The sequence below is a fragment of the Nocardioides sp. genome, from assembly GCA_037045645.1.
Lineage (GTDB): Bacteria > Actinomycetota > Actinomycetes > Propionibacteriales > Nocardioidaceae > Nocardioides.
The window spans coordinates 225075-282745 of sequence record JBAOIH010000003.1 but is presented as its reverse complement, the minus strand read 5'-3'; the positions used below and the strand labels follow the sequence as shown (position 1 = coordinate 282745).

Here is a 57671-nt window from a genome sequence, read left to right as displayed (position 1 = left end):
GTCTGGTCGGTCAACGACTCCCACCACTGCGCGCTGATCGTGCCCAGGAGGGGGTGCGTGCCGCGGGTGCGTTCGGGCCGACTCAGATAGAAGGACAGCGGGTCAGGCGCCTTGTCGCGCCAGCGCCCACCGGGGTAGACCCAGGTCGGTTCGAAGAGCGGGTGCGGACTCAGATCCTCGGTGGCTGCCCGGCTGACATAGTCGCGGGCGGCGGCCAGACGGTCGGCGTACGCGTGTCCGGTCTGCGCCGAGACCCACTCATGGTCGAAGATCGGACTTGTGGCGACGGTCTCGGCCGCTGCTGTGATGGAGGCGGCGGAGTCCGGCCCGGGATGCGGCACGATACCTACGATATCGCCGCCTGAGCGAGGAGGATCGGTGACGAGCGCAGCGGTCGACGCCAGGGTCCCCGCATCGCTGCGCGGGCTGTTGGAGCGTACGAAGGGGCCGGTCGCGTTGGTCGCGCTGGAGTGCCCCGACTTGGTCGGCGAAGTCACCACGAACCCCGAGGGCGCTCGCGCCGTCGTACTCGCCGTGCCCGACATCGCGACGCTGCGTTCCCAGGCCCGGACGCCGGGGTTGCTGCCCGAGTTGGCACGGGTGCGCAACCTCAGCCTTTGGATCGCTTCTGCCGACGCCCCGGTCGTGCCCGAGGTATTGCCGGGGTGGCCGCCGTTGCGGGCCTTCGACACCCATCGCACCCGCGACGGCGGGGCGATCACGACTCTGGGGTTCGCCGGTCCCGTGGACGCGAGCGAGGTCGTACGCACTCTGGCGCGAACTGCCGGGACCACCACCCTCGACCACGCTGGTCTCGTCGTGGCTACCGAGGTGGACGACGACGCGAAGGTGCCACCCGACCTGGTCTTGAGTGACAACGCAGCGAGTCAGCCCAACGAGGTCACCGGGCGCGCGGCAGTTAGAGCCCCGATGCCGCCACCTGTCGACGAAGGCGTCTTCAACCCGATCGGCTTCCGGCGCGACTGGACTCGTGACGTGGTCGATCTGCCGCCCGGTCCGGTGACCCCTCACACCATCCGCGCCCTGCGCGACGCGTGGGTCGTACGCATCCCCGCGAGCCTGCGCCAAGCCGAAGCCGACGCGGCGGCGCTCGCGATGGCCGGAGTCCCCGTGTGTGTGGGCGAGCCGCCTGCGCGCTGGCGCGATCCACTGATCCGCGAGGAGGACAGCCTGGCCACCCGCCGCGAGGCGCTGCGCAGTCGGTCCACGTTGGCGTGGCGGGTGGACGCGGCCGGTGAAGGGATGCGTACGACCGGACTCCCCACCGTGTCGATCGTGCTGACCACGCGCCGACCGGAGATGCTGCCCTTCGCCTTGGCGCAGATTGCCAAGCAGGCCCCTGCTGAGGTGGTCGTGGCCGGGCACGGCTTCGCGCCGGATGCCCAGGTCGTACGCCATGCGCTCGGTGATCGCCCCGCGACCGTGCTCTGTCTCGACGGCGACACCCTCTTCGGTGACGCGCTGCAGCAGGCGACGTTGGCTGCGTCGGGCGATGTCGTAGTGAAGTTCGACGACGACGACTGGTACGGCCCGGACGTGATCACCGACCTGTTGTGGGCGCGCCGCTACTCGGACGCCACACTTGTCGGCATGCCCGCCGAGTTCGTCTATCTCGAACCGCTCGGGATCACCGTGCGGCGGCCGGGGCCGACCGAGGTCTTCGGCTCCGTGGTGGCGGGCGGCACGATGATGATCGGCCGTGCCGACCTGCTCTCGCTGGGCGGCTGGCGCTCGGTCGCGCGGTTCGCCGACGCGCAGTTGCTGGGGGCCGTACGCCGTGCCGGTGGCACGATCTATCGCACCCAGGGGCTGGGCTACCTGCTGCGCCGCACCTCGGACGGACACACCTGGAACCCCGACCTGGCGTATTTCCTCAACTCCACGCGCGTCGCCGCTCAATGGCGCGGCTTCGCGCCGCTGGGGTGGCTCAGTGAGGACGCGCGATGAGCCAGCAACGCGTACGCCACAACGACTGGGGCACCCTGATCCTGCCCGCCTTCGACGAGTGGGAGCCGACCAAGTCGGTGTCGGTGGTGATCCCGGCCTACGACTGCGCCGACACGTTGCCGTACGTCTTGGCCGGGCTGGCCGCGCAGACCTATCCCGCGCACCTGCTCGAAGTGCTCGTGGTCGACGATTCGCCGAGCCCGATCACGCTGCCCGAGTTGCGACCCGAACGGACCCGGCTGTTGCGTACGGCGTCCGGTTGGGGACGTGCTGCCGCCTGCCACACCGGCGCGGAGGCTGCCGACGGCGACATCCTCCACTGGCTCGACTCCGACATGCTCGCCGAAGCCGACGAGGTGGCTCGGCAGGCCCGCTGGCACGACCTCCTGGACCACGCCGTCGTCTTGGGTCAGAAGTGGTTCGTCGATCCGGCCCCGTTGTCCGGGGTGTCGCCCGAGCAGGTACGCGAGATCGTGGCTCGTGGTGAGGTCGGGACGCTATTCGCGGGCCAGGAGCGGCTGCCGCACGACTGGGTCGAGTCGCTGTACGGCCAATCCGAGGACCTGCGGCTCTCCGGCCCACGCGCCCATCGCGCGCACGTGGGGGCGTCGGCGTCGCTGCTGCGATCGCTGTATTTCGAGGCAGGCGGGATGGATACCTCCCTGCGGCTGGGTGAGGACTCCGAGTTGGGTTATCGGCTCTCCGAATGTGGCGCCGTGTTCATCCCCGACCGGCAGGCGGTGTCGTGGCACCTGGGCAATACCCAGGTAATGCGCCGCCAGGACGACGTCAACGACTACAACCTGCCGCACCTGGCGCACCGCATCCCCGACGGCCGGGTCAAGCGCGCCAGCCAGGGGCGTACGTATCTGGTGCCCTACGCCGAGGTCGTGATCGACACCGCGGGCCTGCTCGACGCCCCCGCCTCGCACCGGCACTTCATCGGCACCGTCGAGGCCGTGCTCGCCTCGACCGTCCCGGATCTGATCGTGACGCTGATCGGTCCGTGGTCGACCTTGACCGACGAGCGCGTACGCGTCCTCGACGAGCCGTTGCGTTCGCTGCGCGCGGCGCACGACATGTTCACGCCCGACCCGCGCGTGCATTTCGTGGAGTCACTGCCGCCCGGTCGCTCGCCCGCGATGGTGCGGTTGACGCTGACGTCGACGGAGTACGCGCCGGATCCGGGCACCCTCAATCGACTGATCCGCGACCTGGAGCTGACCCATCACGGCGTCCGGTCGGCGCTGCTGCCCGACGGGTTGGTGGCCCGTCTCGAACGTACGGCCGCCGTCTCGCGCGCGCGCCGGGTGGCGGAGCCGGGCGAGTCGCTCGACGACGTGATCGACGAACTGTTCGGCTCCTGGTGGGTGGAAGGGGCCGAGTTGGGCTTCGTGCCGACCGTCGAGACCTACGTACGCCGGCTGCCCGGTCGAGCCGGTCCGCCGCAGGACCCGGTGGAGGTGGCGCGCGGTCGCAAGCCCGCGAGTGCGCCGGCGGCGCCCGATGTTGTGGTGGACGATCCCGAACCCACGGTGCTGCGGCGTGTGCGGTCCCTGGCAGGGCGGGTGTTACGGCGCGCAGGGTTGGGCCGGACTGGATCCGGCCGGACTGGGTCGGGCCGGTGAGCGACCCACTGGCCGACATCGCCGCCGAGCCGCAGTCGTGGACGGCGTCGGTGCGTGACCTGCTCGACCTGCGCACCCTCGCGGTCGACGGTGGCAAGGCCCGGGTCTTCGCGATTCGGGTCGAGTCAGGCGCCTCGATCCTGCTCCGACCGCGCGCGGAATGGCCCGCCCTCGAACGACTGCGTGGCCGTCGGGTCGGCGGCGCCTGGCTGCTGGTCGCGCGCTTCGCCAAGCCGGTGCCCGTCGCCGCCCTCGTCACCGAACTGGCCCGCCAGGCGGTCTGGCGAGACGACACCGGCAACGAGGGACTATGGGTCGAGGGCTCGGGCACGTCGGCTGACGTACCACCCGACCTCGGCACGCCCGCCCCGGCGGGCGACATCACCCGGCGAGCGGTGGTCGCGCCTTTGCCGGGCCCTGCGCTTGACGAGCGGGTGCTCAACCCGTGCGGTTTCGTACGCGAGTCCACCGAAGACGTGATCTCCCTACCGGTGGACGCCGACCTCGGGGACGCTCTCGTCGCGTCGTTGCGCAGTGCCCGCGGAGTGCGGGTGGACGCGTCGACGGCTGTCGAGACGGTCGCCGGGCTGGCGATGGCAGGGGTGCCGCTGGTGTCGCCCGGCCCGCTGGATCCGGCCCTGGATGCGGTGTCGGGTTTGGTCACACGCCCGGTCGATCTGTCCGATCCGCTCGCCCGCGAGGAGCATTCGCTGGAGCTGCGACGGGCGGCTTTGGATGCGTACGGTCTGCGGTCCTGGCGTCGTCGCGTAGCGGGCCAGATCGGCGTACGACTGGCTCCCGAACCCACCGTCAGCGTGCTGCTCGCGACCCGGCGTGAGGAGATGCTCGACTTCGCGCTGCGGCAGGTGGCGCGACAGCGCGGTGTGTCGCTCGAACTCGTCTTGGCGACCCACGGCTTCGAGGTGTCGCCGGCTCGGGTCGCGGCGGTGCTCGGGTCGGTGCCGTTCGTACTCGCTCCGCAACCCGCCGAGACGCTCTTCGGGGACGTGCTGCAGCAGGCCGTGACCCGCGCCTCGGGTGAGGTGCTGCTGAAGATGGACGACGACGACTGGTATTCGCCCGACGCGATCGCCGACCTGCTGCGCGCGCGGCTGTATTCCGGTGCCGAGATCGTCGGAATGCCTGCGGACGTGCACTACCTCTCCGAGCCGGATCTGACCGTCTCGCGCGGGCACGCGGTCGAGACTCCGGCCGCGTTCGTGGCGGGCGGGACGATGATGCTCGATCGCTCCACCCTGCTGTCGGTCGGCGGTTTCCGGCCCGTACGCAAGTTCGTCGACGCGCAACTGCTCGCCGCCGTCGTCGCCGCCGGTGGCACCGTCTATCGCACCCACGGGCTGGGTTATGTGCTGCGCCGCAACCCGACGGGGCACACCTGGCAGGTCGACCTGGACTATCTGCTCGACCCGTCTCGCACCACATCGACGACGCCCGGGTTCGCCCCGAGTCGCCTGATGGAGATCGACCCCCAAGATCTGCCCTCGGAGGATCCATCATGAACATGGCCGTCGAAGCCCGCGAATTGCGCCGTACGTTCACCAGCCGCACCGAGATGTGGCGGCGTACGACCAAGACTGTCGAGGCCGTGCGTGGTGTGAGCTTCGAGATCGCGCCCGGGGAGTTGTTCGGGCTGCTCGGACCCAACGGCGCCGGCAAGACCACCACGATCAAGATGCTGATCACGCTGCTGCTGCCCACCTCTGGTGGCGCGAGCGTGTTGGGGCACGACGTCGTGACGGACGTACGCGAGGTACGGCGCCGGATCGGGTACGTCTTCGGTGGTGATCGTGGTCTCTACGAACGCCTCACCGGGCTGGACAACCTGCGCTACTTCTCCGAGCTCTATGGCGTCTCGCCGCGTGATCAGAAGAAGCGCATCGGCGAACTGCTCGAGCTCGTCGGCCTCACCGGTCGCGAGGGCGAGAAGGTCGAGGGCTATTCGCGCGGGATGCGGCAACGGCTGCACATCGCGCGCGGGCTGTTGCACGACCCCGACGTGTTCTTCCTCGACGAGCCGTCGATCGGGATCGACCCGGTCGGCGCTCGCGAGTTGCGCGCCACGATCTCGGGCCTGCGTGACCAGGGCAAGACGGTGCTGCTGACCACGCACTACATGTTCGAAGCCGACGAATTGTGCGACCGGATCGCGGTGATCCGCTCCGGCTCGATCGTGGCCGAGGGCACCCCGGCGCAGTTGAAGGGCCTGGTGAGTGCCGGGCGTGTGCTGGAGGTCGAGACGTTCGGTGCGCCTTCCTCGGTCGTCGACGCGACTCGGCTGGTGGCGGGCGTACGCACGGTCGCGGTCGAGGATCGCGGGCAGTCGCAGGTGCTGGTCGTCGCGTGCGAGCCGGGCGCGGAAGTCACCCAGCAGGTGCTGGGCCTGCTCGGTGACGTGCGGGTCGGGCGGGTCAGTCACCGCGAACCCACGCTGGAAGATGCCTACGTCGAACTCGTCACCTCGGGTGCCGACTCGTGAGTCGGCTGCGGCAACTGTGGGTCTGTTATCGCCTGCAGCTGAAGGTGATGATCTTCTCGCCCTTCGAGGGTTTCTTGCAGATCTTCTTCCCGCTGATGTTCGCCACCGCGGCGCTGCTGGTCTATCGCGTACACAACGATCCGGACGCGATGTTGTACGCCGGGATCGGCGCCGCCGCGATGGGCATCTGGACCTCGCAGACCACCACGGCGGCGACTCTCGTACAACGCGAACGCTGGGCAGGCACCCTGGAGTTGCTGGTCGCGGCGCCGACTCCGTTCGCCTTCGTGGTGCTGCCGGTGACCTTCGCGATGGCGACGATGGGTCTGTACAGCGTCGGCGCGGTGATGCTGTGGGACTGGTGGGTCTTTGATCTGCCGCTGCAGATTCAGAACTGGCCCGGCTTCATCCTGAGCATTCTGATGGCGACCTTCACCATTGCGCTCTTCGGGTTCCTGCTCTCGGTGACCGTGGTGCGCTATCGCACGGCGTGGGCGCTCGGGTCGGCGTTGGAATATCCCGGCTGGCTGCTGTGCGGCTTCGTCGTGCCGCTGACCTTGCTGCCAGGCTGGGCGCAACCGCTGTCGTGGGCGCTGGCGCCGACGTGGGGCGTGGAGGGGATGCGCGCGTCGGCGGCGGGGGAGAGTCCGTGGTTCGCGCTGACGATGTGTCTTGCCGTCGGGCTCGCGTACGCCCTCCTCGCCTCGTGGTTGGGCTCGGTGCTGATCGATTCTGCCCGCCGCAACGCGACCCTCTCGCTGACGTGAGCCGCACATGACCAATCTGCGGATCTTCTTCATCGGCGGCCTGATGAGCTTTCGGGCGCTCTTCAACTGGATGAACCCCTGGATCTTCGTGCCGACGATCCTGCTCGGACCGATCACCCAGATCCTGTTGTTCGCCTACATCGGTCGCGCGGCCGGCGTGGGGGACGACCGGTTCTTCATCATCGGCAACGCGCTGAACTATGCGGCGATCCCGGGCATGTTCGCGATGACATTCACCATCGGCGGCGAACGGTTTGCGCAGACTCTCGGGCTGGTGCTGGTGAGCCCGGCTCGGCGGATCCCGCTCTTCATGGGGCGTGCTTTGCCTGAGCCTGCGACACGCGACGCTGGACCGGATCTGAGTCGACTTCTTGACCGTCGGCCCACCCGCGCCGGTGGTTGAGGAGCGAGCGTCAGCGAGCGTCTCGAAACCACATCTCGCCCGTCGGCCAACACCGGTGGTTGAGGAGCGAGCGTCTCGAAACCACATCTCGCCCGTCGCCTACCCGTCGCCCACCCGGGCCGGGTCGGACGACCGTCCGAACAAGCACCCCAGCAGCGCGCAAACCCGGCCCGGGTCGGACGACCGTCCGAAGAGGTACGCCGAGCCGAGAGCCCCGGTGGTTGAGCCGAAGGCCCCGGTGGTTGAGGAGCGAGCGTGAGCGAGCGTCTCGAAACCACATCCTCGCCCGTCGCCCACCCGTCGCCTACCCGGGCCGGGTCGGACGGTTGTCCGAAGAAGCACCCCAGCAGCGCGCAAATCCGGGCCGGGTCGGACGACCGTCCGAAGAGGTACGCCGAGCCGAAGGCCCCGGTGGTTGAGGAGCGAGCGTGAGCGAGCGTCTCGAAAACCACATCTCGGCCGTCGCCCACCCGTCGCCTACCCGGGCCGGGTCGGACGGTTGTCCGAACAAGCACCCCAGCAGCGCGCAGATCCGGCCCGGGTCGGACGACCGTCCGAAGAGGTACGCCGAGCCGAAGGCCCGGTGGTTGAGGAGCGAGCGTGAGCGAGCGTCTCGAAACCACATCTCGCCCGTCGCCCACCCGGGCCGGGTCGGACGACCGTCCGAACAAGCACCCCACCAGCGCGCAAATCCGGGCCGGGTCGGACGACCGTCCGAAGAAGTACGCCGAGCCGAGGCCCCCCGACGCAAGCCCGAGCCGCTCAGTCCGCCCCGAAGATGTCGCGCGTGTAGACCTTCTCGCGTACGTCATCCAGATCGGCGGTCGGCCGGTTGGCCACGATCAGGTCAGCCCGAGCCTTGAAGTCGGCCAGGTCAGCCACGAGTTCGGCGCTCACCAGCGAGGCGTCGCGCAAAGCGGGCTCCCACACGATCACCTCGACCCCGGCGGCTTGCAGGTGCGCGATCACGCCGAGCACCGAGGAGTCTCGGAAGTTGTCCGATCCGGTCTTCATGATCAGCCGGTGGATCCCCACCACCGCGGGCGTACGGGACAAGATGTCGCGCGCCACGAACTCCTTGCGCGTCGCGTTGGCCTCGACGATCGCATGCATCAGGTTCTGCGGGACATCGGCATAGTTGGCCAGCAGTTGCCGAGTGTCCTTGGGCAGGCAGTAGCCGCCGTACCCAAACGACGGGTTGTTGTAGTGCCGCCCGATCCGCGGATCCAGCCCGACGCCGTCGATGATCTGACGCGCGCTCAGGCCGTGCGAGATCGCGAACGAGTCGAGTTCGTTGAAGTACGCCACCCGCATCGCCAGGAACGTGTTGGAGAAGAGTTTGATCGCCTCGGCTTCGGTCGGGTCGGTGAACAGCACGGGCACGTTCTCGTCCAGCGCACCCTCGACCAGCAGGGAGGCGAAGAGCCGACCCCGATCCGAATCCTCGCCCACCACGATCCGGGTCGGATGCAGGTTGTCCCACAGCGCCTTGCCCTCACGCAGGAACTCAGGCGAGAAGATCACGTCGTCGGCGTCCAAGGAGGCGACGAATCCGACCGGGATCGTCGACTTGATCACCATGGTCGCGCCGGGATCGAGCCGGCGTACGTCCGCAATCACCGCCTCGACGGTGGACGTGTCGAAATAGTCGGTCGTCTCGTCGTAGTTGGTCGGCGTCGCGATGATCACGAACTCCGCGCCGCCGTGCGCTTCCTCAGGTGTTGTCGTGAAGCGCAAGTCCAGCGATTCCTCGGCCAGATAGCGCGAGATGTCCACGTCTTCGATCGGACTTTGGCCCTGCCGCAGCAGCGCGATGCGCGACTCGTCCAGATCGAGGCCGACCACCTCATGGTGCTTGGCGAGCAGGACGGCCATGGAGAGGCCGACATAGCCCAGCCCGACGACGGTGATCTTCATTCGGACGAGTCTAGGGACGTACGTCGAGGGCCCGCGCCAGCCGACGCACGATCTCTGTCAGCCGCTCGGGCGACGTGGCGAAGTTGAGGCGTACGTGTCCGGGCAGATCACGCTGGAACATCCGGCCGTCCTGCACCCAGACACGACCTTTCGACAGGCCCAGTGCGCTCGGCTCGTCGGCGTACGCCCGCAGGTCGATCCAGGCCAGATACGTCGCCTCCGGCAGCCGCATCCGCGCGAGCGGCAGATGCTCGGCCAGCAGTGCTGCGAGCAGATCGCGCTGCGAGGTCAGCCTGGAGCGCAACGCATCGAGCCACTCGTCGCCGTCGGTGAAGGCGGCGGTCGCGGCGATCACACCGAGAGGGGAGTACGAGTCGTTGCGCGCCATGGGTACGTCGCGCAGCGCCTGCGCCGCGGCCGGAGAGGTCGTCACGAGTTGCGCGCACTTGAGCCCCGCGGTGTTGAACGCCTTGCTCGCAGCGGTCACCACCACAGCGTGGTCGTCGGTTCCCTCGATCTGGAGGTACGACAGGTGCTTGGCGCCGCCCAGAGTCAGCGGTGCGTGGATCTCATCGGAGATCACCCGAGCGCCATGACGCAGCACCACATCGCGGATGCCCTCGAGTTCGGCGCGCGTGAACACCCGACCCCACGGATTGTGCGGCTGGGTGAGCAGCAACGTGCGGGCACCGTCGGCAAAGAGGCGGTCCAGCGCATCGAGGTCGAACTCTGCGCGCTCGGCAGCTGGATCGAGGATCAGGTCGACCCGCGCCCGGCCGGTGATCTGGGCGATGTCGTGCTGCGGCGGGTAGCCCGGCAAGGGGAACACCACGGGCGCCTGCTCGCTGAAAACGTCGAGAGCCAGGCGTACGCCCGCCGTCACGTCCGCGACCGGCAGCACGTGGCCGGGGTCGACGTCGAAGCCGAACTGCCGCCGCGCCCAGCCCGCGTACGCCTCCCCGAGCGCCGCGCCCGCCCCGCCGAACTCCGGGTCCATGAATGCCGGATAGCCCGTGACGCCCTCGGTGATCGCCTGGACCAGCGACTCCTGCACACAGGGCGCGAGCGCGTAGTCCATCTCGGCGACCCAAGCCGGGAGTACGTCGGGCTCACAGGCCCCCCACTTCAGCACCAGCGCGCGCCGAGCCTCGGCATCGGTGAAGTCGCGGATCATTGCGTGAGCGTACGACCCCCACTCCCGCTGGCCGACTGTCCGCTGGTTGAGGAGCCCGCGCTCCCCCGCTGGTTGAGGAGCCCGCGCAGCGGGCGTCTCGAAACCAAGCCCTCGCCCCGCTGGTTGAGGAGCCCGCGCAGCGGGCGTCTCGAAACCAGGTCTCGCCTACAACCCCGCCGCCACCACCGTCTGAACCGCACTGGGTCTGATGGAGGCTCGGGCTATTGGATTCCGACCAAGGGCTGGTCGGTCCGTTCCGTAGCGTAGAACGTCTCCTCGAACTCTGCTGGTGGGATGTCGTTGAGGTAGCCGTGCAGACGGTCGTGGTTGTGCCAGTGGACCCAGCTCAGCGTGGCGAGCTCGAGGTCCTCGACCGTCTTCCACGGGCGGCCCTCACGCGCGGGGCCACGGACCAGTTCGGCCTTGTAATAGCCGTTCACGGTCTCGGCCAGCGCGTTATCGTACGAATCGCCGACAGTGCCGATCGAGGGCATCGCGCCGATCTCAGCCAGACGCTCGCCGTAGCGAATCGAGGTGAATTGACTGCCGGCATCCGAGTGACACCGCAGGCCAGGGAGCTGGGTCCCGCGTGACCACCGGGCCATCTCGATGGCATCGAGGACCATAGTGGTCCGCATGTGCGAGGCGACCCGCCACCCCACGATCGTGCGGGAGTAGGCGTCGATGATGAAGCAGACGTAGGCCACCGCGGCCCAAGTCGGCACGAATGTCAGATCGGTGACCCACAGTTGGTTCGGGGCCGTGGCGGTGAAGTCGCGGCCGACCAGGTCCGGGTGGCGCGGCATGCCCGGATCGGGCTTGGTGGTACGGACCCGCTTGGTGCGCCGGACCCCCTCGATGCCGGCGGTGCGCATCAGGCGGGCGACCTGGTCACGGCCGATGTCATGTCCAGCACGTCGTGCGGCCTTCCAGATCTTCCGGGCGCCGTAGACCCGGAAGTTGTCCTCCCACAGCTGCCGCACTACCGGTCCCATCACCTCGTCGCGCTGCGTGCGAGCCGAGGGTTGGCGGTTCTTGAACTCGTAGTAGCTGCTCGGGGCCACCTGCAGCACGTGGCAGATGAGCTCGACCCCCAGACGCCGGCCCGCGACCACGTCGTCACGGTTGGCGTCGATGAACGCGGCTACTTCTTGTACTGGCGGTCGAGCTCCGCCCCGAAGAAACTGGCGGCCCTCTTCAAGATCTCGTTGGCTCTCTTCGAGCTCCCGGTTCTCCTGCTCCAGCGCCTTCAGCCTGGCCGCGTCGCTCGTGCTCAGACCCGGCACGTGGCCCTCGTCGATGTCGGCCTGCTTCACCCAGGACCGAACTGACTCGGTGCCGTACCCGAGCTGGGCTGCGACCCGCTGCACTGTGCCGTGCTCAGTTCCCAGCTCGGCACGCAGCGTCCTGACCATCCGCACCGCAGCGGCCTTTTCCTCAGGGCTGTAGCGACGTGTGGTCGGCTTCCCCGGGGTGGTGTCCTTCGGCATGAGTCCATCCTCGTTTCCAAACGATGGAGACTCCAACCAACCCAGTGCAGTTCAGTCCCCTGGCGGATCGCCCGCTTGGCGTCGAGTTCGGCGGCCAGGCCGGCGCCGCCGATGAGGTGCACGAACCGGCCGGTGTCGTCGAGTGAGTCGTAGAGATCGCGTACGGACTCCTGCCCCGCACACAGCACGACGGTGTCGCACTCGATGACGTGGGATTCGCCGCCGATGGTGACATGGAGCCCGGCGTCGTCGATCCGGTCATAGGTCGCGCCGTTGATCTGGCGTACGCCCGACTGCTTCAACACCGCGCGGTGCGCCCAGCCCGACGTCTTGCCCAGAGCGATCCCGATGGGGGTGGTCTTGCGCTGGATCAGCGTGACCTGTCGCTTCGGGGATCGTGGCTTGGGAGCGGTCAGCCCGCCGCGGTCGATCGCGGGGTCACCGACGCCCCAGTGCGCGAGCCAGTCGTCGAGCGACTCTTCTTCATGGGTGAGCCAGACCGAGACGTCGACGCCGATGCCGCCGGCACCGATCACGGCGACGCGGTTGCCGGGCGTACGCGCGCCGCTGAGAAGTTCGGCGTAGGTCATCACACTCGGGTGGTCGATGCCGTCGATCTCAGGGATCCGTGGCGTCACGCCGGTGGCGATGATGACGTCGTCGTACGCCGTCAGATCTGCGGCGCTCGCGCGGGTGTTGAGGCGTACGTCCACCCCGTGCACCTCCAGCATCCGGCCGTAGTAGCGCAACGTCTCCTTGAAGTCCTCCTTGCCCGGCACGGCCATCGCGAGCCGGAACTGGCCGCCGATGTCGTTGCTGGCCTCGAAGAGCGTGACGTCGAAGCCGCGCTCGGCGGCGGAGACTGCCGCCGAGAGCCCGGCCGGTCCCGCGCCGACGACCGCGATCGTGGGCGTGGTTTCGCCCGTCGCTGGTTGAGGAGCCGACGCAGTCGGCGTCTCGAAACCCGCTTCCGCGATCCCTCCCACCGCTGGTTGAGGAGCCGACGCAGTCGGCGTCTCGAAACCAACGTCCGCGATCCCTCCGACCGCTGGTTGAGGAGCCGACGCAGTCGGCGTCTCGAAACCCGCTTCCGCGATCCCTCCCACCGCTGGTTGAGGAGCCGACGCAGTCGGCGTCTCGAAACCCCGTACGCCGGGCAGCGGCAGCAGCACCAACTCGGTCTCATGACACGCCCGCGGGTTCACCAGGCACGAGGCCCGCTTGTTGTCGAATACGTGATCCAGGCACGCCTGGTTGCACGCGATGCAGGTGTTGATCTGGTCGGCCCGGCCCGCGCGCGCCTTGCGTACGAAATCCGGATCGGCCAGGAACGGCCGCGCCATCGACACCAGATCGGCCTGCCCGCTCGCCAGGATCGACTCGGCCAACTCGGGTGAGTTGATCCGGTTCGAGGCGATCACCGGGATATCGACAACCGAGCGCAGCCGCGCCGTCAGCGAGACCCACGCACCCTGGGGCACCTGGGTGATGATCGTCGGCACCCGCGCCTCGTGCCAGCCGATGCCGGTGTTGAAGACTGTGACGCCCTGCTCCTGCAGGAGCGCGGCGAGTTCGAGCGTCTCGTCCCAGGTCTGGCCGTCCTCGACGAGATCGAGCAGCGAGATCCGATAGACGATCGGGAAGCCGTCGCCGACCAGTTCGCGTGCCCGGCGTACGACCTCCACCGGGAAGCGCATCCGGTTCGTCGCCGAGCCGCCCCACTGGTCCTCGCGGTGATTGGTGCGCGCGGCGAGGAACTGGTTGATCAGATAGCCCTCCGAGCCCATGATCTCGACCGCGTCATAGCCGGCCTTCTGGGCCAGCGCGACCGATTTCGCGAATGCAGTGGCCGTGTCATCGACCGCCTTGGTCGACAAGGCGCTCGGTTTGAACGGGGTGATCGGACTCTTGATCGCGCTGGCGGACACGCTGAGCGGGTGGTATCCGTACCGACCCGCGTGCAGCACCTGCAACGCGATCGCCCCGCCGGCCTCGTGCACCGGTCCGGTGATGTCGCGGTGCCGCATCGCCTGCAACCGCGAGGTCATCTCGGAGGCGAACGGCTTGAGCCAGCCGCGCTTGGTGGGGGCGTACCCGCCCGTGATGATCAGGCCCGCCTCGCCGCGGGCGCGCTCGGCGAAATACTCCGCCAACTTGGGGATGTCCCAGACGTAGTCCTCCAACCCGGTGTGCATCGAGCCCATCACGGTGCGGTTGCGCAGGGTGAGGTCGCCGAGGGTGACGGGGGAGAGGAGGTGGGGGTACGTCGGGTGCTCGGTCATTGCTGTCCTTCGTGTCGTGCCAGATATTCGGTGAGCCAGTCGACCCAGCCGCGTTCGGTGATCAGGCCACCGCGCAAGACCAGGTAGTGGTCGAGGTCCTGCCCGACCAGGTCGTCAGGCGAGGGGTAGTCGCGCGCCATGAACTGCTCATAGATCGCCAGCCTTTGCTGGTGCTCGACCAGGTGAGTGCGTACGGATCGCGCGACTTCGCCGCGGTCGCCGTACGACGCCCCGCGCATCTGGACGACCAGCGACGACCGGATCGGTTCGGGATCGGGGGTCGTGGCGAGCCAAGCTCGCAGGACGTCACGCCCGGTATTCGTCACCGAACTGACCTTCTTGTTCGGTCGCCCGGTCTGCTCGACGGTCTCGGAGACGACCCACCCGGCGGCCTCCATCCGGGCCAGGGTGCGATAGATCTGCTGGTGGCTGGCCGACCAGAAGAACCCGATCGACCGCTCGAACCTCCTGGTCAGGTCGAGACCCGAAGCCGGCTGTTCGAGCAGCGCCACAAGGAGCGCGTGTTCGAGGGCCATGGGGATATCCTGACCCACCTATGCAACAAGTTGCAAGACCGGCTCGCGACGTGAGAGTCACCGGCTGGCCGGTGACTTTGGGGGTTAGTAACCAATGCATCGGTTACACACCGTGAAAGTCACCGGCTGACCGGGGACTCCACCGCCGCCCGCTGGCCGTACGATTCGCGCATGCGCCTGACCCGTATTGCCCTCGCCGCCACCGTCCCGCTCGCCCTCGCGCTCACTGCCTGCGCGCCCACCGAGGATCCGGCGAGCACAGCCAAGGACACGACCACGACCGCCGACGCTGCCGCGGGCGACGACGCCGCCACCTGCGCCGTCGACAAGGTCAAGACCGAAGGCACGCTGACGGTCGGCACGGACAGCCCGGCGTACGACCCGTGGTTCAGCGACGACGACCCCAGCAACGGCAAGGGCTTCGAGTCGGCCGTGGCGTACGCGGTCGCTCAGCAGATGGGCTACGAGGCCGACGCGGTGAAGTGGATCAAGGTGCCCTTCAACAACTCGTACGCCCCGGGCAAGAAGGACTTCGACTTCGACATCAACCAGATCTCGGTGACCCCCGAGCGGGCCAAGGTCGTCGACTTCTCCGACGGCTACTATTCGGCGGCCCAGGCGATCATCACCTTGAAGAAGAGCCCGGCCGCGAAGGTCGCCTCCCTCTCCGAGCTCGCCGACCTCAAGCTCGGCGCCCAGACCGGCACCACGTCGCTGACCGCGATCCGCGACGTCATCAAGCCGAGCGCGCAGCCGATGGTCTTCAACGACACCAACGCCGCCAAGCAGGCCCTCAACAACGGCCAGCTCGACGCGATCGTTGCCGACCTGCCGACGGCGTTCTACATCACCGCGGTGGAGATCCCCAAGGGCAAGATCATCGGGCAGTTCCAGCCTGAGACGGGTCAGCAGGAGGAGTTCGGCCTGCTCTTCGAGAAGGGCAACCCCCTCGTCGAGTGCGTCAACACCGCGCTGGCCACGCTCAAGGAGGACGGCACCTTGGAGAGCATCGAGCAGGAGTGGCTCTCCGACACCGTCGGCGTCCCCGTCATCGAGTGATCGGCTGATCGTTGACGGTCGACCCGTTCCCGGGCGATGCCTGGGCACCCAGTCAGCACGAACTACAACGTCGCGCCGTACGCATTTCGCAGCGGCGCCGCTCGCTGACGATCGCCTCGCTCGTCACGATCGGCGTGATCGCGCTGGTGTCCTTCGTGGCCACCAGCAGCCCGGGCTGGGAGACGTTCAAGATCACGTTCTTCAACGTCGAGCACGCCCGCGCGGTCTTCGGTGATGTACTCAAGGCGTTCTGGGTCAACGTCAAACTGTTCTTGTTGGCCGAGCCGCTGATCCTCGTGCTCGCGCTGGCCGTGGCGCTGTGTCGTCAGGCGCGTTCGCCGTGGCTGGCGCCGCTGCGGCTGCTGGCTGTGGTCTACACCGACATCTTCCGGGGCATCCCGACGATCCTGTTGGTGCTGCTGATGGGCTTCGGCATGCCGGCGCTGCAGTTGCAGGGGATGCCGACCTCGTTGTTCTTCTGGGCCCTGGTGTCGCTGGTGTTGTCGTACGGCGCGTACGTCGCGGAGGTCTTCCGGGCCGGTATCGAGTCGATCCACCCGTCGCAGCTGGCCAGCGCCGAGACGCTCGGCCTCACCCGCGCCCAGGCGATGCGCCACGTGGTGGTGCCGCAGGCCGTACGCCGGGTCGTACCCCCACTGCTCAACGACTTCATCTCGCTGCAGAAGGACACCGCACTGGTCACGGTCGTCGGGCTGTGGGACGCCACCCGCGCCGCCAGCGACTACGCGTCGTACAACTTCAACTACACCTCGTTCGTGGTGGTGTCGCTGTTCTTCATCGCCCTGACCGTGCCGATGGCGCGGTTCACCGACTGGCTGCAGCGGCGCTATGCCGAGCGGGAGAGGGCGGGCGCGCGATGAGCCTTCTGCACGTGAGTGATCTGCGGAAGTCGTACGGAGAACGTGTCGTGTTGCACGACATCGACCTGAGCGTCGAGTCGGGTGAAGTGGTCTGCCTGATCGGCTCGTCGGGGTCGGGCAAGTCGACGCTGCTGCGGTGTATCAACCTGCTTGAACACATCGACGACGGCATCATCGAGTTCAACGGTGTCGAGATCTCCGACCCGCGGGTGAACATGAAGGCCGTACGCCGCGACATGGGGATGGTCTTCCAGGCCTACAACCTGTTTCCGCATCTGAGCGTGCTCGACAACGTGTGCCTGGCGCCCGTACGCGTGCATGGCCGGTCGCGTCGTGAGGTGGAGGCCGAGGTGCGCGCGTTGCTGGCGAGGTTTGGTCTGGCCGAACACGGCGACAAGCATCCCGACCGGCCCTCGGGTGGCCAGCAGCAGCGGGTGGCACTCGTACGCGCTCTCGCCTGCCGGCCCAAGTTGTTGCTGCTCGACGAGATCACCGCAGCGCTGGATCCGGAGTTGGTCGGCGACGTCTTGGAGGCCGTACGCGAGCTCGCGCGGGAGGGCACGACGCTGATCCTGGCCACCCACGAGATGTCGTTCGCGCGAGATGTAGCCACGACCGTGTGCTTCCTCGACGCCGGGCGGATCTTGGAATCCGGGCCGCCGGCGGAGTTGTTCAGCAACCCGCGCGAGGAGCGGACGCGGCAGTTCCTGCGCCGGGTGCTGCCCGCCTGATCGGGGGTTGAGCGGACAAATCGGGGGCCCAGCCCGCCTCTTTGGGTAGTCCAGTGCGAAATGGTCGCCCCACTCGCGAAATCACAACCATTTCGCACTGGACTACGCACCATTGCAGCGCGGATATACCCCACGGGGGTATCATGCAAGCATGACCGACCACGGCTATCACCACGCGGGCCACAAGGATGCTGTCCTCAAACGCCTGCGCCGCATCGAAGGCCAGGCGCGCGGGGTGCACAAGATGGTCGAGGACGACAAGTACTGCATCGACGTCCTCACGCAGATCTCCGCGATGACCAAGGCGCTTCAGGCCGTCAGCCTGATGTTGCTCGACGACCACCTCGACCACTGCGTACGCAATGCCGACGCCGACGACCTCGACGCCAAACTCAAGGAAGCCTCGGCGGCCATCGCCAGGCTCGTGAAGTCCTGAAAGGGGACGAGATGACCACCAACACCTACACCGTCACCGGCATGACCTGCGGACACTGCGCCGCCTCGGTCACCGAAGAGATCTCCGAGATCGCGGGCGTCGAGAACGTCGACGTCGTCGTGGAGACCGGTGCCGTCACCGTCACTTCCGCCGAGCCCCTCGACGAGGCAGCCGTACGCGCTGCGGTCGAGGAGGCCGGCTACGTGCTGGCATGAGCGAAAAGCAACCAGTTGAGGTCGAACTCGCGATCACCGGCATGACGTGCGCGTCGTGTGCCAACCGGATCGAGCGCAAGCTCAACAAGATCGAGGGCGTCACGGCGACGGTCAACTACGCGACCGAGAAGGCGAAGGTGGCGTACGCCCCGACCGTCAGCCGGGAGCAGTTGGTGCAGACCGTCGAACAGGCGGGGTACGGGGTCACCTCGACTTCGCTCGATCAGCCAGAGCAGCCAGACCAACCCGAAGGCGACCCGCTTCGACAGCGCGTCGTCATCTCCGCGATCCTCAGCATCCCGGTGATCGCGATGGCGATGATCCCGCCGCTGCAGTTCACCAACTGGCAGTGGCTGTCGTTGACCCTGGCCGCGCCCGTGGTGGTCTGGGGCGGCTGGCCGTTCCACCAGGCGGCGTGGACCAATGCGCGTCACGGCGCCGCGACCATGGACACGCTGGTGAGCGTCGGGACTTTGGCGGCCTTCGGCTGGTCGCTCTATGCGCTGTTCTTCGGGATGGCCGGGCATCCAGGCATGACGCACGGCTTCGAGTTGCGCCCCGAGCGGGGGATGGCGACGTCCTACATCTATCTCGAAGCTGCCGCCGGCGTCACCACCTTCATCTTGCTGGGGCGTTGGCTCGAGCACCGGGCCAAGCGTCAAGCGGGTGCGGCGCTGAAGTCGTTGATGGAACTCGGCGCCAAGCAGGTCACCGTGCTGCGCGACGGACGCGAGGTGACGGTCGCGGCTGAGCAACTCCAGGTCGGCGACCACTTCGTCGTACGCCCGGGGGAGAAGGTCGCCACGGACGGCACGGTCGTCGAAGGCCGCTCGGCCGTCGACGAATCGATGTTGACGGGGGAACCCGTGCCGATCGAGGTCCAGCCCGGGTCGGCCGTGACCGGCGCGACGCTGAACGCCAGCGGGCGGCTAGTCGTCGAAGCGACCCGAGTCGGCGCCGAAACCGAACTGGCCCAGCTTGCCCGTCTGGTCGAGGACGCGCAGAACGGCAAGGCCGAGGTGCAGCGCCTGGCCGACCGGATCTCTGGCGTCTTCGTCCCGGTCGTGATGGTGCTGGCGCTGCTCACCCTCGGCGGCTGGCTCCTGGCCGGAGCCGGAGCAGCGGCCGCGTTCACCGCCGCGGTCGCCGTACTCATCATCGCCTGCCCCTGCGCCCTCGGCCTCGCGACGCCGACGGCGCTGATGGTGGGCACCGGTCGCGGAGCTCAGTTGGGCATCGTGATCAAGGGCCCCGAGGTGCTCGAAGACACCCGCCGCGTCGACACTGCTGTGCTCGACAAGACCGGCACGGTCACCACCGGGGAGATGGGTGTGGTGGACGTGGCTGCTGTCGAGGATCGCGATCAGGTGCTCCGCTTCGCGGGTGCCCTCGAATCCGGCAGCGAGCACCCGATCGCAGCCGCCATCGTCCGCGCCGCACTCGACAACGGCGACCTGCCGACTCCCGAGAATTTCGCCAATCTCGACGGGCTCGGCGTCGAAGGCAACGTCGAGGGGCGCGCCGTCCTCGTCGGCCGACCACGCTTGCTGGCTGACCGATCGCAGCACCTTTCCGCCGACTTGCAGGAACGCTTCGAGCAGGCGCAACGAGAGGGTCGTACGGTCGTCGCCGTCGGCTGGGATGGCGCAGCGCGCGGACTGATCCTGCTGGAGGACCGGATCAAGGCTTCGTCACGAGTGGCCGTACAACGCCTCAAAGAACTCGGTCTGCGGCCGGTCCTCCTTACCGGCGACAACGAGACCGTGGCCCGCCAGGTCGCTGCCGAGGTCGGCATCGACGAAGTGATCGCCGAGGTCATGCCCGCCGACAAGGTGCGTGTCGTCAAGCGCCTGCAAGACGAGGGCCGTGTCGTGGCGATGATCGGCGACGGCGTCAACGATGCAGCAGCGCTGGCCCAGGCCGACCTGGGTATCGCGATGGGTACGGGGACCGACGTCGCGATCGAGGCGTCCGACCTGACCTTGGTCAAGGGTGACCTGGCTGAGGCGAGCACCGCGATCCGGCTCTCTCGCAAGACGCTGCGTACGATCAAGGGAAACCTGTTCTGGGCGTTCGCCTACAACGTGGCGGCGATCCCGGTCGCCGCGGCCGGGCTGCTCAACCCGATGTTGGCTGGTGCGGCGATGGCGTTTTCGAGTGTGTTCGTGGTGACGAACTCGCTGCGATTGCGCCGCTTCTCCTGAAATTTCGGGGTAGTCCAGTGCGAAATGGTCGTCCGCCGGCAGCAAACACGACCATTTCGCACTGGACTACCCCGCAAGGGGACCAGCCCGCCCTGCCACAATCGCGCCCATGACGTACGCACTGGGCCAGGGCACCGGGCCACTCAAGGGCATCAAGGTCGTCGAGATCGCGGGCATCGGTCCTGGACCACACGCGTGCATGATCCTGGCCGACCTCGGCGCCGACGTGATCCGGATCGAGCGTCCGGGCGGCGGGATGTTCGGCGGCGGCAAGCATGACGTGATGACGCGGTCGCGTCCGAGCGTGGCCATGGATCTGAAGAACCCCAAGGCGATCGAGACAGTCAAGCAACTCGTCGCAGAGGCCGACGTACTCATCGAGGGCATGCGCCCTGGCGCGATCGAGCGGCTCGGCCTCGGCCCTGAGGACTGTCACGCGCTCAACCCGAAGTTGGTGTACGGCCGGATGACCGGGTGGGGCCAGGACGGTCCATGGGCTCAGGCGGCCGGACACGACATGAACTACATCGGCATCACGGGCGCTCTCTTCGGCCTCGGTCAGGACAAGGCCAGACCACACTTCCCCAGCAACCTGGTCGGGGACTTCGGCGGTGGCTCGACCTACCTGGTGATCGGGGTGCTGGCTGCTGTGCTGGAAGCGCGCACCAGCGGCCAGGGTCAGGTCGTCGATGCCGCGATCGTCGACGGCACGGCGCATCTCAACGCGATGGCTGCCACCTTCGCCGCGCTCGGCGCCCCCACGGACCGACGCGCGAGCGGCCTGCTCGACGGCGGGACTCCGTACTACGACATCTACGAGACGGCCGACGGCCGACACATGACGATCGGCTCGCTCGAACCGCAGTTCTACACCGAGTTGATCCGTCTGCTCGGGCTCGAAGACCTGCCCGATCGCAACGACCCCGCGAACTATCCCGTGATCCGCGCGGCCTTCACCGACGCGTTCAAGGCCAAATCCCAGGCGGAATGGGCCGAGATCTTCGACGCGACGGACGCCTGCGTGGGTCCCGTACTCCCGTACGACGAGGCGATCGCGCACCCGCACCTGGCGGCGCGCGAGACCTTCGTGACCGAGGCCGGCATCGTCCAGCCCGCCCCCGCGCCGCGCTTCTCGCGTACGCCCGCGACCATCTCGCGCCCCGCGGGAGGACCCGGATCCGCGACTCGGGAAGCGCTCGCAGCCTGGGGCATCGAGGGCGTGGATGCCCTTGTCGAGGCCGGTGCGGCGTTCGAAGCCTGAGCGCCTTTTGCTTGGACTACGCAGCGTCGTAAGTTTGTCATCAAGAGCCACCATCGACCGAGGAGCGTCGCCATGAACGACGAGAACCCCGTCCACATCCTGTCCGACGACGAGTGCTGGACCTTCCTGCAGTCGCACGAGTTCGGACGACTCGCGTTCCACCTCGCCGAGCAGGTGCACATCACCCCCATCAACTTCGCGGTCGACAAGCAGAGCGGACAGCGCACACTGCTCTTCCGCACCGCCGAGGGCTCCAAGCTGCTCGGCGTCGTGATGAACCCCGACATCGCCTTCGAGGCCGATGAGTACGACGAGCACCAGGCCACCAGTGTGATCGTGCGCGGCACCGCGCGGCTGTTGGAGGAAGACGAAGCGCACCGCGCCGAGAACGTCCCGCTCCGACCCTGGGTCAACACCTTGAAGTACAACGTCGTCGAGATCACCCCGACCGAGTTCTCCGGGCGTCGTTTCGACCTGGCCCTGCCCTGGCGCCACCTGCGGCCCGAGTGAACTCGCTGCCCTTCGTCTTCCTCGGGACTCGAGCCGACGATACCGTTGCCGACGGTGAATATGAGGCCGTACGCCGGTTCGCCGGACTGACTCCCGAATCGCTGCTCCGGGTGCGACTGGAACGCGAATCGCTGCCTGACTTCGACCTCGCGTCGATCTCGGGTTTCATCCTGGGTGGCGGACCCTTCAACGTGTCTGATCCGGCCTCGTCGAAATCGCCAGAGCAGGTGCGGGTCGAGGCCGAACTGGACACGCTGTGCCGGCGGGTGATCGAGGCGGACTTCCCTTTCCTCGGGGCCTGCTATGGCATCGGCACTCTGGGAGTCCAGTGCGGCGGGGTGGTCGACCGGACGTACGCCGAACCCGTCGGAGCCGCCCCCATCACACTGACCGACGAAGGCGTGGACGACCCGCTCTTCGGCGTCCTGCCGCGTGACTTCGACGCCTTCCTCGGCCACAAGGAGGCGGTGTCACGACTGCCGGACGGCGCGGTGTTGTTGGCGTCGGGACGTGCCTGCCCGGTGCAGGGCTTCCGCCTGGGGCGCCACGTGTACGCCACCCAGTTCCACCCCGAACTCGACCTCGAACAACTCGCCTTACGCGTCGAGGTCTATCGCCATCACGGCTACTTCGCGCCCGAGGAGGGCGAGGCGATCGTCGCGCGCGCTCAGGCGTACGACATCACCGCCCCGCCCCTCCTGCTGCGACGGTTCGTGGAACTCCACGCCCGCTGAGTCAGCAGAAATCCCCGCCGAGTCAGCAGAAATCCCCGCCGAGTCGGCGAAAGATCTCCTGACTCGCGCGAAATACCTGCTGACTCAGTTCTTGAAGCCGTCCTTGAGGTCCTTAGCGGCGTCCTTCACCTTCTCGCCGGCTTGCTTCACGCCGGCACTGGCCTGGTCGGCCTTGCCCTCGGCCTGCATCGACTCGTTATCAGTCGCGTCGCCGTACGACTCCTTGGCCTTGCCTTTGAGTTCTTCGGCCTCGTTGCTGATCTTGTCGCCAAGTCCCATGACTGCTCCTTGTGGATCGATGGACTGTCCAGCAAAGCAGCGCGGACGCGAACGCCCAATGCCCGAAAGGGTGGAGCGTTCGTGAGCCCTCGCCAAGAGTTCGTGAGCCCTCAGCGGGTGGCGCGGCGCGCGATGCTCTCGCGCCGCGTCTGGTCCATCCCCGCCTCGTACGCATCCACGAGCGACGCGATCGACAGCGGCTTGAGACGCTCGACGACCTCTTGGATCCGTTCGGGCGAGGCGCCGGATTCGCGGTAGTGCGGCCAGACCTGCTTGCGGAAGAGCTCGTACAACTCCTCGGCGATCGCGCGCCCATGGCGCTGATAGATCTCGCTTGCGGCTTGCGCGGCTTCGAGCGGATACCCGAGTTCCAGCAGTCCGAGACCCACGGGGAGTTGGCTTACCTCGACCTCCCAGCGCGAGCCGTTGGCGCTGATCACCCCGAGCGCGCTGAGCGTCTCGAGGTCTTCGCTGGAGAGCGTACGACCGGCGCGCCGCTGCAACTCGGGTCCGCTCATCGACACCGAGGTCGCGGCCTGCCACGGCACCAGCATCGCTTTGTGCAAGGCGATGTTCTCCGGGGTCGCGTCGGCGGGGATGCGCGCGACGTACCGCTCGATCGCCGACAACGTGAAGCCGTGTGACTGCAACTCCTGCACGAGCCCGAGGCGCGCCACGTGATCGGCGGTGTAATAACCGACCCGACCACGCCGCAGTGGTGGGGGTACGAGGCCGCGCGAGGTGTAGAACCGTACGTTCCGCACGCTCATCCCGACCCGCTCGGTGAGTTGCTCGAGGGTCAGCAGGCCGTCGTCGTCAGCGGGTGCTTGAGCCGTGGCAGTGATCGCGGACCCCCCTTTCCTCTGAGCGCCTCTCGGGGCGGTCGCGTGAGCCGTCCCACACGTCATGGAGATTGTGACAGTATCGGTGTCACAATCATCGGACAACCGTGCGCGGCTCTCGCGCGCCGTTGCCCCAGCTGTACTGAGATAAGGACGGTCATGGCAGAAGCATTTGTGTACGACCACATTCGTACGCCCCGAGGCCGCGGCAAGGCCAACGGCTCCCTCCACGAGGTGAAGCCGGTCGAGCTCGTCGTCGGCTTGCTCGACGAACTCAAGACGCGCAACCCCAACCTCGACGTCAACCGCGTCGACGACGTGGTGCTCGGCATCGTGTCGCCCGTGGCCGATCAAGGTGGCGACCTGGCCAAGACCGCGGCGCTCGCTGCTGGCTACCCCGAGACCGTCGCGGGTGTGCAGCTCAACCGCTTCTGCGCCTCCGGCCTGGAGGCCGTCAACCAGGCCGCGGGTCGCGTGGCCTCGGGCTTCGAAGACCTGATCATCGCCGGTGGCGTCGAGTCGATGAGCCGCGTACCCATGGGCTCCGACGGTGGCGCCTGGGCCTCCGACCCGGCCACCGCGCTCAAGACCGGCTTCGTACCCCAAGGCATCGGCGCCGACCTGATCGCCACGCTCGAAGGCTGGAGCCGCGAGGACGTCGACACGTACGCCGCCGAGTCCCACCACCGCGCCGCCAAGGCGTGGGCCAACGGCTACTTCAACGGCTCCGTCGTCCCGGTCAAGGACCTCAACGGTGTCCCCGTGCTCGAACAGGACGAGACCATCCGCCCCGACACCTCGCCCGAGGGGCTCGCCGGGCTCAAGGCGTCCTTCGCGCAGATCGGCGCTGACGCGGGCTTCGACGACGTGGCGCTGGAGAAGTACCACTGGGTCGAGAAGATCAACCACGTCCACCACGCGGGCAACTCGTCGGGCATCGTCGACGGTGCCGCGCTGACGCTGGTCGGCAACGAGGAGATCGGCGAACAGCTCGGCCTCAAGCCGCGCGCGCAGATCCTCGCCACGGCAGTTTCTGGCGCCGACCCGACGATCATGCTCACCGGACCTGCTCCGGCCGCGCGCAAGGCGCTGGCCAAGGCGGGCCTGGAGGTCGAGGACATCGACCTCTTCGAGATCAACGAGGCGTTCGCCGCTGTGGCGATGCGTTTCATGCGCGACATGGGCATCAGCCACGACATCACCAACGTCAACGGTGGCGCGATCGCGATGGGTCACCCGCTGGGTGCGACCGGCGCGATGATCCTCGGCACTTTGATCGACGAGCTCGAACGCCGCGACCTCAAGCGGGGACTGGCCACGCTTTGCGTCGGCGGCGGCATGGGCATCGCGACGATCGTAGAACTGGTCTGAGAGGGACTGAACAGATGACTGAGAACACTTCCGCGGTCCGCTACGACCGCGATGCCGACGGCATCGTCACCTTGACGATGGACGACCCGACCGCGTCGGCCAACACCATGAACGACCTCTACAAGGAGTCGATGGACAAGGCCGTCGACCGCCTCTATGCCGAGGTCGACGACATCGCCGGTGTCGTGATCGCCAGCGCGAAGAAGACCTTCTTCGCCGGCGGCAACCTCAAGAACATGATGCTGACCACTCCTGACGACGCCTCCGAGGTGTTCGCGATGGGTGAGGGCGTCAAGGCGGGCCTGCGTCGACTGGAGACGTACCCCCGCCCCGTCGTCGCTGCGCTCAACGGCGCCGCGCTCGGCGGCGGCTTCGAGATCGCGCTGGCCACCAACCACCGCATCGCCGTGGACGACCGCTCGATCAAGCTCGGCCTGCCCGAGGCCACCCTTGGTCTGCTGCCGGGTGGCGGCGGCGTGACGCGTGTCGTACGCATGCTCGGCCTGCAGTCCGCGCTGATGGAGGTCCTGCTCCAGGGCACCCAGTTCGACCCGCAGGGTGCGCTGAAGAAGGGGCTCATCGACGAGGTCGTGGCGACCCAGGACGAGCTGATCCCCGCCGCCAAGGCGTGGATCCTGGCCAACAAGGACAACGAGGACGCGGCCAAGAACCCGTGGGACCGCGCGGGCTACAAGATGCCCGGCGGCACCCCGAAGTCCCCGGCCCTGGCGGCCTTCCTGCCCGCCTTCCCGGCCCTGCTGCGCAAGCAGCTCAAGGGTGCCGACTTCCCGGCCCAGCGCGCGATCCTCTCGGCGGCCGTCGAGGGTGCGCAGGTCGACTTCGACACCGCGTCGCGGATCGAGTCGCGCTATCTGACCAGCCTGATCGTCAACCAGCAGGCCAAGAACATGATCCAGGCCTTCTTCTTCGACCTGCAGGCGATCAACGCCGGCAAGCTGCGCCCGCAGGGCGTGGAGAAGTTCAAGGGTACGAAGGTCGGCGTGCTCGGCGCAGGCATGATGGGCGCGGGCATCGCGTACGTCTGCGCGCGTGCGGGCATGGAGGTCGTCCTCAAGGACGTCTCGCTGGAGAACGCCGAGAAGGGCAAGGCGTACACCGAGAAGCTCAACCTCAAGGGCATCGAGCGCGGCAAGCTCACCGAGGAGAAGTCCGCGGCGCTGCTGGCCAAGATCACCCCGACTGCCTCGCCCGAGGACCTCGCCGGGTGTGACCTGGTGATCGAGGCGGTCTTCGAAGACCCGGCGCTGAAGGCCAAGGTCTTCGCCGAGATCATGCCGTTCATCAACCCCGACGCGCTGCTGTGCTCCAACACGAGCACGCTGCCGATCACCGAGCTTCGCCAAGGGCATCGAGGACGAGTCGCGGCGCAAGGACTTCATCGGTCTGCACTTCTTCAGCCCCGTCGACAAGATGCCGCTGGTCGAGATCATCAAGGGCGCAGAGACGTCCGACGAGGCGCTCGCCAAGGCGTACGACGTGGTGCTGCAGATCCGCAAGACGCCGATCGTGGTCAACGACAGCCGTGGTTTCTACACCTCGCGGGTCATCGGCTTCATGGTCAACGAGGGCATGGCGATGCTGGCCGAGGGCGTACGTCCGTACTCCATCGAGCGCGCCACCACCCAGGCCGGCTACCCGGCTCCGGTGCTGCAGCTCTCCGACGAGCTCAACCTCGAACTCATGGGCAAGATCGCCAAGGCGACCCGCGAGGCCGCCGAGCGTGACGGTGTTGCGTACGCCGGCCACCCCGGTGCGGCCGTGGTCGACAAGATGCTGGAGGCCGGTCGTGCCGGTCGTCTGCGCGGGGCTGGCTTCTATGAGTACGACAACGGTCAGCGCGCGGGCATCTGGTCGGGCCTGACCGAGCTCTTCCCGCCCGCCGACGAGCAGATCCCGTTCCAAGACATCAAGGACCGGATGCTCTTCGCCGAGGCGTTGGAGACCGCGAAGTGCTTCGAAGAGGGCGTCATCGAGTCGGCAGCTGCGGCCAACATCGGCTCGATCATGGGCATCGGCTTCCCGGCCAACACCGGCGGTGCCGCGCAGTTCATGACCGGGTACGTCGCGCGTGACGTCGAGGGCAACCCGACCGGCGAGACCGGTCTGGCGGCCTTCGTGGCGCGTGCCGACGAGTTGGCTGAACGCTACGGCGACCGGTTTGCTCCCACCGCTCGCTTGCGCGAGATGGCGGCGGCAGGGGAGTCCTTCCCGGCCTGATCCGTTTGCTGCTTGCGAGGCGCCACTCCCGTGCGGGGTGGCGCCTCGTGTGCGTCGACCTCGAACCGCGCAAAGAACTGCGGCCTTGGCGAGGTCATTTGGCGCCAGGGCGCGCCCTGCGGCCGCAGTTCTCGCCGTAGAGGCGGGGCGCTAATCTCGCCCCCATGCGACGCGTCCTGATCACCGGAGCAGCGGCTGGGCTCGGCGCCGCACTCACCGCCGCCTTCCGGGCCCGCGGAGACGAGGTGCTGACCACCGACATCTCGGATGGTGTCGACCTTCGCCTCGACATCACCTCCCCGGACGACTGGTCTGCCGCGCAGCAGGCCGTCGCCGAACGCTGGGGCGGCCTCGACATCCTGGTCAACAATGCCGGTGTCGCTGGCGGTGGTCGGCTCGACGTCTGCGGGCTCGACGAATGGCGCTGGATCACCGAGATCAACCTCTTCGGGATCGTCCAGGGCATGCAGGCGTTCATCCCGCTCTTCAAGACGCAGCGCAGCGGCCACATCGTCAACGTCGCCTCACTCGCGGGTCTCGTACACCCGGCCGGGATGGGCTCCTACAACGCGGTCAAGGCGGCGGTCGTCGCCCTGACCGAGACGGCTGGCCACGAGCTCGCGCCGTACGACGTGCGCGCCTCGGTGGTCTGCCCGTCGTACTTCCGCACCGGCCTCGTCGATGACCTGCGCGGCGCCGACGAAGCGCTCGGCTCGGTGATCAAGGGCCTCGTCGCCAACAGCCCGTTCGGTGCCGATGACATCGCCCGTGCGGTGCTGGAGGGCATCGACAATGGCGACGACGTGATCCTGCCCGACGATGCGGCCCGTGCGGCGTACGCCCTCAAGGTCGGTGACCGGCCGGCGTACGACACCCAGATGCGCCGACAGGCCGCCCGATTGGAGGCGCTGTCGTGAGTACGCCAGCACGCGACACCGCTGCTGACGCCAAGGCTCTGCGCGAGGAAGACGCCTTCGACGTCGCCGCCGTGCACGCGTGGCTGCAGCAGCACGCCTCGGATGAGTTCCGCGACGTCGTCGCGACCCAGACCCTGCCGGAGGTGCGGCAGTTCCCTGGAGGCGCGAGCAACCTGACGTACCTCTTGCGCTATCCCGACCGCGACCTGATCTTGCGCCGCCCGCCAGTTGGCGCGAAGGCGAAGAGTGCCCACGACATGGGCCGCGAATACCGCATCCAGAGCGCGCTCAAGCCGGTCTATCCACAGGTGCCGGCCATGGTCGGGTTCTGTGAGGACGACTCCGTCATCGGCTCGGACTTCTATGTGATGGAGCGCGTCGAGGGCGCGATCAGCCGCAAGGACCTGCCGTGGGACCTCACGCCTTCCCAGGTGGGCGACCTGTGTCGCAACTTCTGGGACGGGCTTATCGAGTTGCACTCCATTGATGTCACGTCGGTGCCCGCACTCGCCGCCCTTGGCAAGGGCGACGGCTATGTCACGCGTCAGGTCTCCGGCTGGACCGACCGGATGACGCGCGCGACCACCGACGACATGGGGGACTGGTCCGACATCACCTCCTGGCTCCACGAGCACCAGCCTGCGGACGTCGCGCAGGTGCTGATCCACAACGACTACCGGCTCGACAACGTAGTGCTGGCCACCGACAGTGCCGGCGAGCTTGTGGATAACGGCCGAATCGTCGGGGTCCTCGACTGGGAGATGGCTACCGTCGGCGACCCGCTGATGGACCTGGGCGGCTCGGCGTCGTACTGGATCCAGGCCGACGACGACCCCTTCATGCAAGGTTTTCGCCGCCAGCCGTCCAACGCCGAAGGCATGTGGACGCGCCAGCAGATCGTCGACTACTACTGCGAACGCATGGGCTATGACCTCTCGCCCGAGCAGTGGCGGTTCTATGAGGTCTTCGGGCACTTCCGCCTCGCGGTGATCGCCCAACAGATCTGGTACCGCTACTTCCACAAGCAGACGACCAACCCGGCGTACGCCATCTTCGGCCCCGCCGTCGCGGTGCTTGAAGCGCACTGTCGACGCCTCACTGGCGAGCAAGGCTCGAGCGCCTGATGGGGCGGATCCTGGTCGTACGCCACGGGCAGGCGTCGTTCGGAGCCGACGACTACGACGTGTTGTCGCCGCTCGGGGAGCGGCAGGCCGCGATCACCGGGGAGTTCGTACGAGAGTTCGCGCCCGACGTGGTCATCCACGGGACGATGAGGCGCCAGCGCGACACGGCTCTCCTGGCGGCGCAGGCCGCCGAGTGGCGGGCGCCCCTCGAGGTCGACGCCGCCTGGAACGAGATGGATCACCTCAACGTGCTCTCTCGACTCGCTGCGCCGTCGACCCCCACGCGCGAAGCGTTCCAAGCCCACTTCAACGAGGCGACCGAGCGTTGGCAGTCGGGGGAGTTTGACGACGAGTACGACGAGACGTTCGCGGCGTTCTGGTCACGTTGTCTGGAGGCGCTCGAACGCGCGACGGCGTACGAACGAGCCGTGGTCGTGACGAGCGGTGGCCCGATCGCGGTCTTGGCGACGCACCTGATCGCCGGTGACCTCACGACCTATCAGCGGCTGTGTCCGGTGATCGTGAACGCGTCCGTGACGCGGGTGCTTACCGGCTCGACGGGGCAGACGCTGCTGAGCTTCAACGAGCATGCGCAGTTCGGGGACCAGACGCGTACGTATCGCTGAGTTCGTGACCCCTCGGCAAATCAGATATAGGTGAGAGTCATTGGCATGGCGTTGTTGGTGCTGACGGCGTCGCCGATGGTCAAGGCCTGGGTGCGGATCGAGGTGGTACCAGTTCTATCGTCTGTCTTGATGAATGTGTAGCTGAATATGACGCTCGTGCCTGGCGATATCGCCGTGTTCGTAAGGGACTTGTATTGGAAATACGTCCCCATGTCTGTCACCGTCCACCCGCTGGCAGGAGCTTGCGCAACCGTGTAGGTTCCCGCCGCGTTGGGCTTGTTGAGGTTCACGGTGATCTGACCGGTGGTGATCAGCGTGCCGACATTTCTGACCGTGTAAATGAGGTTGATGGGGGCACCTTTTTGAATGGTGGTGGCAGAGGCGCCAATCTCAGCCTGCAGGTCCACGACACCATTCACTGCCAGTGGGGCGGATGCGGTGTTGTTGGTGGTCGTCGTCTCGCCCGTGATGGGGGTCACCGACCCAGAGACGGTGTAGTTGCCCGGGGCGTTGGACGTGGCTGTGAAGGGCAGCGCAATGGAGGCGCCGACGCCCAGGTCGGGCCCGGTGATCGTGTAGGACGTGCCGTTGTCGACGACCGTCCACCCGGAAGGCATCGAGCCCGGCGCCAACGTCAGACCGGTGACCTTCGGGACCGACACGACAGTGCTGCCACTCGTGGTGGCCTGGGTGCCGTTGTTCGTGACCGTGAACGTCACTGACGTGGAGCCACTCGTGCTGAAGGAGGTCGCACCTGTGGCCACAGTCAACGCCAGATCCCTCACGCTGGCAGCGGCGAATGACGGCGCGGTCGTGGCAAGCACGACGACCGGGGCCGACCACGCGGCGCCGTTGAGCACACTGCGGCGGGATGTGGGAAGTGAAGACATGGCAAGGACCTTTGGTGAGTAGACCTGATTGCGGAGAAGACCCGTTCGGGTGAAGGTAAAGGGCGTTCGTGCGCGGTCAGAATCGGGGCCCGTGGCGGTCTAGACCACCGAAGTCAGATCATCCGCTTGAAGACCGGCAGGGGGGCGTACTTCATCGCCACCGAAAGCGGCGCCCACGGCAGCGGGGGTACGCACGCCGAGGCGGTCTCAGACTCGATCGCCTTCACCATCGCCGCGACGCCGACCTCGGTGGAGACCATCATCTTGTTCTGCGCCGCGGCCACGCCGTCGTTCATCTCCGAGGCGATATAGCCCGGATAGAGCACGGTGATCTGCCAGCCCGGCTTGCCGTAGAGCTCCGTACGCAGTCCCTCGGCGAGGTGGGCGACCCCGGCCTTGGTGGCGGCGTACGTCGTCATCGTCTTGGGCAGGCCACGCATCGCCGACATCGACGAGACCATCACCAGATGGCCCCCGCCCTGGGCGCGGAAGACCTCCATCGCGGCTTCGGTCTGCGCGAGCGTGCCGACGAAGTTGGTCATCGCCGTCTCCCGGTTGGCGCGATATCCACCCGTGCCCAGCGGTGCGCCCTTGCCGAGACCGGCGTTGATGACGATTCGATCCAGTTGGCCCAAGGAGGCGGCAAACCGCTTGAAGACGCCGAACACCGAGTCCGGGTCCGACGGGTCGTCATGGGTGACATCGCAGGCCGCCACCTCCACGCGCCGGTCCGGGTGTGCGGCGAGGATCTCGGTATGCAACGCCTCCAACCGGTCGAGTCGTCGCGCGCACAGCGCGAGGTCGTACCCCAGATCTGCGAACTGTCGCGCCATCTCCGCGCCGAGCCCGGAAGAGGCACCAGTGACCAGGATCGCCTTTGATTCGTTCCCCATGGCATGAAGTCTCGCCTAGAGTCAGCGCCCGTGAGCCAGCAGCCCCAGGGAACTCAACCTCGCGTGTGCATCATCGGCGCCGGCTCGTCCGGCTTGACCGCGATGCAGGTGCTGAAGGCGCGCGGGATCGCGTACGACTGCTTCGAACTCGGCTCGCAGGTCGGCGGCAACTGGCGCTACGACAACGACAACGGAGTGTCGAGCGCGTACCGCAGCCTGCACATCAATACGTCCAGAGAGGCGATGCAGTACGCCGCGTACCCGATGCCGACGAGCCTGCCCGAATACCCCAGCCACTGGCAGATCGCGCAGTACTTCGACGACTACGTCGAGCACTTCGGACTGCGCGAAACGATCACGCTCCGCACCGAAGTGACCAAGGTCGAGCCTGCCGGGTCGCGCTGGGACGTGACCTTCCGATCCCGCGACGGCGGCGAGCCACAGAGTCGGACGTACGACCACGTCATCGTCGCCAACGGGCACCACTGGAGTCCGCGGTGGCCCGAGCCGAGTTTCCCGGGCAGCGACTCGTTCCCCGGAGAGCAGATCCACGCCCACTACTACCGCACGCCCGACATCTTGCAGGGCAAGCGAGTCGTGGTGCTGGGCATCGGCAACTCGGCGACCGACATCGCGGTGGAGTCGTCGCGCAACGCCAAGGAGACCTATCTCGCGATGCGCCGCGGGGCGCACATCCTGCCGAAGTTCCTCTTCGGGGTGCCCACCGATCACTTGACCAGTTCGCCACTGGCGCGTGGGCCGTTCCGACTGCAGAAACTCGGCATGAAGACGATGCTGCGGCTCGCCGTGGGCAAGGTGACCGACTATGGCCTGCCCGAGCCTGATCACGACGTTCTGGAGGCGCACCCGACCGTTAGCGACGATCTGCTGACCCGGCTTGGACACGGCGACATCACCGTGAAGCCCAACATCGCGCGCTTCGACGGCTCGACGGTGGTGTTCACCGACGGCTCGACCGTCGAGGCCGATGTGGTCGTCTATTGCACCGGCTATCAGGTGTCGTTCCCATTCCTGGCCGGCGGCGTGATCGACGTCCGCGACAACCACATCGACCTCTATCGCCGCGTGGTCGCGCCGGAGCGACCGGGGCTCTATTTCCTCGGTCTGATCCAGCCGCTCGGTGCGGTGATGCCGCTGGCCGAGGCGCAGGCACACTGGGTCGCCGACCTGATCGCGGGAGAGGTGTCGCTGCCATCGCTTGCAGAGATGCGGTCGCAGATCCAGGCGTACGACCACGCCTTGCGCAAGCGGTATGTCGCCAGCAAGCGGCACACCATCCAGGTTGATGCGCACGACTACAAACAGGAGCTCCTCAAGGAGCGCAAGGCGCGTCGAGTGGGCTGAACTACCGGCTCAACGGTGAGCGAGGCCCAACTCAACCGGCCTTGCGCTTGCCGAACATCGGAGACTGCCCCAGCGGGTCCGGCTGCTTGATCACCAGGGTGTTCAGCATCTTGTCGGCCAGAGTCTGGCGCTTTTCATCCCACGCGCACCACAGATAGTCGATGTAGAAGCACTGGTTGATCAGCGCGTGGATGACGTACTTGCCGAACGTGACACCGGCGCCCGGTGCCTGGCCATCCACCGCCAGGACGCAGCGGATGCCGACCTTGCGCTTGCCGTACGTGTAGCCGGTGCGGCCCTGGTCGAGCATGTAGTTGGCGATGAGGCGCCACAGTGACCAGACCGTCGCTGCGAGCACGATCACGGCACCGAGAATCATCACAACGGCGCCCGCCTCGAGCTCGTTCGACGAAGACAGCGCTCCGCCTCCCACCATGACGACTGCGCCGAGCATCATCAGCGCGAACGGCGGCAAGCCGTACACCGCATCCCACAGTGTCGCGACGGCTCGGTCACCGAACGTGGCATAGAAGTCCATCGGTGGGCCATAGCCCATCGGGGGCCCCGACGGGTAGCCGGCCGGCGGCGATGAGGCGTACGCGTTGTGGTCGGGCATCGCGTAGGGGGCCTGCCCCGCCGGCGCGTACGGATTCGGCGCAGGAGGCTGGGCGCCGACAGGTCCGCCGTAGGGAGGCTGGGCGTAGGGGGTCCCCTGCTGTGGGGGAGTGGGTGAGTCCGGGGGGCCAGGTTGGCGTACGCGCGTCACCTCGGGGTCGTCGTCTGCCGGACGACCGCCGCCCACCTGCCCGAACTCACCCATGCCCGATCAGCCCTTGGGAGCGTTGATGACGACGGTCTTCATGATCTTGTCGGCGATGGTCTGCCGCTTGGGGTCCCACAGCGGGAACAGGTAACCGATGTTGCAGATCACGCCGTCGACAAAGTGGGCGAGTTGGCGTACGAACGACATCAGCGGGCCGATCGGCTGGCCGGTCTCTTCGCTGATCAACTTGATGCCGAGCATGCCCTTGCCGATGGTGCAGCCGGTGTTGCCCTGCTTGATGCAGATGTTCCAGATCAGGAGCGCGAGTGCACCAAGGGAGCCGAGCAGCACCAGGACCAGGCCCGCGCCGGACATGCCGCCACCGGTGAGTTCGCCGGTGACCGGGTCGATCTCGGTGCCGCTGGCAGACATGCCGATGCCGACGAAGGCGAGGATCAGCGGAAGTCCCATGATGATCTGGTCGATCAGGTAGGCACCGACGCGCTGGAAGAAGGTGGCGTAGTTGCCGGCGGACTGGACGGCGCCGCCGTAGTTGGTCTGACCATAAGGGTTCTGGCCGTAGGGGTCCGACGGCTGGCCGTAAGGGTTCTGGTCGCTCATGCTCGTTCTCTTCTCTCGGGGTGCTGAAAGCAGGGTATTGCGCCGGTGATCTGCCCGGGGCCACCCGTCTCGAAACCGCCGTGCCTCTGGATGAAAAAAGTCAGGCTTGACTGTTTGTTGTTAATCCGTCAGGCTGCACGCGTGAGTCGGGTGCCACAGGAGGAGCGGTCGCGGGCGATGCGCGCGCGGCTCCTGGAGGCGACCGTGGAATGCCTGGTGGAGCACGGCTTCTCGGGGACGTCGACCACGCTGGTCTCCCAGCGAGCCGGGGTCTCCCGGGGGGCGCAACTGCACCACTTCCCGAGCAAGAACGCGCTCGTCGTGGCGGCGGTCGAGCACCTGACCGAACGCCGAGCGGCCGAGTTGCTCCCCGCGCTGGAGTCGGCTCGCGATGCTCGACACCGCACCCGCACCGTGCTCGACGTGCTCGCCGCGCACTTCACGTCACCGGTCTTCACGGCGGCGCTGGAGTTGTGGGTCGCCGCACGTACGGATCCCGCCCTGCTCGCGGCGGTCGCGCCGCTGGAGCAGCGCGTCGGCCGTGAGGCGCACCGGCTGACGGTCGCGGCGCTGGGGGCGGACGAGTCGTTGCCGGGCGTACGCGAACTCATCCAGGCCACGCTCGACCTGATGCGCGGCTTCGGACTTGCCAACACGATCACCGATGACTCTCGCCGCCGCAAGCGGATCCTCGACCACTGGGCGCGCACCCTCGACGCCGCCCTCGCCCCGGAAGGTGCCCGATGACCGATCTCCTCGAAGCCCTACTCGCGGACCTCGCCGCCGAAGGCGACGTCCTGGACGCCGCCGTGGCGACGCTGCCGGAGGAGGGGTGGCGTACGCCCACTCCCGCCGCCGGCTGGGATGTCGCCACCCAGATCGCCCACCTGGCGTGGACCGATGAGGTCGCGATCACCGCCGCCACCGACAAGGCGGGTTGGGACGCGTTGGTGCTGGAGGCGATCGAGGACCCGCTGGGCTACGTCGACAAATGTGCGCTCTCGGGCGGTGCTGTCCCCCCGGCGGAGTTGCTGGCGCGGTGGCGCGGGGCGCGAGCCGACCTGGTCACCACGCTGCGGGCGGTGCCGGACGGGGAGAAGCTGCCCTGGTTCGGACCGCCGATGTCGCCGACCTCGATGGGCACCGCGCGCTTCATGGAGACGTGGGCGCACTCGCTCGACGTGCATGAGGGCCTGGGCCTGACCTACGAGGTCACTGACCGGATCAAGCACGTCGCGCACCTGGGCGTACGCACGCGCGCCTACTCCTTCATCAACCGCGGCCTCGACGTGCCCGCCGGCGACGTGCGGGTCGCGCTGACCGCTCCGTCGGGCGAGACCTGGACCTTCGGGCCAGAGGAAGCGCCGGAGTCGGTGACCGGATCGGCGTACGACTTCTGCCGCCTGGTCACCCAGCGGGTGCACCGTGACGACACCGACCTGGTGGCCTCGGGTGAAGGCGCCTCGGCGTGGCTGGACATCGCCCAGGCCTTCGCGGGCCCGGCGGGCGCAGGGCGGGCCGCGTCATGACCGCGCCGTTGCGGGTCGCGAACGTCTCCGGCTTCTACGGTGACCGGCTCTCGGCGATGCGCGAGATGCTCGACGGCGGCCCCGTCGACGTCCTGACCGGCGACTATCTCGCCGAGCTCACCATGCTGATCCTGGGTCGCGACACCATGAAGGACCCGTCGCTGGGCTACGCGCGCACGTTCGTACGCCAGGTGGAGGACGTCCTCGGCGATGCTCTCGAACGCGGCGTCAAGATCGTGTCGAACGCGGGCGGGCTCAACCCGGCGGGTCTGGCCGCGCGATTGGAAGAGGTCGCGCGTGGGCTCGGGCTTGCGCCGTCGATTGCGTACGTCAGTGGCGACGACCTCCGATCGCGTACGGCCGACCTCGGCTGGGGCGACGCGCTCACGGCCAACGCCTATCTCGGTGGCTTCGGGATCGCGGCGGCTCTGTCCGGCGGTGCCGACATCGTGGTGACCGGACGGGTCACGGATGCGTCGTTGGTCGTCGGTCCGGCGGTGGCGCACTTCGGCTGGTCGTACGCCGACCTCGACGCGCTCGCCGGGGCGGTCGTGGCCGGGCACGTGATCGAGTGCGGGACGCAGGCCACCGGCGGAAACTTCTCGGGGTTCCTGGAGTTGAGCTCGCTCGAGGGACCGCTCGGGTTCCCGATCGCCGAGATCGCCGCTGACGGGTCGTGCGTGATCACCAAGCATCCCGGGACGGGAGGTGCGGTCACGGTGGACACGGTCACGGCCCAGCTGTGCTATGAGATCCAGGGGCCTGCCTACCTCGGTCCCGACGTGACGGCTCACTTGGACTCCCTCGAGTTGTCCGATGTCGGCCCGGATCGGGTCGCGATCAGCGGCGTACGAGGGTCTGAGCCTCCGTCGACCTTGAAGGTCTGCTTGAACTCGCTCGGTGGCTTCCGCAACACCGCGGAATTCGTGGTGACCGGGCTCGCCCAGTCGGCCAAGGTTGCGTGGTTGCGACGTCAGCTTGAGGCCGCCTGGGGTGACCTGGCGTCCTCGGTGACCTGGACGCACGGACCCGCCGGGGTGCCCGGGGCCGACACCGAGGAGGGTGCCTCGACTCGGCTGCGCGCCACGGTGAAGTCGGCCGATCCGAAGGTGGCGGGCAAGGCGTTCACCGCCCCCGCGATCGAGTTGGCGCTGGGCTCCTACCCCGGCTTCACCCTGACCGCACCACCAGCGCCCGGGTCGCCGTACGGGGTCTATCGCGCGGCCTACGTCGAGCGCGACGCGGTGACCCACGTGGTGACGTTCGGGGGTGGGGCGAGTGAGGTGATCGCGAACCCGGGGCTGGCGCCCCGCGCCGGGTCGAGCGGACCCGAGTCCGCTCAACCCCCGGAGATCCGGGGGCTGAGCGGACAGAACGGGGGCTTAGCTGGCCCGACTCGCCCCACGCCGCTGGGCACGTTCGTGCATGCGCGTTCGGGCGACAAGGGTGGCGACGCCAACCTGGGGCTCTGGGTCGGTGCCGGGCCCAAGCGCGACGAGCGCGTGGACTGGCTGCTCACGACCGTGACTGCGCAGTGGGTACGCGACCTCATCCCCGAGGCGGCCGAGCTCGAGATCGATATCCACCCGCTGCCCAATCTCGGCGCCGTCAACATCGTGCTGCACGGTCTCCTCGGAGACGGTGTCGCCGCCTCGACACGTTTCGATCCACAAGCCAAGGGCCTGGGCGAATGGGCCCGATCACGCACCGTGCAGATTCCGGAGGAGTTGCTATGACCCCGACCACCGAGGAGCGTGAGGCGCTGCGCGCCAGCGCCGCCGAGTTCGTACGCCGGGAGGTGATGCCGCACCTCGACGACTGGGAGCGCGAGGGCGCCCTTCCGCGCGCGCTGCACCTGGCCGCCGCCAAACAGGGGTTGCTCGGTGTCTCCTTCCCCGAGTCGGTCGGCGGTGAGGGCGGCGACCTGCGTGATTCGGTCGCGGTACAGGAGGCGATGTTCGCCGCCGGTGCGTCCAGTGGCCTGATGTCGGCGCTCTTCACCGGAGGCATCGCGCTGCCGCACATCGCGGCGTCCGGCAACGCCGACCTGATCGACCGGTTCGTACGCCCGACGCTCGCCGGAGACATGATCGGCTCCCTGGCCGTCACCGAGCCCGGCGGCGGCTCAGATGTCGCCGGCATCACCACGCGGGCAGTGCGCGATGGCGACTACTACGTCGTGAACGGTGCCAAGACGTTCATCACCAGCGGCACTCGGGCCGACTTCGTGACCACGGCCGTACGCACCGGCGAACCCGGCCACGCCGGGATCTCGCTGCTCGTGGTCGAGGCGGGAACGCCCGGCTTCACCGTCACACGCGCCCTGGACAAGATGGGCTGGCTGTGCAGCGACACGGCCGAGTTGTCGTACGTCGACGCGCGCGTGCCGGTCGCCAACCTGGTGGGTGCGGAGAACTCCGGCTTCTATCAGATCGCCGAACAGTTCGTGATCGAGCGGATCGCGATCGCGGTGCACGCCTACGGCATCGCGGCTCGCTCGCTGGACCTGACCACCGCGTACGTCAAGGAGCGCGAGACCTTCGGTCGCCCGCTGATCCGCAACCAGGTCGTGCAGCACACGCTGGTCGAGATGCGACGCCAGGTCGAGGTCGCCCGGACGTACGCCCATCACGTCGTGGAGCGACACCTGGCCGGGGAGAGCGTCATCGCCGAAGCCTGTCTGGCCAAGCAGACCGCGTGCGACGCGGCGACGTACGTATGTGACAAGGCGGTGCAGCTGCATGGCGGCACCGGCTACATGAGGGGAACCGAGGTGGAGCGGCACTACCGCGACGCGCGGATCCTGCCGATCGGAGGAGGAGCAACCGAAGTGCTGACGGACCTGGCAGCCAAACTGATGGGGTATGCGTCATGACCGCGAACCGTGAGGCGATGCTGACCAAGCTCGCCGACCTCGACGCCGAGCACGCGAAGGCGGTCGCGGGGGGTGGAGAGAAGTACGTCGCCCGGCACCGTGAGCGCGGCAAGCTCACCGCGCGCGAGCGGATCGAGCTGTTGATCGACCCGGGCAGCGCCTTCCTCGAACTCTCCCCACTGGCCGGATGGGGCTCGGACTTCACCGTCGGTGCCTCCGTGGTCACCGGCATTGGTGTGGTGTCGGGGCGCGAAGTGATGATCAGCGCCAACGACCCGACCGTGAAGGGCGGCGCCTCGAACCCGTGGACGGTCAAGAAGATCTTCCGGGCCTCGCAGATCGCCGAGGAGAATCACCTGCCGACAATCTCGCTGGTCGAGTCCGGTGGTGCGGACCTGCCGACGCAGAAGGAGATCTTCATCCCCGGCGGCAAGCTCTTCCGCGACCTGACCCGCGCCTCGGCGCGCAGGCAGCCGACCATCGCGCTGGTCTTCGGCAACTCCACAGCCGGGGGTGCGTACGTGCCCGGCATGAGTGACTACACCGTCTTCGTCAAGGGCGGCGCCAAGGTGTTCCTGGGTGGCCCACCTCTGGTGAAGATGGCCACCGGCGAGGAGTCCGACGACGAGTCGCTGGGTGGTGCCGAGATGCACGCCCGGGTCAGTGGTCTGGCCGACTACTTGGCCGAGGACGAGCACGACGCGATCCGGATCGGCCGGCGCATCGTGGCTCGTCTCGGTGGTGTGGGAGTCCCCGGTCGGCCGGGGAGTTTCACGGTTAGTAACCAATGCATCGGTTACACACCTCAAGAGTCACCGGCCAGCCGGGGACTCCACGCCGCCTACGCCGAGCCCGATGCCGACCCCGACGGCCTGCTGGACCTGATCCCGACCGACCTCAAGGAGCCGTTCGACCCGCGTGAGGTGATCGCGCGGATCGTCGACGGGGTGAGCACCAGCAACGAGGCGGTGTTCGACGAGTTCAAGCCGCTCTACGGCACGAGTCTCGTGACCGGGTGGGCGCGCCTGCACGGCCACCCGATCGGGATCCTCGCCAACGCCCAGGGCGTCTTGTTCAGCGAGGAGGCGCAGAAGGCCGCGCAGTTCATCCAACTGGCCAACCAGTCGCACACGCCGCTGCTGTTCTTGCACAACACGACCGGCTACATGGTCGGCAAGGACTACGAGCAGGGCGGCATCATCAAGCACGGGGCCCAGATGCTCAACGCGGTGTCCAACAGCACCGTGCCGCACCTGAGCGTGATCATCGGCGCTTCGTACGGCGCGGGGAACTACGGGATGAACGGCAGGGCGTACGACCCGCGTTTCCTCTTCACCTGGCCCAACGCCAAGTCGGCGGTGATGGGTCCCGCGCAACTCGCGGGCGTACTGTCCATCGTCGCGCGCGCGGCCTCGGAGGCCAAGGGCAAGCCGTACGACGAAGAGGCCGACGCGGGCATGCGCACCATGGTCGAAGCCATGGTCGAAGAGCAGAGCCTGCCATTCGTGCTGTCCGGAATGCTTTATGACGACGGGGTGATCGATCCGCGCGATACGCGCACGATCCTGGGCATCTGCCTGTCCGTCATCGCCAACAACACCGAGATCAAGGGCGCCGAGGGCTTCGGCGTCTTCAGGATGTGAGCGCCATGATTAATCGTCTGATGGTCGCCAACCGCGGCGAGATCGCGCGACGTGTCTTCGCCACGTGCAGGCGTCTGGGCATCGAGACCGTTGCGGTCTTCTCCGATGCCGACGCGGACCTGCCGTTCGTACGCGAGGCCGACTACGCCGTACGACTGCCGGGCAACACGCCGGCGGAGACCTACCTCGACACCGGGCTGATCCTGGGTGCCGCGCAGTCGGCGGGGGCCGACGCGATCCATCCGGGTTATGGCTTCTTGTCCGAGAACGCCGAGTTCGCGCGCGCCGTGGAGGAGGCCGGGCTGATCTGGGTCGGACCGAGCCCGGAGTCGATCGAGCAGATGGGCTCCAAGATCGAGGCCAAGCGGATCGTCGCCGCCGCAGGAGTGCCCGTGCTGGACGGCGAGAGTGCTGCCCCGCCACTGCTGGTCAAGGCATCCGCGGGCGGTGGCGGCCGGGGGATGCGGATCGTGCGCGACCTCGCCGACCTCGACAACGAGATCGCCAAGGCCAGCGCCGAGGCGGCCAGCGCGTTCGGCGATGGCACCGTGTTCGTCGAGCCGTACGTCGAGAACGCCCGCCACGTCGAGGTGCAGGTCGTCGGTGATCCCGTCCTCGGCGTCGTGCACGTGCTGGGTGAGCGGGACTGCTCGGTGCAGCGCCGACACCAGAAGGTGGTCGAGGAAACCCCTGCCGTCGGACTGGCCGACGAGCAGCGCCAAGCACTCCACGACGCGGCGCGTGACGCTGCCGCGGCGATCGACTATCGGGGTGCAGGCACTGTCGAGTTCCTCGTCGACGCCGACGACCCGAGCCGCTTCTACTTCCTGGAGACCAATACGCGGCTCCAGGTCGAGCACCCGGTCACCGAGGCGGTGACCGGCCTGGATCTCGTCGAGTTCCAGATCGCGGTTGCCGAGGGCCGACCGGTCGAGGCGGACCAGCCCCTGCCCGGGCACGGACATGCGATCGAGGTACGGCTCTACGCCGAGGATGGCGCGTACGTCCCCCAGAGCGGGCGGTTGGTCACCTTCGAGATCCCACACGCCAGCGAGTTCGATCTCGGCACGCGGTATGGGATCCGGGTCGACGCCGGCTTCGAGTCCGGCAGTGAAGTGTCGACGTTCTATGACGCGATGCTGGCCAAGGTGATCGCGTGGGGGCCGACTCGGGAGGCCGCGATCCGGCTGCTGGTCGACGCGTTGCGCAAGGCGAAGATCCACGGCGTCACCACCAACCGGGACCAGCTCATCGCGATCCTGACCGAGCCGACGTTCGCGTCGGGTGCGGCTACGACCGGATGGTTGGAGGGCACGGAACTCGCCGAGCAGCAGGCGGACCCAGCCGAGGCGGCGTTGCTGTGCGCCACCGCTGCCCTGGTCGCTGATCGCGATGCGTCCAAGTCGATCCAGCAGGGCATCCCTGCGGGCTGGCGCAACGTACCCAGCCAGGCGCAGGTCGAGCGCCTGCAGGTCCCGGGCGTCGAGGAGCCCTTCGCAGGTGAATGGGTCGGCACCCGGGACGGCAGGATCGAGTTCCCCAACGCCGACTTCGAGATCCGCGCGCTCACCTTTGAGTCCGCAGCGGACTCAAAGGGCAGTTGGCGTGTCGACTGGGTCGGTGAGGGGGAGCAGGGCACCTGCTCGGTGGCCTTCTCCGAGGGCCTTCCCGGCACGCGGCAGGTCTTCGTGGACTCCCCGCGCGGCCATCACACCTTCACCGAGGTGCCCCGCTTCACCGACCCGGCCGCGCAGCACCAGTCGGGCAGCCTGCTGGCCCCGATGCCGGGCAGCGTGATCAGTGTCGCGGTCGAGCAGGGCGACCAGGTCGAGGAAGGGGCGGTCGTACTCGTCCTCGAGGCGATGAAGATGCAGCACACCGTGACGGCGCCCCACGCGGGGGTCGTGGCGGAGGTCAACGTACGACCGGGGGCGCAGGTCGCCGCGGGTGAGGTGTTGGCAGTGGTAGCGCAATGAGTGGTGGTTTCCAGACGCGCCGTTGGCGCTCCTCAACCACCGACAAGTCCGCAATGGGTGGTTTCGAGACGCGCCGCTGGCGCTCCTCAACCACCGGAAACTAAAGGAGACATCATGAGCAACTTCACCGAGTCCGAGGAGCGGCAGGAACTGCGCAAGCAGGTCGCCAAGCTCGCGAGCAAGTACGGCCGCGACTACTTCGTCGAGAAGGCCCGCAGCGGCGGCAAGACCACCGACCTGTGGCTGGAGATCGGCAAGCACGGCTATCTGGGCATCAACATCCCCGAGGAGTACGGCGGGGGCGGCGGCGGCATCGGCGACATCGCGGCCGTCTGCGAGGAGTTGTCGGCGGCCGGTTGTCCGCTGCTGTTGATGGTCGTCAGCCCGGCCATCTGCGGCACGATCATCAGCCGTTACGGCACCGACGAGCAGAAGCAGCGTTGGCTGCCCGGCATCTGTGACGGCACGTCCACGATGGCCTTCGCGATCACCGAGCCCGACGCGGGCACCAACACCCACAACATCTCCACGACCGCCCGCAAGGACGGCGATCAGTGGGTCCTCAACGGTCGCAAGGTCTTCATCTCCGGCGTAGACGAGGCCGACAACGTGCTCGTCGTCGCACGTGCCGAGGACGCCAAGACCGGCAAGGTCAAGCCGGTGCTCTTCGTCGTACCCACTGATGTCGAGGGCTTCGAAGCGACGCCGATCCCGATGGAGATCGTCTCGCCCGAGTGGCAGTTCACCGTGTTCCTTGACGACGTACGCCTGCCCGCCGACGCGGTCGTCGGCGACGAGAACGGCGGCCTGGTGCAGCTCTTCGCCGGTCTCAACCCCGAGCGGATCATGGCCGCGAGCTTCTCGACGGGGTTGGCCCGACACGCGCTGGACCGCGCGGTGGCGTACGCGAACGAGCGCGAGGTCTTCAAGGGTCCGATCGGTGGCCACCAGGCAATCGCGCACCCGCTCGCGGAGTCGCACATCGAGATCGAGATGGCTCGGTTGATGACCCAGAAGGCCGCCGCGCTCTACGACGCCGGTGACGACATGGGAGCCGGCGAGGCCGCCAACATGGCGAAGTTCGCCGCCGCCGAGGCGGCGTGTCACGCGGCCGACCGGGCCGTGCAGACCCATGGCGGGAACGGGATCACCAGCGAGTACGGCGTGGCCGGTCTCCTGGTCGCCACCCGCGCCGGACGGATCGCGCCGGTGAGCCGCGAGATGATCCTCAACTTCGTCTCGATGCACTCGCTGGGACTGCCCAAGTCGTACTGAGGTCTCGCTGTCCGCTGGTTTCGAGACGCGCCTGTGGCGCTCCTCAACCACCGGTGGGAGTCCGCTGGTTTCGAGACGCGCCTGTGGCGCTCCTCAACCACCGGTGGGAGTCCGCTGGTTTCGAGGCGCGCCTGTGGCGCTCCTCAACCACCGGGAGTCCGTTGGTTTCGAGACGCGCCTGTGGCGCTCCTCAACCACCGGGAGTCCGCTGGTTGAGGAGGCCGCGGAGCGGCCGTCTCGAAACCATGTCCCCGCGTCATGGCACGCTGAGCTCATGGCCAAGAAGGATCGCTGCGAGGTGCCGGAGGCCTACGTCTCCCGGCTCCGCGCGATCCTCGAACGACTGCCATCGTGCCGACCCGAGGACGCCTGGGTCGGCACGCGGTGGCGCGTGGGCAGCGCGACCGTGGCGCACATCTTCGGCGGCGAGGATCAGCGCGTACGTCTCACGTTCCGAGGCGAACTCGACGAGGTGCACGCTTTCCGTCACCTGGGTGAGCCGTACTTCAAGGCCGAATGGGGTGGCAACGTGATCGGACTGATCGTCGATGACGCCACGGACTGGGCCGAGGTGGCGGAGTTGGTGACGGATTCCTACTGCCTGCAGGCGCCAGAGTCGATGGTCCGCAAAGTCAGCCGACCGCCCGGTTCACCCACCGTTCCGGGCAACCAGTGATGGGAGACAATGGGGTATGGATACCGACACGAAGCCGACCGGAGCTGTTGTCGCGGGGATCGACGGCACCGAACTCGACCTCTTGATCCTCACCGCTGCCGTTGCCGAGTCCCTGACCCGCAAGGCGCCGCTACACGTACGCCACTGTCGCGAACTGCTGGATCCCAACCTCGCGATCGTGTCGGCGGGTGGCTGGCCGGTGACGGTGGAGGACTCGGACGGCGGCGTACTCGAAGCCGCACGGCAGACCGTGGCGACGCTGGCGCCCGAGTTGGACGCGACCTACGACTCTCCTGCCGGTCGTCCGGAGAACCTGCTGGTGGATGCGTCCGAGACCGCCGCGCTCGTCGTGGTCGGCACTGGTCGCAAGTCGCGGCTGGAGGAGTTGTTGCTCGGTACGGTCGCGCTCAACGTGGCAGCCCACGCGACATGCCCGGTGTTGGTCGTTCCCCCCGGCAGCGATGCCGACGCGAAGGGCGACATCGCCGTGGGTGTCGACGGCAGCGACCACAGCCGAGCCGCGGTCGAGGAGGCCGTACGCGTGGCTCGGGCGCGCGCCGCGAAGTTGGTTGTCGTGTCGACCTGGAACCACGAACTCATCGACGGCTATGTCGTCACCGAACCGGACAGTCCCGAATGGCGCGCCGTCGAGGAGCGCATCACGGCCATGCAGGAACGCGTACTCAGCGGGATCGATACCAGCGGCGTCGAGGTCGAGTTGCGCAGCGTCAAGGGCGGGATTCGTACGACCTTGTCGACGCTTTCGGACGACACCGCCATGCTGGTCGTGGGCAATCGCGGGCGCGGCGGGTTCAAGAGCAAGGCGCTCGGGTCGGTGACTCGCGATCTGCTCAAGCGGTCGTCGTGCCCGGTGATGGTGGTGCACGCACCGCGGGGCTGATCACCCGCCGGGGCGTGGCTCTCGCTCGGTGGTCGCCGCCTTGGGCGGGATGCCGACCGGGTTCTCCTCGGCGTTGCCCGGTGCCTGCTCGGGTAGGCCCGAGTCGACTTCGGTCTCGCGGGTGTCCTTGAAGCCGTCGGTACGACCGTCAGTTCCGACTCGTTCGGAACTGACACCCATGCTGCCTGCCGCCCCCTGCTCAGAAGTGGCGTTGGGGTTGGACGCGCGCAGCGTCTCCTCGACGAACTCCTTGACCTCGTCAGAACTCATGTCTGCCTCCTCGGGTCGCGAAATTCGACCGTAACCGCCGGTGTGGTGGCGCGCATCGCCCGTAAGGGCGTGGTTTCGAGACGGCCGCTTCGCGGCCTCCTCAACCAGCGGTGGGGCGGGTTTCGAGACGGCCGCTTCGCGGCCTCCTCAACCAGCGGTGGGGCGGGTTTCGAGACGGCCTTCTCAACCAGCGGTGGGCGTCAACCAGCGGTGGGGCGTGAACTGCACTGGGTTGGTTGGAGTCTCCATCGTTTGGAAACGAGGATGGACTCATGCCGAAGGACACCACCCCGGGGAAGCCGACCACACGTCGCTACAGCCCTGAGGAAAAGGCCGCTGCGGTGCGGATGGTCAGGACGCTGCGTGCCGAGCTGGGAACTGAGCACGGCACAGTGCAGCGGGTCGCAGCCCAGCTCGGGTACGGCACCGAGTCAGTTCGGTCCTGGGTGAAGCAGGCCGACATCGACGAGGGCCACGTGCCGGGTCTGAGCACGAGCGACGCGGCCAGGCTGAAGGCGCTGGAGCAGGAGAACCGGGAGCTCAAGAGAGCCAACGAGATCTTGAAGAGGGCCGCCAGTTTCTTCGGGGCGGAGCTCGACCGCCAGTACAAGAAGTAGCCGCGTTCATCGACGCCAACCGTGACGACGTGGTCGCGGGCCGGCGTCTGGGGGTCGAGCTCATCTGCCACGTGCTGCAGGTGGCCCCGAGCAGCTACTACGAGTTCAAGAACCGCCAACCCTCGGCTCGCACGCAGCGCGACGAGGTGATGGGACCGGTAGTGCGGCAGCTGTGGGAGGACAACTTCCGGGTCTACGGCGCCCGGAAGATCTGGAAGGCCGCACGACGTGCTGGACATGACATCGGCCGTGACCAGGTCGCCCGCCTGATGCGCACCGCCGGCATCGAGGGGGTCCGGCGCACCAAGCGGGTCCGTACCACCAAGCCCGATCCGGGCATGCCGCGCCACCCGGACCTGGTCGGCCGCGACTTCACCGCCACGGCCCCGAACCAACTGTGGGTCACCGATCTGACATTCGTGCCGACTTGGGCCGCGGTGGCCTACGTCTGCTTCATCATCGACGCCTACTCCCGCACGATCGTGGGGTGGCGGGTCGCCTCGCACATGCGGACCACTATGGTCCTCGATGCCATCGAGATGGCCCGGTGGTCACGCGGGACCCAGCTCCCTGGCCTGCGGTGTCACTCGGATGCCGGCAGTCAATTCACCTCGATTCGCTACGGCGAGCGTCTGGCTGAGATCGGCGCGATGCCCTCGATCGGCACTGTCGGCGATTCGTACGATAACGCGCTGGCCGAGACCGTGAACGGCTATTACAAGGCCGAACTGGTCCGTGGCCCCGCGCGCGAGGGCCGCCCGTGGAAGACGGTCGAGGACCTCGAGCTCGCCACGCTGAGCTGGGTCCACTGGCACAACCACGACCGCCTGCACGGCTACCTCAACGACATCCCACCAGCAGAGTTCGAGGAGACGTTCTACGCTACGGAACGGACCGACCAGCCCCTGGTCGGAATCCAATAGCCCGAGCCTCCATCAGACCCAGTGCGGTTCAGGCGGGTTTCGAGACGGCCGCTTCGCGGCCTCCTCAACCAGCGGTGGGGCGGGTTTCGAGACGGCCTTCTCAACCAGCGGTGGGCGTCAACCAGCGGTGGGGCGGGTTTCGAGACGGCCTCCTCAACCAGCGATGGGCGTCAGCCAGCGGCGCGGCGGGGTGGGCGCGGGAAGAACAGCGGGACGCGAGCGGCGTACGCATCCCAACCCGGGCGCTGCGACATCGTGCGTTCCAGCAACTTGGCGCCGGTGACGTTGCGTACGAAGTGCGTCATCGCGATCGGCGCGATCACCGTCAACAGGCCCGGCAGCCACCCCGAGCCGAGACCGCCGATCAGCCAGAATCCCCAGGCGACGGCCGCGTCGCCGAAGTAGTTGGGATGGCGGGTCCAGGCCCAGAGGCCGGTGTCGAGTACGGGTGGGCGAGCAGAGCGCGGCTTGGCCTTGTACGCCGCCAGTTGCGCGTCGCCGACCGTCTCGAAGACGAAGCCGATCGCCCAGACCGCGATGCCGATCCACACAACCGGCCACCACGCCACGTCCAGTCCTGCACCCACGACCAGTGGCAGCGACACCACCAGCATCGCGAGTCCCTGCGGCACGAAGACCTTGCGCACCATCGCCGGGAAGCCGCCGTCGCCGAGGATCTTGGCGTATCGCGGGTCTTCGACATGGCCCTCGCGACCGGAGCGGGCGAAGATGTGCCACGCCAGGCGGGCGCCCCAGATCAGCACGAGAGCCGCCAGCGCGCCGCGGCGTACGAGGTCGCCGTCCCCGAGCAGTCCGGTCGATACGGCGACCGCCACGAAGCCCAACCCCCACGCCACGTCCATGACCGAGACCCGCCCGGCCGCGCGCGCCCAGGTCGCAGTCAGGCCGATCACCGCCGTGATGGCCACGAGCGCGATCAGGAAGAGCCAGGGCAGTGACATGAGTCGAGTCTGACAGCCGAGGACGACTGCCCCCGAGCTTGTGGTGCGTGCAGGTGTCACCAGGTGACACCACTAGGCACCGCACGCGACAGGCGCCGCTCTCCGCACTCACTTCACGCTTCCCTCCACAGGATCCACGAACGTGCATTGCGGCCCGCGCGACCGGTCCCCAATCTGGCGGGATGGGCACACCGCGAACTCACCGCCACCCCTCGGTCCGCGTACGCGTCGATGGCACCGGGCCGCCGTTGCACCGCGAGATCGAGCGGCTCGTCAAGCAGCAAGGCGGGCTGATCATGCGGGCGCAATTGCTGGAACTGGGCGAGAGCCCGGGCGGCATCAGGCGGCGGCTGCGGCGCCGAGACCTGGTGCGAGTGATGCCTGGCATCTATGTGAACCACACCGGCAGGTTGACCTGGGAGCAGCGCGCCTGGGCTGCCGTCTTGAGCGCCTGGCCGGCCGCGTTGTGGGGCGAGTCGGTGTGGCGACAGACCGATCCGATCCACGTTGCGGTGGCTCGCGGGCGCTCGGTCGCCCCGGTGAGAGGCGTGGTGCACCACCACGTTGCCGACCTCGACGACCGGGTCTGGTGGCTGGAGAATCCGCCTCGGATGAAGGTCGAGCATGCGGCGCTGGTGGCCGCAGCAGCAGCAGCGGACGACTTCGCTGCCATCTCCGTGCTCGCGGAGGTGGTGCAGCGGCGCAGGACGACGTACGCCGCCCTCACTGCGGCCCTGAAGTCGCGTCGGCGCACCAGGCGCGGGAGCTGGCTTCACAGGGTGCTGGCCGACTTGGCGCTGGGTGCGGATTCGGTGCTTGAGCATGGCTACCTCACCAAGGTCGAGCGGGCCCACGGACTGCCAGTCGGCAAGCGACAGGTCTCCGGGCGGGTAGCCGGAAAGGTCGTCGTGCGCGATGTGGACTACGACGAATATGGCTTGCTGGTCGAGTTGGATGGTCGGCTGTTTCACGACAACGCGCAGGCTCGAGACGCCGACCTCATGCGAGACCTGGCTGCCGCGGTCGTCGAGAGCAAGCGGACTGCGCGGGTGGGGTGGGGGCAGGTGTTCAAGGACGCGTGCCGGACTGCCGTGCTGCTGGCCGGGTTGCTCGCCAAGGGCGGCTGGGCCGGCGATTTCGTACGCTGTCCCCACTGCCCACGGTGACGAACTCGGTTCCGGTGCTTGCAGGTGTCACCAGGTGACACCACCAACAACCGTAAGCGGCAAGATAGACCCATGCCCGCACTCGTACGCCTCGACATCGACGGCCCGCTCGCCACGATCACCCTCGACAGCCCGCACAACAAGAACGCCCTCTCGCGCCAACTGGTCACCGAGGTGTTCGAGCATCTCGCGACGGCGGAGGCCGATCAGGACGTACGCGTGGTGCTGATCCGCAGCCAGGACCGGGTGTTCTGCTCCGGCGCCGACCTTTCCGAAGCCTCGACGGGCGGCATGGTCGAGGGGGCCAAGCGGATCGTCGAGTTGCAGCGGCTGATCCTGAGCATGGACAAGCCGGTCGTCACCGAGATCCAGGGCGCGGCTCGCGCCGGCGGCATCGGGATCGTGGCCGCGTCCGACATCTCGATCGCGGCCCAAGACGCGACGTTCGCGCTTACCGAGGTCAAGCTCGGGCTGGCGGCGGCCATCATCAGTCTGACCGTGCATGCCCGGATGAACCCCCGTGCGGCATCGCTGACCACCTTGGGCGGGATGGTGTTTGACGGGGAGCAGGCGCAGGCGTACGGCTTGGTCACCCGGGCCGTCCCGGCAGCCGAACTTCGCGACGAGACCGCGCGCATCTGTGCCGAACTCGCGACCGGCGCGGCCCAGGGGCTGCGCGAGTCGAAGGTGATCCTCAACTCCGATCTGATCGCCCGGATCGACGAGCGGGGTGAGGCCCTGGCGGAGAAGAGCGCCGAGTTGTTCGCCTCCGAGGAGGCCAAGACCGCGATGCTCGCATTCTTGTCTCGCCGCAAGGGATCCTGACCACGATCTGAGCCGATCGGCGGGGATGCCACGCCCGCGCAGTTCCGCCGGTAATGTCGACCGTCTTGCCGACGGTCAGGGGAGAGAGCGGAGCAAGGTGGCAGAAGAGGTCGCGGGTCGCGAGATCGCCGCGGAGCAATGCTTCGTCGACGACGTGTACGTCCAGTTGAAACGCTCGGCCGATGCCGCGCTCGCCTTGGCCGAAGAAGGCCACGAGCGTGGGCGTCTTGGTCACGAGGGTGGGCTCGTCGAACGCGACGCGATGACCTTCCAGGCCGCCAAGCGGATCGCTCAACTCGATGCCGCGCACGAGGGCCTGGTCTTCGGCCGTCTCGACATGACGGATTCGATCGATCCGAACGCTCGCTATATCGGCCGGATCGGCCTTCGAGACGAGCGTCATCAGTCCTTGTTGATCGACTGGCGGGCCCCGGCCGCCGCGGTGTTCTATCAGGCCACGGCCGCCGAGTCCTTGGGTGTCGTACGCCGACGCGTGCTCCGCTCCCAGGGCCAACGCGTGCTCGGGGTGGAGGACGAACTGCTCGACCCCACCGACCCCAAGTCCGAATCGCTGCCGATCATCGGCGAGGGCGCCCTGATGGCACAGCTCTCCCGCAAGCGCGACCGGAACATGCACTCGATCGTCGCCACCATCCAGGCCGAGCAGGACAAGGCGATCCGTGCGCCTGGTCGCAGCCCCCGGGGCGGCACCGTCGTGGAGATCTCCGGTGGCCCCGGCACGGGCAAGACAGTCGTGGCGCTGCACCGAGCGGCGTACCTGCTCTATTCGGATCGCCGTCGGTATGAGAGCGGTGGCGTGCTCGTCGTCGGACCCAGCGGCGTGTTCATGCGCTATATCGAGCGGGTGCTGCCGAGCCTTGGTGAGACTGCGGTCGCGCTGCGTTCGCTCGGTGAGGTCGTCACCGGGATCCGCGCCACGCGTCACGACGAACCCGCCGTGGCGGCCGTCAAGGGCGACGCCCGGATGGCCGAGGTGCTGCGTCGGGCGGCTCGCCAGCAGGCCCCCGGCAGCGCACAGCACTTCCGCTACTTCTACCGCGATGACGTGGTCACGTTGGATCGGCGCGTCCTGGGCAACGTACGCCGATCGCTGATGGCGCACGGCGCCCGCAACCGCCAGCTGCCGCGGGTCGCGAAGGCGCTGCTGGACCAGTTGTGGCGCCAGGTGCGCGGCGAGCGTGGTCGCGATCTGGGCCGCGAAGCCTTCAACGACGAGATCTTGGGCCTCGACGAGTTCGTGGACTTCGCCGCCTCGTGGTGGCCCCCGCTCGGGGCGCAACAGGTGCTCGGTTGGCTGCATGACCCGGACTTCCTGGCCCGAGTGAGCGACGGGATCCTCAGCGCCGAGGAGCAGGCGTTGTTGTCGAAGTCGTGGGCCGATCGCAGCGACCCGTCCATCGACGACATCGCGCTGATCGACGAGTTGCGCTACGCCCTCGGTGACGTGCCCGAGCGGCACGAGGACGACCACGGTCTCGACGACCACATCGGTGGGGACCTCCAAGAGCTCACGACGGCCTCCGACCGGGAGTACGCCCCCTCGGGTCGCGCCTGGCGTCCACCGGCCAGCCGGATCGAGGACGACGGCTATGCCCACGTGCTCATCGATGAGGCGCAAGACCTGACGCCGATGCAGTGGCGGATGGTGGGGCGACGCGGGCGAACGGCCTCGTGGACGATCGTCGGCGACCCAGCCCAATCGTCGTGGCCCAACCCGGCGGAGTCCCAGTCGGCGCGTGATGCAGCCCTGCACGGCAAGGTGCGGCACCGCTTCCACCTCTCGACGAACTATCGCAACTCGGCCGAGATCTACGACTACGCCGCCGCGTACGCCACTCGCGTCGGGCTCGACGCCGACCTGCCGCAGGCGGTCCGTTCGACCGGGATCGGCCCTCGCGTCGTGACGGCTGACGACCTGGAGGAGACCGTACGCGCGGAGGTCGCGGCGCTCGCCGCCGAGGTCGAGGGCACCGTGGGCATCGTGGTGCCCGTCGCGCGGCGCTCGGAGGTGAACCGCTGGCTCGCGTCGTGGTCCTCTCTGGCTGGCGATGCCCCCTCGGCGAGCGCTGCGGCTGCCGACCCGGACCTCGCGCCTTCGGGGACCGACCGGATCGTGGTGCTGACCGGTCTCGACACCAAGGGTCTCGAGTTCGACGGCATCGTCGTCGTACGCCCTCAGGAGATCGAGGACGAATCGGTCACCGGTCGCGCCACCCTCTACGTCGTGCTGACCCGGGCCACCCAGTTGCTGACGCTCGTGGGCTGAGTGGGGTCGGGCCCCCACCACCGGTGCGGCAGCGCTGCGAACCCCCGACGTAGGTCGGACAGATGGCGAGGGGATCACCCCGACGCCTTAGGCTCCTGCGCATGTCTGAGGAGTCCGCCGCCGACCTGCTCCAGCGGATCCAAGGGCACCAGGCCTGGGCGGTCATCCGTCGCAAGGCCGAACCCACCGTCGGACTCGTGGGGGGATCGCGCAGCGTCGTGGACTCGCTGCTCGACATCCCGCTTGAGACCGGCGCACCAACGCCCGGGCGTTCGGCCGACCGACTCGTCGCCGTGCCGTTTAGACAGGTGGCGGAGCGCGGCTTCGAGGCCATCGATGACCAGACGCCGCTGGTGGTCGTCGACATCGAGGACGAGTACGAGGTCCCCGTCGCCGACCTCCTCGCGGTGCTGCCGGACGTGCCGATCGAGTTCGACCGCAACGACGGCTTCGAGATCGACGACGAGTCCTACGGCGACATCGTCGAGTCGATCATCCGCGAGGAGATCGGCCAGGGCGAGGGCGCCAACCTGGTGATCGGGCGGCACTACCGCGCCGTCGTCGCCGACTGGGATGCGGCCAAGGCGCTGACCGTCTTCCGGCGGCTGCTGGAGCGTGAGCGCGGGGCGTACTGGACCTTCTGCTTCTTCACCGGCGACCGGTTCCTGATCGGCGCCAGCCCCGAGCGACACGTCAGCGTGCGCGGCGGCGACGTGCGGATGAACCCGATCTCCGGGACATTCCGGGTGCGCGCACCCGGCAGCGGTTTGGAGACGCCGACTCCGTCGGTCACTCCAGCAGCGGGGAGCGACCTCGGGGCGGGCCGGCTCAAGACCCGGCTGCTCGACTTCCTTCGCGACGAGAAGGAGATCTACGAGCTTCTACATGGTCGTCGACGAGGAACTGAAGATGATGTGCGACATCTGCCACGAGGGTGGGCAGGTGCTCGGACCGTTCCTCAAACCGATGACCCACCTGGTGCATACCGAATACCTGCTCGCCGGGCGCACCGACCGCGATCACCGCGAAGTGTTGCGCGACACGATGTTCGCCGCCACGGTCACCGGCAGCCCGGTGCAGAACGCCTGCCGGCTGATCGCGTCGTACGAGCCCGAGGGACGCGGCTATTACGGTGCCGCGTTGGCGCTCTTCGGTCGCGAGGCCGACGGCTCACCCACGATGGACAGCCCCATCCTGATCCGCACCGCCGACGTCGGCCTCGACGGGCAGGTGAAGGTGACGGCCGGCGCGACGCTCGTACGCGACTCCGACCCGGCGTACGAAACCGCGGAAACCCACGCGAAGGCGGGCGGGATCCTCAGCGCGTTCGGACTCGTGCCGGCCGCACCTGCCACCGAGATCGATCTCGACCGTCTCTCTCGCGACGACGACGTGCTGCTCGCGCTGCACGCGCGCAACGACCGGCTCTCGCCGTTCTGGCTGCGCAATCAGAAGGGCACACCGCCCGACCCGGCGCTGCGCGGCAAGCACGTGGTGATCCTCGACGGCGACGACGACTTCGTGAACATGCTCGCGCACGTGCTTCAGATCCTCGGGATGACGTCGGAGGTGCTCAAGCACGCCGACTACCGCGACGGGGCGCTCGACGACGCCGATCTGGTGATCGTCGGGCCCGGTCCGGGTGACCCTCGTGACGACGAAGATCCGAAGATGAGGCAACTGCGAGCGGCCGTCGCGCGTCTAGTAGAGCGTGAGCAACCTTTCCTCGCCGTCTGTCTTGGGCATCAGGCGCTGTGCCATCACCTCGGTCTGGGGTTGCATTTCAAGAACATCGTGTTCCAGGGCACCCAGGAGGTCGTGTCGATCGAGGGGCGTCCCGAACGCGTCGGCTTCTACAACACGTTCGTGGCCCGGGTCGGGGACGCGACCCTGCCCGACGGAGTCAGTGTCGAGGCGGACCCCGAGACCGGCGACATCCACGTCGTACGCGGCCCTCGATTCGCGGGCATCCAGTTCCATGCCGAGTCCATCCTCACCGAGCGAGGTTATGACCTCCTCCACGACCTCGTACGGGGGCTGAATCCGGCGTGAGCCTGCGCAGACCTCACGTCGTGCTCGGGGCGCTCCTCGTTCTGGCCGCCCTGATCGCCGCGACCTCCGCGACCGGTGTCATCGGGGCCGCGACCTCGCCGTCGTCGACCGCCTCCGCCACCTCGACCAAAGCCGGCCCCAAGGCTCCGCGCCCTAACGTGGTGATGATCGTGCTCGACGACTTCTCGGTCGACCTCACCCAGACGCTGCGTACGGCGCGCTGGTTTCGCCGCAACGGCGCGACCTACGCCAATGCCTTCGTCGTCGACTCGCTGTGCTGCGTGTCGCGCGCCAGCACGTTCACCGGGCAGTACCCGCACCAGACCGGAGTCCTCACCAACACCGCCGACCCCTATCGCCCGCGCGACCCCCAAGGCGGCTTCGGCGCCTACCGCTACTTCGGCAACGAGCAGCGTTCGATGGCCGTGTCGCTGCAACGTTCGGGGGTGCACACGGCCTACGTCGGCAAGTTCCTCAATCAGTACGAGAACCGCAACGGGGTGCTGCCCCCGCGCCAGCCCGGGTGGACCGATCAGCGGGTGATCTTCGGGTCGGCGTACGACGGTTGGGGCTTCGCGTCGACCTATCTGTCCGGCGGCAACCTGCGCGCGCAGGAGCACCCGCTGCCTTCGCCGTACGCCAGCGCTGCCGAGAAGGACAAGCTCTACGCCGGCACGGTGACCTCAGACCTCGCGATGGGCGCGATCGGGCGGGCGCGCTCGCCGTACTTCGTCCAGATCGCCCCCTATGCGCCGCACAGTCGGGTCGGTCCGGTGGGTGCGTTCGCCAACGAGCCGGTGTTCCCCGCCGCGTTCGGCGACCGGCCGTCTGCGGCTCGGCCGATGGGCAACTGTGGTGCGGTGCGCTGCGGCGCGCTGACCGTGCGCGATCTGCGCGGCTTCGGCGACGACCAGCGCAACAACCAGCCGCGCTACCGAGACGGCACACTGGCGCCGCACTGGAACCCACCACCAGGCGGACTCGGAGTGCGTACGGCCCTGACCTTCATGCGCGATCGCGCGCGGATGGCGCAATCGGCCGATCGGATGATCCAGCGGGTCCTCAACACCGTCGACCTGCGGCGCACGTACGTCGTCCTCACCAGCGACAACGGCTTCCACCTGGGGCAGAACGGCATGGGTGCGGGCAAGGGTTCGGCCTACGACACCGACATCCGCGTGCCGCTGATGGTCGCGGGGCCGGGCGTACGCCCCGGTGTCCGCGACGGCGTCGTGTCCAACATCGATCTGGCCGCGACCGTCGAGGACCTGATGGGCGTGCGTACGCCTGCCTACCGCTCCGGCGTCTCGTTCGCCGCGTCGCTGCGCAACCCGAAGGCGGCCACGACCGACTTCGCATTCGTGGAGCACACCTGGGCTCGCGTGGTCGCAGGCGACCCGGACCGCCCGACGTGGGAGGCGGCGTACGAGTTGCGTCCCGGCGGGCGCTCGGAGATGGATTCGATCCCGTCGTACGTCGCAGTGCGCGGTCGCGACGAGCTCCTGTTGCGGGTCAACCTCGCCAGCATCGGAGCCTCGGGCGGGCCGGGGCGCCAGTTCGTCTACGAGTACTACGACCTCGCACGCGACGGCGGCTTCGAGAAGGTCAACCGGTTCGGCTCGAAGCGTTATCGAGAGCGGGTTGCGGACCTGATGAGTCGGCTGCGAACCTTCGACTCGTGTCGCTCGGTCAGGCGTTCGTCGGCGGTCCCTGCGCGGTGCCGCGCGTCTCGCATCCGTTGAGTCCCCCCTCCCTAGGTGTTCAGTTGGGCATGCCTAGGTGTTCAGTTGGGCCTCGCTGGCCGTTGAGTTCGCGATGAGATCGACCGACGTCGTCGTCGTGGACCACTACGACTCCTACACCTGGAATCTGGTGCACCTGATCGCGTCGGTGACTGGCGTGGTGCCGACGGTGGTCGAGCACGATCGGGTGTCGGTGGACGAGGTGCTGCGTCATGCGTACGTCGTGCTCTCCCCAGGCCCCGGACATCCCGACGACCCGGCGGATTTCGCGGTCGGTCGGGAGGTGCTGCTGGCCGCCGAACGCCCCGTGCTCGGGGTGTGTCTGGGCATGCAGGGCTTGGTGAGTGCGTACGGCGGGGTGGTCGCGCGCGAGCGTCCCGCGCACGGTGAGGTCGCGACGATCGAGCATGACGGTCGCGGGGTGTTCACCGGGCTGCCCCAAGATTTCGCGGCAGTGCGCTATCACTCCTTGCAGGCGATCGAGATCCCGGACTCCCTGGAGGTCTCTGCCTGGTGTGGGAGTCCCAACTCAACCACCAGTCAGGCCCAACTCAACGGTGAGGGAGGGCCAACTCAACGGCGGGCGGTGATGGGCGTACGCCATCGCGCCCTGCCGCTCGAAGGCGTGCAATTTCACCCCGAGTCGATCCTCTCCGAGTTCGGCGCGGACCTGATCCGCAACTTCCTGGAGGGCGCGTGAGCGAGATGGAGGAGCACTTCCTAGAGGTCGCGCACAGCCATCGCCGCTGCTTCTGGATGGACGGCGGCGGCGCGCGCGAGTGGTCGGGGCGGCGCTCGATGATCGGCTGGCTCGAACCCGACGAGGTTTCCTTGTCGTACGACCGCAGCACCGGGCTGGTGACTCGGCATACCGAGACCTCCGCGGAGGTCCTGGGTGACGACCCCTTCGCGGCGCTCCAGCGCGAGTTGGAGGACAGCGAACCCGACGACCACTGGTTCGGGTACTTCGGGTACGCCGCTCGACCCGATCTGCCCGCTCGCGGCGACGCGGAAGTCGGTGGTGCCGGGCTGCCGGACGCGGTGTGGATGCGCTGTCGCAACGTGCGCTTCTTCGCCCATGACACCGACCCTCCTCCCCGACCGAGTCGCTCGCGACCGGTGGGCGTCCAGGCGCCGTCTGGTTATCGGCACGCGTACGCCCTGGTGCAAGAGCACCTGCGCGCCGGGAACTCGTACGAGGTCAATCTGACCCACCGCCTCACGGTCGAGGCAGCCACCGATCCGGCCGAGGTCTATCTGACCCTGCGGGCGCTGAACCCCGCGCCGTACGCCGGCTTCCTCCAGCACGACCTGCCCGACGCGCGGGCCT

52 protein-coding genes and 2 pseudogenes (2 of these 54 cut by a window edge) are annotated in these 57671 nt (G+C 67.9%); 40 read left to right on the top strand and 14 right to left on the bottom strand.

What is annotated here, in order from left to right; all coding sequences use genetic code 11:
• Positions 1-341, bottom strand: partial view of a glycosyltransferase gene (locus V9G04_13160; GenBank protein ID MEI2714203.1) — the 5' portion only. It extends 1759 nt beyond the left edge of the window; 341 of the gene's 2100 nt are visible here — the first part of the coding sequence; it begins with the start codon at positions 339-341; its stop codon lies off the left edge, out of view.
• A 37-nt stretch (positions 342-378) separates the two neighbouring features.
• Between V9G04_13160 and V9G04_13155 the strand changes: the two genes are divergently transcribed.
• Genes V9G04_13155 through V9G04_13130 form a run of 6 tightly spaced genes read left to right on the top strand, consistent with a single transcriptional unit; the run spans position 379 to position 7263 of the window.
• A complete protein-coding gene (locus V9G04_13155; protein ID MEI2714202.1) occupies positions 379-1968 on the top strand; it encodes a hypothetical protein in 1590 nt (529 codons plus the stop codon).
• Positions 1965-3596, top strand: coding sequence for a glycosyltransferase family 2 protein (locus V9G04_13150; protein MEI2714201.1), 1632 nt, complete (start codon positions 1965-1967; stop codon positions 3594-3596). Before V9G04_13155 ends, V9G04_13150 begins: the two co-directional genes overlap by 4 nt.
• On the top strand, positions 3593-5116 hold the full coding sequence (locus tag V9G04_13145) for a glycosyltransferase family A protein (protein ID MEI2714200.1): 1524 nt from the start codon (positions 3593-3595) through the stop codon (positions 5114-5116). Before V9G04_13150 ends, V9G04_13145 begins: the two co-directional genes overlap by 4 nt.
• On the top strand, positions 5113-6093 hold the full coding sequence (locus tag V9G04_13140) for an ABC transporter ATP-binding protein (GenBank protein MEI2714199.1): 981 nt from the start codon (positions 5113-5115) through the stop codon (positions 6091-6093). Before V9G04_13145 ends, V9G04_13140 begins: the two co-directional genes overlap by 4 nt.
• Complete coding sequence (locus tag V9G04_13135; protein MEI2714198.1) at positions 6090-6860, top strand: ABC transporter permease; 771 nt, start codon at positions 6090-6092, stop codon at positions 6858-6860. The genes V9G04_13140 and V9G04_13135 overlap by 4 nt, the downstream gene beginning before the upstream one ends.
• 7 nt (positions 6861-6867) lie before the next feature.
• Positions 6868-7263, top strand: a complete 396-nt coding sequence (locus V9G04_13130; GenBank protein ID MEI2714197.1) for a hypothetical protein — start codon at positions 6868-6870, stop codon at positions 7261-7263.
• Between the two features lie 762 nt (positions 7264-8025).
• Here V9G04_13130 and V9G04_13125 read toward each other — a convergent pair.
• From V9G04_13125 to V9G04_13105, 5 genes are all read right to left on the bottom strand, one after another.
• Positions 8026-9180, bottom strand: coding sequence for a nucleotide sugar dehydrogenase (locus V9G04_13125; GenBank protein MEI2714196.1), 1155 nt, complete (start codon positions 9178-9180; stop codon positions 8026-8028).
• Positions 9181-9190: 10 nt separating this feature from the next.
• Positions 9191-10354: an aminotransferase class I/II-fold pyridoxal phosphate-dependent enzyme gene (locus V9G04_13120; GenBank protein ID MEI2714195.1), complete on the bottom strand. Its 1164-nt coding sequence runs from the start codon at positions 10352-10354 to the stop codon at positions 9191-9193.
• Between the two features lie 221 nt (positions 10355-10575).
• A complete protein-coding gene (locus V9G04_13115) occupies positions 10576-11769 on the bottom strand; it encodes an IS3 family transposase (GenBank protein ID MEI2714194.1) in 1194 nt (397 codons plus the stop codon).
• Positions 11667-14126, bottom strand: a complete 2460-nt coding sequence (locus V9G04_13110) for an FAD-dependent oxidoreductase (protein ID MEI2714193.1) — start codon at positions 14124-14126, stop codon at positions 11667-11669. The genes V9G04_13115 and V9G04_13110 overlap by 103 nt, the downstream gene beginning before the upstream one ends.
• The gene (locus tag V9G04_13105) at positions 14123-14662 is read right to left on the bottom strand and encodes a PadR family transcriptional regulator (protein ID MEI2714192.1); all 540 of its coding nucleotides are present in this window, start codon (positions 14660-14662) and stop codon (positions 14123-14125) included. The genes V9G04_13110 and V9G04_13105 overlap by 4 nt, the downstream gene beginning before the upstream one ends.
• Before the next feature lie 171 nt (positions 14663-14833).
• Between V9G04_13105 and V9G04_13100 the strand changes: the two genes are divergently transcribed.
• The 9 genes from V9G04_13100 to V9G04_13060 all read left to right on the top strand — a co-directional run bounded on the left by V9G04_13100 (position 14834) and on the right by V9G04_13060 (position 22693).
• The gene (locus V9G04_13100) at positions 14834-15721 is read left to right on the top strand and encodes an ABC transporter substrate-binding protein (GenBank protein MEI2714191.1); all 888 of its coding nucleotides are present in this window, start codon (positions 14834-14836) and stop codon (positions 15719-15721) included.
• Positions 15722-15732: 11 nt separating this feature from the next.
• Positions 15733-16602, top strand: a complete 870-nt coding sequence (locus V9G04_13095) for an amino acid ABC transporter permease (GenBank protein ID MEI2714190.1) — start codon at positions 15733-15735, stop codon at positions 16600-16602.
• On the top strand, positions 16599-17333 hold the full coding sequence (locus tag V9G04_13090; GenBank protein MEI2714189.1) for an amino acid ABC transporter ATP-binding protein: 735 nt from the start codon (positions 16599-16601) through the stop codon (positions 17331-17333). Before V9G04_13095 ends, V9G04_13090 begins: the two co-directional genes overlap by 4 nt.
• A gap of 151 nt (positions 17334-17484) precedes the next feature.
• The gene (locus V9G04_13085; protein MEI2714188.1) at positions 17485-17769 is read left to right on the top strand and encodes a metal-sensitive transcriptional regulator; all 285 of its coding nucleotides are present in this window, start codon (positions 17485-17487) and stop codon (positions 17767-17769) included.
• 11 nt (positions 17770-17780) lie between these two features.
• Positions 17781-17984: a heavy-metal-associated domain-containing protein gene (locus V9G04_13080; GenBank protein ID MEI2714187.1), complete on the top strand. Its 204-nt coding sequence runs from the start codon at positions 17781-17783 to the stop codon at positions 17982-17984.
• A complete protein-coding gene (locus V9G04_13075; protein ID MEI2714186.1) occupies positions 17981-20188 on the top strand; it encodes a heavy metal translocating P-type ATPase in 2208 nt (735 codons plus the stop codon). The genes V9G04_13080 and V9G04_13075 overlap by 4 nt, the downstream gene beginning before the upstream one ends.
• 109 nt (positions 20189-20297) lie before the next feature.
• Complete coding sequence (locus V9G04_13070; GenBank protein MEI2714185.1) at positions 20298-21449, top strand: CaiB/BaiF CoA-transferase family protein; 1152 nt, start codon at positions 20298-20300, stop codon at positions 21447-21449.
• A gap of 72 nt (positions 21450-21521) precedes the next feature.
• The gene (locus tag V9G04_13065) at positions 21522-21959 is read left to right on the top strand and encodes a pyridoxamine 5'-phosphate oxidase family protein (GenBank protein MEI2714184.1); all 438 of its coding nucleotides are present in this window, start codon (positions 21522-21524) and stop codon (positions 21957-21959) included.
• Positions 21956-22693 carry a glutamine amidotransferase gene (locus tag V9G04_13060; GenBank protein MEI2714183.1) on the top strand — a complete coding sequence of 246 codons (738 nt, stop codon included), beginning with the start codon at positions 21956-21958 and terminating at the stop codon, positions 22691-22693. Before V9G04_13065 ends, V9G04_13060 begins: the two co-directional genes overlap by 4 nt.
• 84 nt (positions 22694-22777) lie before the next feature.
• On the opposite strand, the gene V9G04_13055 is transcribed toward V9G04_13060, so the two are convergent.
• Both V9G04_13055 and V9G04_13050 read right to left on the bottom strand, forming a co-directional pair.
• Positions 22778-22972 carry a CsbD family protein gene (locus V9G04_13055; GenBank protein ID MEI2714182.1) on the bottom strand — a complete coding sequence of 65 codons (195 nt, stop codon included), beginning with the start codon at positions 22970-22972 and terminating at the stop codon, positions 22778-22780.
• A gap of 110 nt (positions 22973-23082) precedes the next feature.
• Positions 23083-23880 carry a MerR family transcriptional regulator gene (locus V9G04_13050; protein ID MEI2714181.1) on the bottom strand — a complete coding sequence of 266 codons (798 nt, stop codon included), beginning with the start codon at positions 23878-23880 and terminating at the stop codon, positions 23083-23085.
• Positions 23881-23973: 93 nt separating this feature from the next.
• Between V9G04_13050 and V9G04_13045 the strand changes: the two genes are divergently transcribed.
• The 6 genes and pseudogenes from V9G04_13045 to V9G04_13020 all read left to right on the top strand — a co-directional run bounded on the left by V9G04_13045 (position 23974) and on the right by V9G04_13020 (position 30090).
• The gene (locus tag V9G04_13045; GenBank protein MEI2714180.1) at positions 23974-25185 is read left to right on the top strand and encodes an acetyl-CoA C-acetyltransferase; all 1212 of its coding nucleotides are present in this window, start codon (positions 23974-23976) and stop codon (positions 25183-25185) included.
• Between the two features lie 14 nt (positions 25186-25199).
• Positions 25200-26525 (top strand): annotated as a pseudogene (locus V9G04_13040) (3-hydroxyacyl-CoA dehydrogenase NAD-binding domain-containing protein).
• 91 nt (positions 26526-26616) lie between these two features.
• Entirely contained in the window at positions 26617-27423 is an 807-nt protein-coding gene (locus V9G04_13035; protein ID MEI2714179.1) for a 3-hydroxyacyl-CoA dehydrogenase family protein, read from the top strand.
• A gap of 164 nt (positions 27424-27587) precedes the next feature.
• Entirely contained in the window at positions 27588-28340 is a 753-nt protein-coding gene (locus V9G04_13030) for an SDR family NAD(P)-dependent oxidoreductase (protein MEI2714178.1), read from the top strand.
• On the top strand, positions 28337-29464 hold the full coding sequence (locus tag V9G04_13025) for a phosphotransferase family protein (GenBank protein MEI2714177.1): 1128 nt from the start codon (positions 28337-28339) through the stop codon (positions 29462-29464). The genes V9G04_13030 and V9G04_13025 overlap by 4 nt, the downstream gene beginning before the upstream one ends.
• The gene (locus V9G04_13020) at positions 29464-30090 is read left to right on the top strand and encodes a histidine phosphatase family protein (protein ID MEI2714176.1); all 627 of its coding nucleotides are present in this window, start codon (positions 29464-29466) and stop codon (positions 30088-30090) included. The genes V9G04_13025 and V9G04_13020 overlap by 1 nt, the downstream gene beginning before the upstream one ends.
• 20 nt (positions 30091-30110) lie before the next feature.
• On the opposite strand, the gene V9G04_13015 is transcribed toward V9G04_13020, so the two are convergent.
• Both V9G04_13015 and V9G04_13010 read right to left on the bottom strand, forming a co-directional pair.
• Positions 30111-30980 carry a hypothetical protein gene (locus V9G04_13015; protein ID MEI2714175.1) on the bottom strand — a complete coding sequence of 290 codons (870 nt, stop codon included), beginning with the start codon at positions 30978-30980 and terminating at the stop codon, positions 30111-30113.
• Positions 30981-31093: 113 nt separating this feature from the next.
• Positions 31094-31873, bottom strand: a complete 780-nt coding sequence (locus tag V9G04_13010) for an SDR family oxidoreductase (protein ID MEI2714174.1) — start codon at positions 31871-31873, stop codon at positions 31094-31096.
• Positions 31874-31903: 30 nt separating this feature from the next.
• On the opposite strand from V9G04_13010, the gene V9G04_13005 reads away from it, so the two are divergent.
• On the top strand, positions 31904-33238 hold the full coding sequence (locus V9G04_13005; GenBank protein ID MEI2714173.1) for an NAD(P)-binding domain-containing protein: 1335 nt from the start codon (positions 31904-31906) through the stop codon (positions 33236-33238).
• 31 nt (positions 33239-33269) lie between these two features.
• Here V9G04_13005 and V9G04_13000 read toward each other — a convergent pair whose 3' ends face one another.
• Both V9G04_13000 and V9G04_12995 read right to left on the bottom strand, forming a co-directional pair.
• Positions 33270-34058, bottom strand: a complete 789-nt coding sequence (locus tag V9G04_13000; protein MEI2714172.1) for an RDD family protein — start codon at positions 34056-34058, stop codon at positions 33270-33272.
• 6 nt (positions 34059-34064) lie between these two features.
• Entirely contained in the window at positions 34065-34622 is a 558-nt protein-coding gene (locus V9G04_12995; protein ID MEI2714171.1) for an RDD family protein, read from the bottom strand.
• Positions 34623-34763: 141 nt separating this feature from the next.
• On the opposite strand from V9G04_12995, the gene V9G04_12990 reads away from it, so the two are divergent.
• From V9G04_12990 to V9G04_12950, 9 genes are all read left to right on the top strand, one after another.
• Entirely contained in the window at positions 34764-35369 is a 606-nt protein-coding gene (locus V9G04_12990; GenBank protein MEI2714170.1) for a TetR family transcriptional regulator, read from the top strand.
• Positions 35366-36151, top strand: coding sequence for a TIGR03084 family metal-binding protein (locus V9G04_12985; GenBank protein ID MEI2714169.1), 786 nt, complete (start codon positions 35366-35368; stop codon positions 36149-36151). Before V9G04_12990 ends, V9G04_12985 begins: the two co-directional genes overlap by 4 nt.
• On the top strand, positions 36148-37887 hold the full coding sequence (locus tag V9G04_12980) for an acyclic terpene utilization AtuA family protein (protein ID MEI2714168.1): 1740 nt from the start codon (positions 36148-36150) through the stop codon (positions 37885-37887). Before V9G04_12985 ends, V9G04_12980 begins: the two co-directional genes overlap by 4 nt.
• Positions 37884-39026 carry an acyl-CoA dehydrogenase family protein gene (locus V9G04_12975; GenBank protein ID MEI2714167.1) on the top strand — a complete coding sequence of 381 codons (1143 nt, stop codon included), beginning with the start codon at positions 37884-37886 and terminating at the stop codon, positions 39024-39026. The genes V9G04_12980 and V9G04_12975 overlap by 4 nt, the downstream gene beginning before the upstream one ends.
• A complete protein-coding gene (locus V9G04_12970) occupies positions 39023-40669 on the top strand; it encodes an acyl-CoA carboxylase subunit beta (protein MEI2714166.1) in 1647 nt (548 codons plus the stop codon). The genes V9G04_12975 and V9G04_12970 overlap by 4 nt, the downstream gene beginning before the upstream one ends.
• Positions 40670-40674: 5 nt before the next feature.
• Positions 40675-42645 carry a biotin carboxylase N-terminal domain-containing protein gene (locus V9G04_12965; protein MEI2714165.1) on the top strand — a complete coding sequence of 657 codons (1971 nt, stop codon included), beginning with the start codon at positions 40675-40677 and terminating at the stop codon, positions 42643-42645.
• Positions 42646-42759: 114 nt separating this feature from the next.
• On the top strand, positions 42760-43920 hold the full coding sequence (locus V9G04_12960) for an acyl-CoA dehydrogenase family protein (GenBank protein ID MEI2714164.1): 1161 nt from the start codon (positions 42760-42762) through the stop codon (positions 43918-43920).
• A gap of 274 nt (positions 43921-44194) precedes the next feature.
• Positions 44195-44596 carry an MmcQ/YjbR family DNA-binding protein gene (locus tag V9G04_12955; protein MEI2714163.1) on the top strand — a complete coding sequence of 134 codons (402 nt, stop codon included), beginning with the start codon at positions 44195-44197 and terminating at the stop codon, positions 44594-44596.
• A gap of 16 nt (positions 44597-44612) precedes the next feature.
• A complete protein-coding gene (locus V9G04_12950) occupies positions 44613-45497 on the top strand; it encodes a universal stress protein (protein ID MEI2714162.1) in 885 nt (294 codons plus the stop codon).
• Here the strand turns inward: V9G04_12950 and V9G04_12945 are convergent, their stop codons facing one another.
• A complete protein-coding gene (locus tag V9G04_12945) occupies positions 45498-45767 on the bottom strand; it encodes a hypothetical protein (GenBank protein ID MEI2714161.1) in 270 nt (89 codons plus the stop codon). It abuts the gene before it with no gap.
• 272 nt (positions 45768-46039) lie between these two features.
• Here V9G04_12945 and V9G04_12940 point away from each other — a divergent pair.
• Positions 46040-47307, top strand: a protein-coding gene (locus V9G04_12940; protein MEI2714160.1) for an IS3 family transposase whose coding sequence is annotated in 2 segments (ribosomal slippage) — positions 46040-46343 and positions 46343-47307 — 1269 coding nt in all. Because the reading frame shifts where the segments join, the coding sequence is not laid out codon by codon here.
• Positions 47308-47477: 170 nt separating this feature from the next.
• On the opposite strand, the gene V9G04_12935 is transcribed toward V9G04_12940, so the two are convergent.
• Positions 47478-48269: a DUF1295 domain-containing protein gene (locus V9G04_12935; protein ID MEI2714159.1), complete on the bottom strand. Its 792-nt coding sequence runs from the start codon at positions 48267-48269 to the stop codon at positions 47478-47480.
• Between the two features lie 182 nt (positions 48270-48451).
• On the opposite strand from V9G04_12935, the gene V9G04_12930 reads away from it, so the two are divergent.
• The 8 genes and pseudogenes from V9G04_12930 to V9G04_12895 form a co-directional block, all read left to right on the top strand.
• On the top strand, positions 48452-49435 hold the full coding sequence (locus V9G04_12930; protein MEI2714158.1) for a hypothetical protein: 984 nt from the start codon (positions 48452-48454) through the stop codon (positions 49433-49435).
• A gap of 72 nt (positions 49436-49507) precedes the next feature.
• Positions 49508-50260 (top strand): enoyl-CoA hydratase-related protein, encoded by a 753-nt coding sequence (locus tag V9G04_12925; GenBank protein MEI2714157.1) that lies wholly within the window; start codon positions 49508-49510, stop codon positions 50258-50260.
• A 97-nt stretch (positions 50261-50357) separates the two neighbouring features.
• Positions 50358-52547 (top strand): UvrD-helicase domain-containing protein, encoded by a 2190-nt coding sequence (locus tag V9G04_12920; protein MEI2714156.1) that lies wholly within the window; start codon positions 50358-50360, stop codon positions 52545-52547.
• A 62-nt stretch (positions 52548-52609) separates the two neighbouring features.
• Positions 52610-53236 (top strand): annotated as a pseudogene (locus V9G04_12915) (phenazine-specific anthranilate synthase component I).
• A 196-nt stretch (positions 53237-53432) separates the two neighbouring features.
• Positions 53433-54599: a chorismate-binding protein gene (locus V9G04_12910; GenBank protein MEI2714155.1), complete on the top strand. Its 1167-nt coding sequence runs from the start codon at positions 53433-53435 to the stop codon at positions 54597-54599.
• A complete protein-coding gene (locus tag V9G04_12905; protein ID MEI2714154.1) occupies positions 54596-56341 on the top strand; it encodes a sulfatase-like hydrolase/transferase in 1746 nt (581 codons plus the stop codon). The genes V9G04_12910 and V9G04_12905 overlap by 4 nt, the downstream gene beginning before the upstream one ends.
• A gap of 73 nt (positions 56342-56414) precedes the next feature.
• Positions 56415-57041, top strand: a complete 627-nt coding sequence (locus V9G04_12900) for an aminodeoxychorismate/anthranilate synthase component II (protein MEI2714153.1) — start codon at positions 56415-56417, stop codon at positions 57039-57041.
• A 5-nt stretch (positions 57042-57046) separates the two neighbouring features.
• Positions 57047-57671, top strand: partial view of an anthranilate synthase component I family protein gene (locus V9G04_12895; protein ID MEI2714152.1) — the start only. The gene runs 626 nt beyond the window's last position; only the first 625 of its 1251 coding nucleotides appear in the window; it begins with the start codon at positions 57047-57049; its stop codon lies beyond the right edge, outside the window.

Bases quoted from the DNA above. Each gene is read 5' to 3' on its own strand.
- V9G04_13150 (MEI2714201.1), top strand. From the start codon at position 1,965: ATGAGCCAGCAACGCGTACGCCACAACGACTGGGGCACCCTGATCCTG.
- V9G04_13140 (MEI2714199.1), top strand. From the start codon at position 5,113: ATGAACATGGCCGTCGAAGCCCGCGAATTGCGCCGTACGTTCACCAGC.
- V9G04_13130 (MEI2714197.1), top strand. From the start codon at position 6,868: ATGACCAATCTGCGGATCTTCTTCATCGGCGGCCTGATGAGCTTTCGG.
- V9G04_13125 (MEI2714196.1), bottom strand. From the start codon at position 9,180: ATGAAGATCACCGTCGTCGGGCTGGGCTATGTCGGCCTCTCCATGGCC.
- V9G04_13120 (MEI2714195.1), bottom strand. From the start codon at position 10,354: ATGATCCGCGACTTCACCGATGCCGAGGCTCGGCGCGCGCTGGTGCTG.
- V9G04_13115 (MEI2714194.1), bottom strand. From the start codon at position 11,769: ATGGTCAGGACGCTGCGTGCCGAGCTGGGAACTGAGCACGGCACAGTG.
- V9G04_13110 (MEI2714193.1), bottom strand. From the start codon at position 14,126: ATGACCGAGCACCCGACGTACCCCCACCTCCTCTCCCCCGTCACCCTC.
- V9G04_13105 (MEI2714192.1), bottom strand. From the start codon at position 14,662: ATGGCCCTCGAACACGCGCTCCTTGTGGCGCTGCTCGAACAGCCGGCT.
- V9G04_13100 (MEI2714191.1), top strand. From the start codon at position 14,834: ATGCGCCTGACCCGTATTGCCCTCGCCGCCACCGTCCCGCTCGCCCTC.
- V9G04_13090 (MEI2714189.1), top strand. From the start codon at position 16,599: ATGAGCCTTCTGCACGTGAGTGATCTGCGGAAGTCGTACGGAGAACGT.
- V9G04_13085 (MEI2714188.1), top strand. From the start codon at position 17,485: ATGACCGACCACGGCTATCACCACGCGGGCCACAAGGATGCTGTCCTC.
- V9G04_13080 (MEI2714187.1), top strand. From the start codon at position 17,781: ATGACCACCAACACCTACACCGTCACCGGCATGACCTGCGGACACTGC.
- V9G04_13075 (MEI2714186.1), top strand. From the start codon at position 17,981: ATGAGCGAAAAGCAACCAGTTGAGGTCGAACTCGCGATCACCGGCATG.
- V9G04_13070 (MEI2714185.1), top strand. From the start codon at position 20,298: ATGACGTACGCACTGGGCCAGGGCACCGGGCCACTCAAGGGCATCAAG.
- V9G04_13065 (MEI2714184.1), top strand. From the start codon at position 21,522: ATGAACGACGAGAACCCCGTCCACATCCTGTCCGACGACGAGTGCTGG.
- V9G04_13055 (MEI2714182.1), bottom strand. From the start codon at position 22,972: ATGGGACTTGGCGACAAGATCAGCAACGAGGCCGAAGAACTCAAAGGC.
- V9G04_13050 (MEI2714181.1), bottom strand. From the start codon at position 23,880: ATGACGTGTGGGACGGCTCACGCGACCGCCCCGAGAGGCGCTCAGAGG.
- V9G04_13045 (MEI2714180.1), top strand. From the start codon at position 23,974: ATGGCAGAAGCATTTGTGTACGACCACATTCGTACGCCCCGAGGCCGC.
- V9G04_13035 (MEI2714179.1), top strand. From the start codon at position 26,617: ATGCCGCTGGTCGAGATCATCAAGGGCGCAGAGACGTCCGACGAGGCG.
- V9G04_13030 (MEI2714178.1), top strand. From the start codon at position 27,588: ATGCGACGCGTCCTGATCACCGGAGCAGCGGCTGGGCTCGGCGCCGCA.
- V9G04_13020 (MEI2714176.1), top strand. From the start codon at position 29,464: ATGGGGCGGATCCTGGTCGTACGCCACGGGCAGGCGTCGTTCGGAGCC.
- V9G04_13015 (MEI2714175.1), bottom strand. From the start codon at position 30,980: ATGTCTTCACTTCCCACATCCCGCCGCAGTGTGCTCAACGGCGCCGCG.
- V9G04_13010 (MEI2714174.1), bottom strand. From the start codon at position 31,873: ATGGGGAACGAATCAAAGGCGATCCTGGTCACTGGTGCCTCTTCCGGG.
- V9G04_13000 (MEI2714172.1), bottom strand. From the start codon at position 34,058: ATGGGTGAGTTCGGGCAGGTGGGCGGCGGTCGTCCGGCAGACGACGAC.
- V9G04_12995 (MEI2714171.1), bottom strand. From the start codon at position 34,622: ATGAGCGACCAGAACCCTTACGGCCAGCCGTCGGACCCCTACGGCCAG.
- V9G04_12985 (MEI2714169.1), top strand. From the start codon at position 35,366: ATGACCGATCTCCTCGAAGCCCTACTCGCGGACCTCGCCGCCGAAGGC.
- V9G04_12980 (MEI2714168.1), top strand. From the start codon at position 36,148: ATGACCGCGCCGTTGCGGGTCGCGAACGTCTCCGGCTTCTACGGTGAC.
- V9G04_12975 (MEI2714167.1), top strand. From the start codon at position 37,884: ATGACCCCGACCACCGAGGAGCGTGAGGCGCTGCGCGCCAGCGCCGCC.
- V9G04_12970 (MEI2714166.1), top strand. From the start codon at position 39,023: ATGACCGCGAACCGTGAGGCGATGCTGACCAAGCTCGCCGACCTCGAC.
- V9G04_12965 (MEI2714165.1), top strand. From the start codon at position 40,675: ATGATTAATCGTCTGATGGTCGCCAACCGCGGCGAGATCGCGCGACGT.
- V9G04_12960 (MEI2714164.1), top strand. From the start codon at position 42,760: ATGAGCAACTTCACCGAGTCCGAGGAGCGGCAGGAACTGCGCAAGCAG.
- V9G04_12955 (MEI2714163.1), top strand. From the start codon at position 44,195: ATGGCCAAGAAGGATCGCTGCGAGGTGCCGGAGGCCTACGTCTCCCGG.
- V9G04_12950 (MEI2714162.1), top strand. From the start codon at position 44,613: ATGGATACCGACACGAAGCCGACCGGAGCTGTTGTCGCGGGGATCGAC.
- V9G04_12945 (MEI2714161.1), bottom strand. From the start codon at position 45,767: ATGAGTTCTGACGAGGTCAAGGAGTTCGTCGAGGAGACGCTGCGCGCG.
- V9G04_12935 (MEI2714159.1), bottom strand. From the start codon at position 48,269: ATGTCACTGCCCTGGCTCTTCCTGATCGCGCTCGTGGCCATCACGGCG.
- V9G04_12930 (MEI2714158.1), top strand. From the start codon at position 48,452: ATGGGCACACCGCGAACTCACCGCCACCCCTCGGTCCGCGTACGCGTC.
- V9G04_12925 (MEI2714157.1), top strand. From the start codon at position 49,508: ATGCCCGCACTCGTACGCCTCGACATCGACGGCCCGCTCGCCACGATC.
- V9G04_12910 (MEI2714155.1), top strand. From the start codon at position 53,433: ATGGTCGTCGACGAGGAACTGAAGATGATGTGCGACATCTGCCACGAG.
- V9G04_12900 (MEI2714153.1), top strand. From the start codon at position 56,415: ATGAGATCGACCGACGTCGTCGTCGTGGACCACTACGACTCCTACACC.